This window comes from Bacteroidota bacterium (genome assembly GCA_016714535.1).
In the GTDB taxonomy this organism is placed as follows: Bacteria; Bacteroidota; Bacteroidia; order AKYH767-A; family OLB10; genus JADKFV01.
This window is the reverse complement of sequence record JADKDR010000007.1, coordinates 1-57,671: the sequence shown is the minus strand read 5'-3', so window position 1 is coordinate 57,671 and position 57,671 is coordinate 1. Positions and strand designations below refer to the sequence as shown.

The 57,671-nt window shown below is 36.5% G+C and carries 41 protein-coding genes, 2 tRNA genes, 3 rRNA genes and 2 pseudogenes (1 of these 48 running past the window's edge); 9 read left to right on the top strand and 39 right to left on the bottom strand.

What is annotated here, in order from left to right:
- From IPO27_11615 to mutL, 4 genes and pseudogenes are all read right to left on the bottom strand, one after another.
- Positions 1 to 56, bottom strand: the 5' portion of a protein-coding gene (locus IPO27_11615) for a TetR/AcrR family transcriptional regulator (protein ID MBK8847148.1). It extends 619 nt beyond the left edge of the window; the window shows 56 of its 675 coding nt (coding positions 1-56); it begins with the start codon at positions 54 to 56; the stop codon falls past the left edge of the window.
- A gap of 502 nt (positions 57 to 558) precedes the next feature.
- Positions 559 to 1,452, bottom strand: coding sequence for a rhomboid family intramembrane serine protease (locus IPO27_11610; protein ID MBK8847147.1), 894 nt, complete (start codon positions 1,450 to 1,452; stop codon positions 559 to 561).
- Between the two features lie 306 nt (positions 1,453 to 1,758).
- Entirely contained in the window at positions 1,759 to 2,610 is an 852-nt protein-coding gene (locus IPO27_11605; GenBank protein ID MBK8847146.1) for a rhomboid family intramembrane serine protease, read from the bottom strand.
- Positions 2,610 to 4,444, bottom strand: a pseudogene (mutL, locus tag IPO27_11600) (DNA mismatch repair endonuclease MutL). Before mutL ends, IPO27_11605 begins: the two are co-directional and overlap by 1 nt.
- A 103-nt stretch (positions 4,445 to 4,547) precedes the next feature.
- Between mutL and IPO27_11595 the strand changes: the two are divergent.
- From IPO27_11595 to porQ, 4 genes are all read left to right on the top strand, one after another.
- A complete protein-coding gene (locus tag IPO27_11595) occupies positions 4,548 to 4,769 on the top strand; it encodes a rhomboid family intramembrane serine protease (protein MBK8847145.1) in 222 nt (73 codons plus the stop codon).
- On the top strand, positions 4,726 to 5,151 hold the full coding sequence (locus tag IPO27_11590; GenBank protein ID MBK8847144.1) for a rhomboid family intramembrane serine protease: 426 nt from the start codon (positions 4,726 to 4,728) through the stop codon (positions 5,149 to 5,151). Before IPO27_11595 ends, IPO27_11590 begins: the two co-directional genes overlap by 44 nt.
- A gap of 242 nt (positions 5,152 to 5,393) precedes the next feature.
- A complete protein-coding gene (locus IPO27_11585; GenBank protein ID MBK8847143.1) occupies positions 5,394 to 6,665 on the top strand; it encodes a serine hydroxymethyltransferase in 1,272 nt (423 codons plus the stop codon).
- Positions 6,666 to 6,855: 190 nt separating this feature from the next.
- A complete protein-coding gene (gene porQ, locus IPO27_11580) occupies positions 6,856 to 7,920 on the top strand; it encodes a type IX secretion system protein PorQ (GenBank protein ID MBK8847142.1) in 1,065 nt (354 codons plus the stop codon).
- Here porQ and IPO27_11575 read toward each other — a convergent pair.
- The 7 genes from IPO27_11575 to IPO27_11545 all read right to left on the bottom strand — a co-directional run bounded on the left by IPO27_11575 (position 7,910) and on the right by IPO27_11545 (position 14,576).
- Positions 7,910 to 8,566 carry a hypothetical protein gene (locus IPO27_11575; protein MBK8847141.1) on the bottom strand — a complete coding sequence of 219 codons (657 nt, stop codon included), beginning with the start codon at positions 8,564 to 8,566 and terminating at the stop codon, positions 7,910 to 7,912. The two genes, porQ and IPO27_11575, sit on opposite strands and share 11 nt — an antisense overlap.
- A complete protein-coding gene (locus IPO27_11570; GenBank protein ID MBK8847140.1) occupies positions 8,539 to 9,450 on the bottom strand; it encodes a hypothetical protein in 912 nt (303 codons plus the stop codon). Before IPO27_11570 ends, IPO27_11575 begins: the two co-directional genes overlap by 28 nt.
- 163 nt (positions 9,451 to 9,613) lie before the next feature.
- Positions 9,614 to 9,725 (bottom strand): 5S ribosomal RNA (gene rrf, locus IPO27_11565).
- A gap of 58 nt (positions 9,726 to 9,783) precedes the next feature.
- Positions 9,784 to 12,660: ribosomal RNA gene (locus tag IPO27_11560) — 23S ribosomal RNA — on the bottom strand.
- 87 nt (positions 12,661 to 12,747) lie between these two features.
- A tRNA-Ala gene (locus IPO27_11555) sits at positions 12,748 to 12,821 on the bottom strand.
- Positions 12,822 to 12,841: 20 nt separating this feature from the next.
- A tRNA-Ile gene (locus tag IPO27_11550) sits at positions 12,842 to 12,916 on the bottom strand.
- Between the two features lie 138 nt (positions 12,917 to 13,054).
- Positions 13,055 to 14,576, bottom strand: a 16S ribosomal RNA gene (locus IPO27_11545).
- Together the 16S, 23S and 5S rRNA genes with 2 tRNA genes alongside form the textbook arrangement of a ribosomal RNA operon.
- Positions 14,577 to 15,387: 811 nt before the next feature.
- Here IPO27_11545 and IPO27_11540 point away from each other — a divergent pair.
- Positions 15,388 to 17,523, top strand: a complete 2,136-nt coding sequence (locus tag IPO27_11540) for a ComEC family competence protein (protein ID MBK8847139.1) — start codon at positions 15,388 to 15,390, stop codon at positions 17,521 to 17,523.
- 9 nt (positions 17,524 to 17,532) lie between these two features.
- Here IPO27_11540 and IPO27_11535 read toward each other — a convergent pair whose 3' ends face one another.
- The 3 genes from IPO27_11535 to IPO27_11525 all read right to left on the bottom strand — a co-directional run bounded on the left by IPO27_11535 (position 17,533) and on the right by IPO27_11525 (position 21,726).
- Positions 17,533 to 18,729 (bottom strand): beta-galactosidase, encoded by a 1,197-nt coding sequence (locus IPO27_11535; GenBank protein MBK8847138.1) that lies wholly within the window; start codon positions 18,727 to 18,729, stop codon positions 17,533 to 17,535.
- Between the two features lie 88 nt (positions 18,730 to 18,817).
- On the bottom strand, positions 18,818 to 19,690 hold the full coding sequence (locus IPO27_11530) for a cyanophycinase (protein MBK8847137.1): 873 nt from the start codon (positions 19,688 to 19,690) through the stop codon (positions 18,818 to 18,820).
- A 197-nt stretch (positions 19,691 to 19,887) separates the two neighbouring features.
- Positions 19,888 to 21,726, bottom strand: coding sequence for a T9SS type A sorting domain-containing protein (locus tag IPO27_11525; protein MBK8847136.1), 1,839 nt, complete (start codon positions 21,724 to 21,726; stop codon positions 19,888 to 19,890).
- 185 nt (positions 21,727 to 21,911) lie between these two features.
- Here IPO27_11525 and IPO27_11520 point away from each other — a divergent pair, with 185 nt between their 5' ends.
- From IPO27_11520 to IPO27_11510, 3 genes are all read left to right on the top strand, one after another.
- Positions 21,912 to 22,361: a histidine phosphatase family protein gene (locus IPO27_11520; protein ID MBK8847135.1), complete on the top strand. Its 450-nt coding sequence runs from the start codon at positions 21,912 to 21,914 to the stop codon at positions 22,359 to 22,361.
- 6 nt (positions 22,362 to 22,367) lie between these two features.
- Entirely contained in the window at positions 22,368 to 24,173 is a 1,806-nt protein-coding gene (locus IPO27_11515; protein MBK8847134.1) for an acyl-CoA dehydrogenase family protein, read from the top strand.
- A 239-nt stretch (positions 24,174 to 24,412) separates the two neighbouring features.
- Positions 24,413 to 25,045 (top strand): CoA pyrophosphatase, encoded by a 633-nt coding sequence (locus IPO27_11510; GenBank protein MBK8847133.1) that lies wholly within the window; start codon positions 24,413 to 24,415, stop codon positions 25,043 to 25,045.
- Positions 25,046 to 25,715: 670 nt separating this feature from the next.
- On the opposite strand, the gene IPO27_11505 is transcribed toward IPO27_11510, so the two are convergent.
- From IPO27_11505 to IPO27_11490, 4 genes are all read right to left on the bottom strand, one after another.
- The gene (locus IPO27_11505; protein MBK8847132.1) at positions 25,716 to 26,438 is read right to left on the bottom strand and encodes a DUF2490 domain-containing protein; all 723 of its coding nucleotides are present in this window, start codon (positions 26,436 to 26,438) and stop codon (positions 25,716 to 25,718) included.
- 8 nt (positions 26,439 to 26,446) lie between these two features.
- Positions 26,447 to 26,950 (bottom strand): mechanosensitive ion channel, encoded by a 504-nt coding sequence (locus IPO27_11500; protein ID MBK8847131.1) that lies wholly within the window; start codon positions 26,948 to 26,950, stop codon positions 26,447 to 26,449.
- Positions 26,947 to 27,750 (bottom strand): Fic family protein, encoded by an 804-nt coding sequence (locus tag IPO27_11495; GenBank protein MBK8847130.1) that lies wholly within the window; start codon positions 27,748 to 27,750, stop codon positions 26,947 to 26,949. The genes IPO27_11500 and IPO27_11495 overlap by 4 nt, the downstream gene beginning before the upstream one ends.
- Before the next feature lie 615 nt (positions 27,751 to 28,365).
- Positions 28,366 to 29,268, bottom strand: a complete 903-nt coding sequence (locus IPO27_11490) for a WG repeat-containing protein (protein MBK8847129.1) — start codon at positions 29,266 to 29,268, stop codon at positions 28,366 to 28,368.
- A 256-nt stretch (positions 29,269 to 29,524) separates the two neighbouring features.
- Between IPO27_11490 and IPO27_11485 the strand changes: the two genes are divergently transcribed.
- Positions 29,525 to 29,836, top strand: coding sequence for a hypothetical protein (locus IPO27_11485; GenBank protein MBK8847128.1), 312 nt, complete (start codon positions 29,525 to 29,527; stop codon positions 29,834 to 29,836).
- A 340-nt stretch (positions 29,837 to 30,176) separates the two neighbouring features.
- Here the strand turns inward: IPO27_11485 and IPO27_11480 are convergent, their stop codons facing one another.
- From IPO27_11480 to IPO27_11380, 21 genes and pseudogenes are all read right to left on the bottom strand, one after another.
- A complete protein-coding gene (locus IPO27_11480; GenBank protein MBK8847127.1) occupies positions 30,177 to 31,142 on the bottom strand; it encodes a sodium-dependent bicarbonate transport family permease in 966 nt (321 codons plus the stop codon).
- Positions 31,143 to 31,174: 32 nt separating this feature from the next.
- Positions 31,175 to 31,930 (bottom strand): annotated as a pseudogene (locus IPO27_11475) (carbonic anhydrase).
- 811 nt (positions 31,931 to 32,741) lie between these two features.
- Positions 32,742 to 35,198 (bottom strand): hypothetical protein, encoded by a 2,457-nt coding sequence (locus IPO27_11470; protein MBK8847126.1) that lies wholly within the window; start codon positions 35,196 to 35,198, stop codon positions 32,742 to 32,744.
- 818 nt (positions 35,199 to 36,016) lie between these two features.
- Positions 36,017 to 36,898 (bottom strand): ABC transporter ATP-binding protein, encoded by an 882-nt coding sequence (locus IPO27_11465; protein MBK8847125.1) that lies wholly within the window; start codon positions 36,896 to 36,898, stop codon positions 36,017 to 36,019.
- A 521-nt stretch (positions 36,899 to 37,419) separates the two neighbouring features.
- On the bottom strand, positions 37,420 to 38,916 hold the full coding sequence (locus tag IPO27_11460; protein ID MBK8847124.1) for a hypothetical protein: 1,497 nt from the start codon (positions 38,914 to 38,916) through the stop codon (positions 37,420 to 37,422).
- Positions 38,917 to 39,107: 191 nt separating this feature from the next.
- Positions 39,108 to 40,532, bottom strand: a complete 1,425-nt coding sequence (locus tag IPO27_11455) for an SDR family oxidoreductase (GenBank protein ID MBK8847123.1) — start codon at positions 40,530 to 40,532, stop codon at positions 39,108 to 39,110.
- A gap of 517 nt (positions 40,533 to 41,049) precedes the next feature.
- Positions 41,050 to 41,508 carry a DUF4143 domain-containing protein gene (locus IPO27_11450; protein MBK8847122.1) on the bottom strand — a complete coding sequence of 153 codons (459 nt, stop codon included), beginning with the start codon at positions 41,506 to 41,508 and terminating at the stop codon, positions 41,050 to 41,052.
- A 259-nt stretch (positions 41,509 to 41,767) separates the two neighbouring features.
- Positions 41,768 to 42,145: an AAA family ATPase gene (locus tag IPO27_11445; GenBank protein ID MBK8847121.1), complete on the bottom strand. Its 378-nt coding sequence runs from the start codon at positions 42,143 to 42,145 to the stop codon at positions 41,768 to 41,770.
- Between the two features lie 181 nt (positions 42,146 to 42,326).
- Positions 42,327 to 44,318 carry a tetratricopeptide repeat protein gene (locus IPO27_11440; GenBank protein MBK8847120.1) on the bottom strand — a complete coding sequence of 664 codons (1,992 nt, stop codon included), beginning with the start codon at positions 44,316 to 44,318 and terminating at the stop codon, positions 42,327 to 42,329.
- Positions 44,319 to 44,474: 156 nt separating this feature from the next.
- On the bottom strand, positions 44,475 to 44,867 hold the full coding sequence (locus IPO27_11435) for a hypothetical protein (protein MBK8847119.1): 393 nt from the start codon (positions 44,865 to 44,867) through the stop codon (positions 44,475 to 44,477).
- A gap of 217 nt (positions 44,868 to 45,084) precedes the next feature.
- The gene (locus tag IPO27_11430; GenBank protein MBK8847118.1) at positions 45,085 to 45,645 is read right to left on the bottom strand and encodes a hypothetical protein; all 561 of its coding nucleotides are present in this window, start codon (positions 45,643 to 45,645) and stop codon (positions 45,085 to 45,087) included.
- Positions 45,646 to 46,117: 472 nt separating this feature from the next.
- A complete protein-coding gene (locus tag IPO27_11425) occupies positions 46,118 to 47,353 on the bottom strand; it encodes a hypothetical protein (GenBank protein ID MBK8847117.1) in 1,236 nt (411 codons plus the stop codon).
- Between the two features lie 12 nt (positions 47,354 to 47,365).
- Positions 47,366 to 47,803: a hypothetical protein gene (locus IPO27_11420; protein MBK8847116.1), complete on the bottom strand. Its 438-nt coding sequence runs from the start codon at positions 47,801 to 47,803 to the stop codon at positions 47,366 to 47,368.
- A gap of 1 nt (position 47,804) precedes the next feature.
- On the bottom strand, positions 47,805 to 49,262 hold the full coding sequence (locus IPO27_11415; GenBank protein ID MBK8847115.1) for a hypothetical protein: 1,458 nt from the start codon (positions 49,260 to 49,262) through the stop codon (positions 47,805 to 47,807).
- 150 nt (positions 49,263 to 49,412) lie between these two features.
- On the bottom strand, positions 49,413 to 50,462 hold the full coding sequence (locus IPO27_11410) for an alpha/beta fold hydrolase (GenBank protein ID MBK8847114.1): 1,050 nt from the start codon (positions 50,460 to 50,462) through the stop codon (positions 49,413 to 49,415).
- A 178-nt stretch (positions 50,463 to 50,640) separates the two neighbouring features.
- Positions 50,641 to 51,894, bottom strand: coding sequence for a T9SS type A sorting domain-containing protein (locus IPO27_11405; GenBank protein ID MBK8847113.1), 1,254 nt, complete (start codon positions 51,892 to 51,894; stop codon positions 50,641 to 50,643).
- On the bottom strand, positions 51,876 to 52,340 hold the full coding sequence (locus tag IPO27_11400) for a hypothetical protein (protein MBK8847112.1): 465 nt from the start codon (positions 52,338 to 52,340) through the stop codon (positions 51,876 to 51,878). The genes IPO27_11405 and IPO27_11400 overlap by 19 nt, the downstream gene beginning before the upstream one ends.
- Positions 52,341 to 52,344: 4 nt before the next feature.
- Positions 52,345 to 53,553: a T9SS type A sorting domain-containing protein gene (locus IPO27_11395; GenBank protein MBK8847111.1), complete on the bottom strand. Its 1,209-nt coding sequence runs from the start codon at positions 53,551 to 53,553 to the stop codon at positions 52,345 to 52,347.
- A 37-nt stretch (positions 53,554 to 53,590) separates the two neighbouring features.
- On the bottom strand, positions 53,591 to 55,324 hold the full coding sequence (locus IPO27_11390; protein MBK8847110.1) for a VCBS repeat-containing protein: 1,734 nt from the start codon (positions 55,322 to 55,324) through the stop codon (positions 53,591 to 53,593).
- Positions 55,325 to 55,390: 66 nt separating this feature from the next.
- Positions 55,391 to 56,674: a helix-turn-helix transcriptional regulator gene (locus tag IPO27_11385; GenBank protein ID MBK8847109.1), complete on the bottom strand. Its 1,284-nt coding sequence runs from the start codon at positions 56,672 to 56,674 to the stop codon at positions 55,391 to 55,393.
- A 524-nt stretch (positions 56,675 to 57,198) separates the two neighbouring features.
- On the bottom strand, positions 57,199 to 57,621 hold the full coding sequence (locus IPO27_11380) for a DUF4348 domain-containing protein (GenBank protein ID MBK8847108.1): 423 nt from the start codon (positions 57,619 to 57,621) through the stop codon (positions 57,199 to 57,201).
- Between the last annotated feature and the right edge of the window lie 50 nt (positions 57,622 to 57,671).

The window sequence follows — 57,671 nt, the reverse complement described above, 5'->3', positions numbered from 1 at the left end:
TTTCTAAACAGCGATGTGTTTAAATGGAATTTTATTTTTGATAGGTTAGTCTGCATTGAACTTTAATTTGTACAAATGTAATAGTAATACTATCATTATTGCAAGCGAGTTAACTATTATTTAGTCATCTATCATTCAATTTTCATATTAGGTTTTAGCTGCAATAATAGATAGGGGCCTGTAATAATTCTCAATTAACTATTGTTTCGTATTGTTTAAAAATATTTTTTTTTGGCATTATGAGTAAAAGACCTTGAAGGGCCGTAGTTAGTTAAATCGGTTTATATTAAATTCTCTCCAAACATTGAATCTATGATTCAATGCCAAGTGGGTTATTTTTAAACATATGCATTTGCTTGCAATAGAATGGAAGGGGCTATAAGGTGTATTGCCTTAAATATAGTGCATCATAGAATTAGATCTATGCACTGCTCAACCAACAAAATTAACTTCAACACGCTTAGATTCAACTAAAAGAAGAGAGCCGGCAGGTAAATAAACATGGTAATTGAACTAAGGCAGTATATACTAACTAGACCAATTTTGAAAGTGGAAAATCTATCCGCCACCTTTGCGGTTGCTTTCTTTGAATAGTATTTGGCGCTCCGATTCACTCAAGCTGTTAAAGCCACTCTTATTTATTTTATCAAGAATCTCGTCTACCTCTTCTTGTTTGGTTTTCTTGCGTATATTAAATTGTTCGTCTGATTCTGTTCGCTTGTTGCGAACAACTCGCATATGCGGAGAACCTTTTTTGCCACTTAATTTTGCAATTATTTTTTGAAGCCATAACGTTAAGTCGTTACCTTTTTGAAGTTGTACCATATAAATAAAGCCAAACACTGCACCTCCAATGTGCACCATTTCGCCTCCTGCATTGCTGCCCCATGAGTTTATAACAAACAGGAAGAAGAAGATTATTGCAATCCATTTTAGTTTAACAGGACCTATAAGCCGTAAGTGTAATTCATGACCAGGCAAAAGCACAGCAGTAGAAACCATGATACCCACTATAGAACCACTTGCACCTTTAACCAAAGCATCAGCATTACTAAAATAAGGCAGGGTATTATACGCAAGAAGGTAAAGAATACCACCTGCAAGTCCTGCACATAAATATAAGGCCAAAAGTTTGGCCCTGCCAAGGTACTCTTCAAATAAATTACCAAAGGTGTACAATGCAAGCATATTAAATAATATGTGCAACACATCGGTTTGAAAAAACATGTAAGTAAACATGCTCCACAGTTGCAATACTAATAGTCTTAAATTAGACGGTAAGCAAAGGTACCTATGGGCATAGGAGATTAAAACATCGCCAACACCACTTAGTATGAATATAGCCAGAATAATATTGTAGGCTAAAAATATAATGCAATTAATGAGTAGAAGTTTCATGGTCATATTACCACCATGAAAAGTTGTATTCCACTCATTACGTAATTTGCCCATTCTTTAATGTTAGATTAGAAAACAAAGTTGCAAATTATATAGCTCCATAACAATGATTTCGAATACTTGGTTGAATTATTTTTTTAACATAAGAAAAAAATTGGATAACTCTTACATAGTCTCTATCATTCAACTTTATTTATGCAAAGATTTTAGCCCAGCAGAAGTAAAATGTTTGAAAATTAGGCACCACGAATATTTTCATATAATTAGGTATATATCGAATACAAACGGCACATGTTTTTGAAGAGCAATAATTAAGAGGGAGTTTTAAAAAATGGTCTTTACCATTTTTAAGATGCATATTTATACAAGCCCTTTTTTCTTCCACCATAATAATATAATACAGCCAACCCCCATACCTGCCAGGTGGGCAAGGTGCGCAACATTATCGCCCGGTATAAATTGTTGCATAAACAAAAACTCTATTATACCATACAATAGGACCATGTATTTGGCCTTTATGGGTAAAACAAAAAATAATAGGAGTACTTGCTCTGGAAAAAGTAATCCAAATGCTAGAAGTATTCCATAGACTGCTCCAGAAGCACCAACAATACTGCTATAATTTTTCCCATCAGTAAACATGATGAGAATTTTTCGTGCTTCAGTTATGTGCACAGCTGAGTCGGGGTTTTCTTTCCATTCAGTGTAAAAACGTTCTATCTGTGGAAGCGCATTTTCATTAAGCATGTGCTTATACTTTAGAATGTAGTTGTAAAAATCGAATGGTGTTATATCTCTTATTAATTCACTAATTTCAATTTGATATGCATAAGCCTGATAATTGGTATAGCCCCAATACAACAGCACAGCTCCAAGCGCGCAAATCATGTAATAAATAAAAAACTTCTTCGAACCTAGCCGTTGTTCTACCATACCACCAAACATATATAGTGCAAACATATTTGCCAGTAAGTGCATAAAACTAACATTACCATATTGACCAACATAAGCATGTGCAAAGGCATAGGTAATAAATTGCCATGGCCTGAAGTTTTCAGATTCATAATTATACAAACCGAGAACTGTATTCAAATCAAAGTTGAATTGGAAGTATAACAAACATGACAAAGCAAAAACAGATATATTAACAATGAACAGCCACTTGACTACCGGAGTCATGGCATAAGGGTTGTATGAGCGATATGAGTTCATTAGATTTTTCTATCAAATAGCCCTTGCACCATAGCCTTGTTTAACCTAATTACAATTGGTTTACCGGTATTGGTAGTTTCATAGTTTGGGCATGCAAGCAGGTCTTTGTATATTTTTTTTTGTTCCTCTTTACTTAAAAGGCTTCCTCGTTTAATACTCAAGCCCAGCGCTACAGAAATGGCCAGCCTCGATTGAGCCTGTTGTTTGAATTCGGTACTGTTATTTTTATACTGCTCAATTATTTTTTCAATTACATTTTGTTCTCCATCATAATTGAAATAGGATGGCATTCCATTTACCACAAACGAATTTCCACCAAACTCATTTATTTCAAATCCTATTTTTTGTAATTGAGGCATAAGTTCCTGCAAGACCAAAGTGTCCTGTGCCGTGAGTTCTAACGTTGTAGGAAACAATTTTTGTTGCATCGCGGTATGCTCAGCATTTAGCTGGGCTAGTACTCGGTGGTAAATTATTTTTTCATGAGCTAGTTGTTGGTCTATAAGGAGCAACTCCAGCGGATTGCGTATTACGATGTAACTGTTTTGCAATTGCGCAAAATCAAAGTGCTCATGAGAATTAAAATGTTCTTGTTCAAATGCACTGCGCGAAAGCACAGGTTCATTTCCGCTTTTAGTTAATTCACGTTGCAAGATATCCCAGCTTTTAGTAACATTAGTATGTTGTTCAAAGGTACTTAGCTTAGGGGGAGCAACATAGTTATCAGACTTAAATGGATTGTAGTCCTTATTCACTATTAATTGAGGAGCTTGTGGTATACTTTGCAACTTACTCAAAGGGATTTCAAAACTTTTTCCTGGTCAAAATCGAGAGTAGGGGAAATGCTATATTTTCCTAACGCCTGTTTTATTGCTGCGCGTAATATGCTGTATACAGATTTCTCATCTTCAAAGTTAATTTCTGTTTTAGTCGGGTGAATATTTATATCGATAGTTGCAGGATTTATTGTAATGTTCAACCAATACGAAGGAAAAGTTTCCTTCGGCAAAAGATCTTCAAAGCCTGCATTTATAGCGTGATGCAGAAAGGCGTTGCGAATAAATCGGTCATTAATAAAAAAGTATTGCTCACCTCGCTTGCGCTTTGCAAACTCTGGTTTACCAATAAAACCTGTAACCGCAATAATTGAAGTATCCTCATTTACCGGCACTAACCGTTCGTTATAGGCGGCTCCATACAATGCACAAATGCGTTGACGCAAATTACCAGGTCTTAAATTGTAGACCTCAATGCCATTATGCATAAATGAAAAGCTTAGGTTATAATGTGGCAATGCCAAACGTTCTAGTTCTTCAATTATATGTTTGGTTTCAAGATTGTTTGATTTTAAAAAATTTCGTCTTGCTGGAACATTAAAAAATAAATTTTTTACAGCTATACTCGTTCCAGTTGCACAAGCAATTGGCTCCTGTTTTTTGCAAACACTACCTTCTATTTCAATATAAGTACCCGCATCTGCATCCTGTAATCTCGATTTTAGTTCTACCTGCGCAACAGCTGCTATAGCAGCCAGCGCCTCACCTCTAAAACCTTTCGTAAGTAATTCATAAAGGTCATCAATCTTTTGAAGCTTGCTTGTTGCATGTCTTTCAAAACAAAGACGTGCGTCTGTTTCGCTCATGCCTTTGCCATTATCAATTACTTGTATTAAAGTCTTTCCTGCATCATTAATAATTAACTTAACATCCGTAGCACCTGCGTCAACACTATTTTCCAATAATTCTTTGACTACCGAAGCAGGGCGAACAATAACCTCACCGGCTGCTATCTGGTTAGCAACCGAATCGGGTAATACATTTATTATATCTGCCATATTGAGCCCGCAAAATTATTTTATTATTTCTAAATTTTGAATCTTAATTAAACCATGCCAGTAATTCTTCTTAAGTATATTTGCCCTTCATAAACATAATAATATGACTCAGTTTATCTGTATTGCCATAGCCATCACAAGCATTCTGGGATTTAATAATGCAGAATTAGTCAACAAGCTAATTCTTGACCCCTATATGGCACACAAGAAAAATCAGTTATATCGCTTGATTTCGTGTGCTTTTGTACATGCCGATGTGCCACACCTTGCTTTTAACCTCATTGCTTTTTTATTCCTTCGGACAGTATCTCGAAATGTATTTTAAGTTTACCTATCCTGAAAATTACTACCTTTTTTATGGTGCCTTGTTGCTGGGTGGGCAAGTGGCTTCGGTGCTCCCTACTTATATCAAACAGCGACATTCATTAACATATCGTTCGCTTGGAGCATCGGGAATGGTTACTGCCGTAGTATTCGCTACAATCATTGTTCAACCGTGGGGCATCAAAATTTGGGGAATAATTCCCGGAATAATTTTTGGTGTTATATATCTGGCTTACGAGCACTATGCAAGCAAAAACACCCATGATAACATAAATCATGAAGCACACTATTGGGGAGGATTATTCGGTATTGCCTTTATGTTTCTTAGCAAACCAACTGCTATTTTTGAATTCCTGGAAAAATTAATGAATCCGGTGTTTTAAAAAGAGAGAATTTCATCAGCCCCATAAAAGTCGCTATATTCATTTTCTTTCGTATAATAGTTACATAAGCTCATCTCATTAATGTTGAACGATAAAAGTGTTAGTTATAAAACACTATAAAGTTTATCACTACAATGCTTAGTAGCTAGGTTTTGAACGGGGTTAGATTAGCTTATTTTGTTGCAACTGTAACTTTCAAATTTTGTATTACTTTGCGGCACATTTTTTTTAAATTTAGATTTATGATAAAAAAGGATACTGAGGTTTGGAGCCTGGTTAAAGCGGAGCTTTCAAGACAAAGACATGGAATAGAATTAATTGCATCAGAAAACTTTGTTGGCAAAGATGTGATGGCGGCTATGGGTACTTGTCTTACAAACAAATATGCAGAAGGACTTCCGGGTAAAAGATATTACGGAGGTTGCGAAGTGGTAGATGTTATAGAACAATTGGCTATTGATAGGGCTAAAGAATTATTTAATGCAAAATGGGCAAATGTGCAGCCACATAGTGGCGCACAAGCTAATGCAGCAGTAATGCTTGCTACATTAAATGCAGGCGATAAGCTCCTCGGTTTTGACCTATCACATGGAGGGCATCTTACGCATGGAAGCCCGGTTAATTTTTCTGGAAAATTATACAAACCATCTTTCTATGGTGTAGATCAAAGTACTGGATTGATTAATTATGATCTGGTTGAAGCAAAAGCAAAAAAGGAAAGGCCTAAACTTATTATATGCGGAGCTTCAGCATATTCCCGCGATTGGGATTATATTAAATTTCGAAAAATAGCTGACAATATTGGTGCAATACTTCTAGCAGATATTTCTCATCCGGCAGGTCTTATAGCTCGAGGACTTTTAAATGACCCTGTACCACATTGCCATGTAGTTACTACTACCACGCATAAAACACTAAGAGGTCCTCGTGGCGGAATGATTCTTATGGGTAATGACTTTGCTAATCCATATGGCATTAAAACGCTAAAAGGAGAAATACGAAGCATGACTTCACTTATGGATGGCGCTGTTTTTCCTGGCACACAAGGCGGACCACTTGAGCATGTTATTGCAGCCAAAGCAATAGCCTTTCACGAAGCATTGTCTGATGACTATATGCGTTACTGCCTTCAGGTTGTAAAAAATGCAAGAGCCATGGCTAATGCGTTCATAAGTCTTGGATATAAAGTAATATCGGGAGGAACAGATAATCATATGATGTTGATTGACCTGCGCAGTAAAGGAATTACTGGAAAAGATGCAGAACAAGCTCTGGTTCAGGCTGATATTACCGTAAATAAAAACATGGTTCCATTTGATGATAAATCTCCTTTTGTTACATCCGGCATTCGAATAGGGGCTGCAGCAATGACCACTCGTGGGTTCAAAGAAAAAGATGCTATTAAATCGGTTAAATTAATTGATAAGGTAATTACCAAATCTGGTAACTTGACAGAAATTGCATTAGTCAAAAAGGAAGTTAATAAAATGATGCAAAAGTTCAAACTGTATTAAGCGACAATAAACACGAGTTAAGAGCGTTTACCTTTTTGCCCTTTTAATAGTAAATTATGTAAGCTTAGCATTCCAGTTTTAAAAAAAGCAAGGACAATTTTGAAACATGCTTTATTTGGGATTTAGAATTTAGTAAGTAATATTTGGATTAAAAATGTTTCGGAGATTCGTTAATATTAGATATAGTCACATGGTGCGTTACTTTTGTTTTACTCTTTATGTTTCATTAACGATTGTATTTGAAACACAATCACAGTCTGGTGGCAAAACTGCTTTTCAATCTCTTAACATCTCTGCAGATGCACGAACTGCATCAATGGGTGGAAACTTTATTTCTGTTTATGATAATGATATAAGTTCTGCTTTGCAGAATCCTGCACTAATCAATCATCAACACCATCAACAACTCAATCTTAGCATAGCGGATTATTTTAGTGATATAAAATTTGGCACTGCGGCATACGCCAGATCGTTTAAAAACACTGGTACTTTTATCGCTTCTCTTAAATATATTGATTACGGAACATTCACTTTAAGTGATGAGTTTGCGAACCAAACTGGTACTTTTAATGCAACAGATTTTAATTTCAATATCAGTTTTGGACGTCCGTTTTTCGATAGTTCATTTACTTATGGTATTACTGTTAAAGGTATTGCATCAAATCTTGCTGAATATTCTTCATATGCTGTTGCTGCTGATGCAGGCATCGCTTATCAGAATCAAAAGAGGAATATAACCGCATCTTTATTAATAAAGAATGCTGGAAGACAGGTAAAGACATTTACCCAAACAAAAGAAAAACTACCTTTCGAAATACAGTTCGGATTTTCAAAAAAGCTAGGAAATGCTCCAATTAGATTTAATCTTAACTTGGTGCAATTACAAACCTTTGATTTAACATACGAATCTAAATTCAATCAAAATGATATTGATCAGGTAAGTGCAGAGGATAGTCCTAAAAAAGCAACCTTTTTCAAAAAGGCCGTACTTCATCTTGTACCTGGTATAGAAATCTTGTTATCTAAGAATTTTCACCTGAGGGGTTCTTATCATTTCCTTAGAAGGTACGAGCTTGCGCAGCCTACAAAACGTGGAACAGTTGGATTTAGTTTTGGCGCAGGTATAAAAGTGAGTAAATTTTATTTGGATTATGCCAGAAGCGTTTATCATTTATCCGCAGCAACAAACCAGTTTACACTGGCCATTAATTTCAATGATTGGTATAGGAAGAAAACCACCCCAATTAATTCTTAAAAGTCCAGTTTACTCCCATCCTTATGGTTCTCCTTTGCATTGGAATATCGGCCAGTGCATAATATTGTCCCACCAGTCCATTAAGAATATTATCACTTTCAATAAAAAAAGTAAAACTTTTGATTGCACCTGATGCAATGAAATCCAAATAGTGCACATCAGGCAATGTTGAATTAGATTTAGTATAAAACATATTCAATCCTGGTTGAAACCCAAACGCCAAATGTGTCGGTATATACATATACGAAATGCTATAGCTTAAAGTTAATTTTTGTTTTTTAAGCATATGTTGTAAACCTAAATTTAATCCCGGAACAACTTTAGGTAGTAGCCATAAATCTTGTTTATTAGAAATAGTTCCTCTAACAAAGGGAGCAAGGCGAAGGTGTCTGTAAGTTAATTGTTTGTCTAATAACAAGTTGGTTGAAAAAACTTTACTTGAAGAAGCAGGTTGTAATAGGGAATCAATAAAATAATATTTATCCCAAAAATCCATTCTAGTCCATAGATTAAAGAATTTGTTGGTAAGCATTATTTGTAAATTTTGATGCTTAAATATCTTTGGCGTAAGTATCCAGTAAAAGTGATTCGAAAGTTGGTACGCATAATTTAAGGGTGTTAACCGTTCTTTGCTTTCATAAAATATACAGAGTAATTAATAGCAGAAAAGCAAAGCCCGGCTTCAGTATTTAACCAGTTTTTTCCTTGTGTATATGATAGAGTAGAGGAGGCTTGATTTTTAAGTGTCCCAAAAAAAGTTGAATCATCGGTTCTCGTTGAATCATAGTTAATTTTATCAAAGGACTGCAAATCAGTAGCAGTAAACTCAAATTTATCAATTTGATACAGCAATTTGTAGTTTAATTTAGCCGCTATTCTCTTATTCGAAAAGTATCTATAAGCAAGATTAACTCCCATATCCTTCGACTTTGTAACGCTATTGCCATCATCAATATTTACTTTAACAGTCCTGAAATCTCTAACTACCAATCCATCTAATTGCACACTATCAGCAACACCACCATTTTCTCCTGCCAAATTTCTATCCGTTGAATAAATTGTTGTTGCCTGAAAACGAGCGTTTTTTGATTCATACTTGCAAAATGTATAGAGTTTCCGCCTGTCAATTCTTTGATTTCTAAAGAATCCAGGAGAAATTATGCTTGTCCAAATAATGCCAATCTCAAAGCCTCTTGTAACTGTTTGTGAATGATTCACAAATAAGTAGTTTTCCTTCTTGGTAGCACGGTAATATCTAAGCGTAGTTTTAATAGTATCCAAACCTGATGTCAAGTCTGGCTCAAAAAAGTCCAATATAGAAATTGAATTTCGTATGCCTGAATATAATAAGTCTGAACTATGCGCATATAAAAGGTGTTGCCTTCCTAAAAAACGGCTATCGCCTGATATGTAATCTATTCCTTTGAAATGGCTAATTAGATTAAACGAGAAATTTGGTCTTATTAAAAGGGAATCTGTGAAAATTGTTTTAAAGGTAGAGCTATTTTGCCCTTTTGAAAAATGAAACAAGCAAAGCAAATTTAGTATTAAATAAACTATAGACCTTGATTTCAAAATTGATTTAAAATTGCTGTAATTATAGAAAAAAGATGAATCTTTTGTAGTATAAAAATAGTATGTTTTTTTTGCAAAAATTAAATAAAAAAAGGCTGCACTAAGGCAGCCTTTTATGTTATGGCAACGACATACTCTCCCACAATTGAATGCAGTACCATCTGCGCGAAGGGGCTTAACTTCTCTGTTCGGAATGGGAAGAGGTGAACACCCTTGCAATAGTCACCATAGATATCTTTATTAACGACATATAAATGAAAGAAAACAAAAAATTAAAATCAACATATATAATAAAAGTCTTTGAGCTATTAGTATTACTCGGCTTTGCCATTACTGACTTTACACCTATAACCTATCAACGTCATAATCTTTGACGGCTCTATAAGAAGATCTTATCTTGAAGCAAGTTTCGTGCTTAGATGCTTTCAGCGCTTATCTTAACCGAACATAGCTACCCTGCGGTGCATCTGGCGATACAACAGGTACACTAGAGGTTCGTCCGACTCGGTCCTCTCGTACTAGAGTCAGGCCCTCTCAAACCTTCAACGCCCACAACAGATAGGGACCGAACTGTCTCACGACGTTCTGAACCCAGCTCGCGTGCCACTTTAATGAGCGAACAGCTCAACCCTTGGGACCTTCTCCAGCCCCAGGATGTGACGAGCCGACATCGAGGTGCCAAACCTCCCCGTCGATGTGAGCTCTTGGGGGAGATCAGCCTGTTATCCCCAGCGTACCTTTTATCCTATGAGCGATGGCCCTTCCATACGGAACCACCGGATCACTTTGTCCGACTTTCGTCCCTGCTCGACTTGTAGGTCTTGCAGTCAAGCACCCTTATGCTAATACACTCTACGTACGGTTACCAAGCGTGCTGAGGGTACCTTTGAAAGCCTCCGTTACTCTTTTGGAGGCGACCACCCCAGTCAAACTACCCACCATGCAATGTCATCCTTTGTAAGGAATTAGACTTCGAATAATCAAAGGGTGGTATTTCAAGGTTGACTCCACGATTGCTAGCGCAACCGCTTCAAAGTCTCCCACCTATCCTACACATCAATTACCCAAAGTCAATGCAAAGTTATAGTGAAGGTGCACGGGGTCTTTCCGTCCCGTTGCGGGTAAACGGCATCTTCACCGTTACTACAATTTCACCGAGCTCATGGCTGAGACAGTGCTCAGATCGTTACACCATTCGTGCAGGTCGGAACTTACCCGACAAGGAATTTCGCTACCTTAGGACCGTTATAGTTACGGCCGCCGTTTACTGGGGCTTCGATTCAATGCTTTGAATTGCTTCTGACATCTCCTCTTAACCTTCCAGCACCGGGCAGGTGTCAGGCCTTATACGTAATCTTTCGATTTAGCAAAGCCATGTGTTTTTGTTAAACAGTCGCCTGAGCCATTTCACTGCGGCCCCGATTGCTCGGGGCACCCTTTTTCCCGAAGTTACAGGGTTAATTTGCCGAGTTCCTTAGCCATGATTCACTCGAGCACCTTAGGATTCTCTCCTCGACTACCTGTGTCGGTTTACGGTACGGGTTGTATATTTATAAGTTTAGAGGTTTTTCTTGGAAGTTTGATTAGTGTCGCTATCCGCTTGCCCGAGGGCTTGCGGTACTGTCACCTTCGACAAGCTGCATGGATTTTCCGCTGCTGCCTATATCTACGGGCTTTAACGTTCTATTCCGTAAGAACGCGGACATTTCACTACTCCGTCACCCCATCACTAAATTTACAAGTATTGGAATATTAACCAATTGGTCATCGACATTTCCGTTCGGATTAGTCTTAGTTCCCGACTGACCCTGATTCGATTAGCGTTGATCAGGAAACCTTAGTCTTTCGGTGTGAGGGTTTCTCGCCCTCATTATCGTTACTTATACCTACATTTGCTTTTCTAAACGCTCCAGCAAGCCTTACGACTCACCTTCGATGCTGATTAGAATGCTCCCCTACCACTCATATTTCTATGAATCCATAGCTTCGGTAATATGCTTAATGCCCGATTATTATCCACGCCCGATCGCTCGACTAGTGAGCTGTTACGCACTCTTTAAATGAATGGCTGCTTCCAAGCCAACATCCTAGCTGTCAAAGCAATTGGACCACGTTTAATCAACTTAGCATATATTTGGGGACCTTAGCTGATGGTCTGGGTTATTTCCCTCTCGGCCCGTGACCTTAGCACCCCGGGCCTCACTCCTGAGTATATGTCAGTAGCATTCGGAGTTTATCTGGGTTTGGTAGGCGGTGAAGCCCCCTAGCCCAATTAGTAGCTCTACCTCTATGACACTAAACTCGAGGCTGTTCCTAAAAACATTTCGGGGAGTACGAGCTATTTCCCAGTTTGATTAGCCTTTCACCCCTACCCTCAGGTCATCCGAAAACTTTTCAACGTTTACCAGTTCGGACCTCCATGCCGTGTTACCGGCACTTCATCCTGCCCAAGGGTAGATCACAAGGTTTCGCGTCTACCCCCTCTGACTATGCGCCCTATTCAGACTTGCTTTCGCTTCGGCTTCGCTTCTTAAAAGCTTAACCTTGCCAGAGAGGAGTAACTCGTAGGTTCATTATGCAAAAGGCACGCTGTCACCCCTAAAGGCTCCCACCGCTTGTAAGCGCACGGTTTCAGGTTCTATTTCACTCCGCTGTTTGCGGTTCTTTTCACCTTTCCTTCACGGTACTGGTTCACTATCGGTCTCTCAAATGTATTTAGCCTTAGCGGATGGTGCCGCTAGCTTCCCACAAGGCGTCTCCGACCTCGCGGTACTCAGGATACTACTACAGTGCAAATTGGTTTGTATACGGGACTTTCACCCCCTATGGTTCATAATTCCATCTGATTCTACTGGCAATTTGCAATGATATTGTAGTCCTACAACCCCAACTTTGCCTTAACAATTTTGGTTTGGGCTATTCCCCGTTCGCTCGCCACTACTTGGGGAATCACTTTTGTTTTCTTTTCCTTCAGGTACTTAGATGTTTCAGTTCCCTGAGTTAGCGCCTAAAAAGGCTTCCATTCTACAAATGGAAAGGTTTCCCTATTCGGAGATCTGCGGATTAATTCGTATTTGCCAATACCCGCAGCTTATCGCAGCTTATCACGTCCTTCATCGCCATTGAGAGCCAAGGCATTCACCATGCGCCCTTAGTAACTTTTATTTTTAGTTAATTTTAATTCTTGTTTTCTTTCAATATGTCAAAGAACTTTTTCGGTTAAAAATACCGAAGATCATGAAACTGAAGAAGTGGAGAATAACGGATTCGAACCGATGACCCCCTGCGTGCAAGGCAGGTGCTCTAGCCAGCTGAGCTAATTCCCCGTGCGAGCTTTAGATTATAGTAGTCCCGAGCAGATTTGAACTGCTGACCCCTACATTATCAGTGTAGTGCTCTAACCAAACTGAGCTACGGGACTTTGTAGTGTAGCAGTGTGGCAGAGCTTAGGCTGATGCCGGGTACTGCTAACCCTGCTCGAAGGTGAGAGCCGTATTTGGCTCGTACGGTATGAAATTTGAAGAAAGAGGGAAATAGCAAGAGAATTAAATATCTCCAGAAAGGAGGTATTCCAGCCGCACCTTCCGGTACGGCTACCTTGTTACGACTTAGCCCCAGTCATCGGTTTTACCCTAGGGCGCTCCTTGCGGTTACGCACTTTAGGTACCCCCAACTCCCATGGCTTGACGGGCGGTGTGTACAAGGCCCGGGAACGTATTCACCGTACCATTGCTGATGTACGATTACTAGCGAATCCAGCTTCATGAGGTCGAGTTGCAGACCTCAATCCGAACTGAGATTGATTTTAGAGATTTGCATCATGTTGCCATGTAGCAGCCCATTGTATCAACCATTGTAGCACGTGTGTAGCCCCGGACGTAAGGGCCGTGATGACTTGACGTCATCCCCACCTTCCTCACTGCTTGCGCAGGCAGTCTCGTTAGAGTCCCCGGCATAATCCGCTGGCAACTAACGATAGGGGTTGCGCTCGTTACAGGACTTAACCTAACACCTCACGGCACGAGCTGACGACAGCCATGCAGCACCTAGTTTCAGGTCATTGCTGACTGACATATTTCTACATCATTCCTTAACTTTCAAGCCCGGGTAAGGTTCCTCGCGTATCATCGAATTAAACCACATGCTCCTCCGCTTGTGCGGGCCCCCGTCAATTCCTTTGAGTTTCAACCTTGCGGTCGTACTCCCCAGGTGGATAACTTAATGCTTTCGCTTAGTCGCTGACTGTGTATCGCCAACAACGAGTTATCATCGTTTAGGGCGTGGACTACCAGGGTATCTAATCCTGTTTGCTCCCCACGCTTTCGTGCCTCAGCGTCAGTAACAGTTTAGCGAGCTGCCTTCGCAATCGGTGTTCTATGTCATATCTAAGTATTTCACCACTACATGACATATTCCGCCCACCTCAACTGTACTCAAGACAAGCAGTATCAATGGCAGTTTCCCAGTTAAGCTGCGAGCTTTCACCACTGACTTACAAAGCCGCCTACGCACCCTTTAAACCCAGTAAATCCGGATAACGCTCGCATCCTCCGTATTACCGCGGCTGCTGGCACGGAGTTAGCCGATGCTTATTCGCAGAGTACTTTCAGCCAGATACACGTATCTGGGTTTACCCCCCTGCAAAAGAAGTTTACAACCCATAGGGCCTTAATCCTTCACGCGGCATGGCTGGATCAGGCTTGCGCCCATTGTCCAATATTCCTTACTGCTGCTCCCGTAGGAGTCTGGTCCGTGTCTCAGTACCAGTGTGGGGGATCATCCTCTCAGACCCCCTAATCATCGTAGCCTTGGTGAGCCGTTACCTCACCAACAAGCTAATGATACGCATGTTCATCTAAAACCCCCGTAGGTTTTATTACAAGGCGATGCCGTCTCGTAATATTATGCGGTATTAGCCCCGATTTCTCGGGGTTATTCCCCAGTTATAGGTAGATTGCATACGCGTTACGCACCCGTGCGCCACTCGCCACCAGATATTGCTACCCGTGCTGCCGTTCGACTTGCATGTATTAGGCCTGCCGCTAGCGTTAATCCTGAGCCAGGATCAAACTCTCCATAGTAAATTTTTGTATTTTTTCCCGATCGGGGATCGGGTAATTTCTAGGATTTAATTCTTAATTAATGATTAATTGAAATTAATCATTGGCTTGCTATTTCCTTTCTTCATTTCTTCAAAGAACGTAGTTAAGTATATTGAGATAAATAACTTCTTTTTTTCGGGCTGCAAAGGTAAGAACTCTTTTTTATTCTGCAACACCTTTTTAAAAAATTTTTTGATTTTTTTTCAGTATTTAATTCTTAATGTGAATTTTAGTCCTGTTTGTCAAAAAATTGGGAGTGCAAATGTACAACCGTTTTTATTTCATGCAAATTTTTTTTGAATTTATTTTTAACAATACATGATTTGGCTTGAAACGCTCTATTTAGAAGCTTTGTTTGATTCTAAAGTTTTGAAAATTGTTAGTTGTAATGTGTTGGTTTCGTGAAAATCAAATTGCGGATTTGGCTTTTTAATGAATACTGATGCTATTAATGATGAAATTATTGATCTAATGCATGATTATTTATGAAGTAAATCTATTTGCGTTGTCATAAAAATAATTTGACGAGCAGATGTCTTAAAACCAGGTTAGTTAATTAATGTTAGTAGGTTGAGGGTGTTGAATTGAATAAAAAACTAATTTTCCCACTGAGATTTTGTCTTTCAGTCGATTCTAGATTAAATAATTCAAGATTGATTAATAGTTTTGTTTGAGCCGATTTCAAGAATTGTTGAATTAGATTACGTTTGATTTTATAAAAAAAGTATTCCTGCGTTTCAGTTAAATAGATTCTTATTATATTTGGAATTGCATTATAAACTATAGCTGCATGCCCCAGAAAAACGTAGTAAAAAAGAAAAAACTTATTGATAGGCATATTTATGTGCAAATGCCTTTTTTACGATTGTTGTTAGGTTTTATAGGTGGCGTTTTATTTGAGATTTTTGTGCGCCTTGAGATAGGTTGGTTTGTGGCGGGTTTTAGTGTTTGTATGATAACACTTATTTTGTTTGAGGCAATATTACTACTTCGAATTTCTTTTTCTTACGCATGGATTAATGGAGTAGGAGTAGTTTTATTGATGTTTAATTTGGGAGGGGCGTTCACCTATTTGAAGACACAGGAGAATAGACCAAATCATTTTGCCAAAATTGACGACCCGAAATCCGTTTATATTGTAAGAGTTGATGATCCGTTGTTTGAAAAGGCAACTTCGTATAAAACTACATTAGCAATGCAATGGCGAAGCCAAGACGGGAAATTGATTCCTGTTTCGGGAAAGTGTTTATGCTACCTTAAGAAGGACTCTTTATCTGCAAAGTTGAATTATGGTGACCAGTTGGTTATTAAGGCAACAATAAATGAAATAGAAGGCCCGCAAAACCCAGAAGAGTTTAATTATAAGCGCTATTTATACTTTCATCAGATTTATCATCAGGTTTATCTAAAGTCTGACAGTTATCAAGTTATTAATCATGATACAGGTTCTCCAATATTGTCTTTTGCCTTAAGCATGAGAATGAAGTTGGTTGAGCTTTTAAAACGATATATTCCAGAAAAACGCAACAATGCGGTTGCGTCAGCACTAGTTGTTGGATATGATGATGAAATAGACAATAGTCTGATTCAAGCATTTGCAAGTGCCGGGGCCTTGCATGTATTAAGTGTTAGTGGAATGCATGTGGCGCTAATGTATCAGTTGCTTATGATGCTTCTTGGGCTAATATTAGTGAATAGGAAATATGATTGGATTAAATTTACTATTGCAATTATTTTTCTTTGGTGTTATGCATTGATTACGGGATATACACCTTCTGTGTTGCGGGCAGTAGTGATGTTTAACTTTATCATTGTGGCCCAATGGACTACTCGAAACACAAGCACTTTCAATACAATTTGCGTTTCGATATTCTTTTTAATGTTGTTTGATCCTTTTATTATTACTGAAGTAGGATTTCAACTAAGTTACCTTGCGGTAATTGGAATAGTATATCTTCATCCTAAAATTAGTAATTGGTGGACACCATCTAATTGGTTGTTGAAACAAATATGGACTATAACTGCAGTTTCGCTTGCTGCCCAATTGGCAACTTTTCCCTTGGGATTATTATACTTTCATCAGTTTCCTTTGCTGTTTGTGGTAAGTAACCTTTTAGTTATTCCGTTAACCACAATAATAATCTATGCATGCTTGGTTTTGTTGGTTATAAGTCCAATTGCAGTAATTGCCAACTATGCAGGATTGGTAATTAGCGCCTTGCTTTCGGTAACGAATGAAATCGTATTTTTTATTGATCGAATACCTGGAGCGGTGCTTAATAAAATCACTATTAATATTGGTGAGACCTGGCTGATTTATTTGATTATGATTCTTCTGATAGCAGTGTGGGTAAGTAAGCAAATGAAATACCTGGTTTATGGACTTGCTTTTTCACTTCTTTTTTTGGTATTGCAGGTTTACGAATCCTTTGAGCAGATGAATCAACGCAAGTTTATGGTGTATGCTGTGAATAAGCACAGTGCCTATCAAATAGTAAATAGCCGCAAACATATTTTTATTGCTGATAGCAATCTATTGGCTGATAAGGGCAGGTTGCTTTTTCACATCTACCATCATTGGTGGGCTATTGGAACACAGGAACAACTATTGCCAATGCATGAAAACTTTAAAAGCGATTTATTGCTAAAAAACGACAACTTGTGTGCAACTGCTAACAAATTGATTTATCAAATTAGAAGTAATAAGGATAAAATAAGTTTAACAAAAAGAATTGATTATTGCATAGTGAGCAATAACGCTTTTTATGGTTTAAAAAACACTCTTGATAATACTTCTCCAGAATTGGTTATAATTGACAAATCGAATAGCAGGTATCAATCTGATAGAATGGAGAAATTGTTGTCTGAGAAGAAAGTAAAATTTTACAACGTATACAAGCAGGGTTATTTTGAAACCAATCTGTAGACAGCAGTATTACAAATTGAATAATTTATTATGACCATACTTTATTGCCTTAGGATAGGCCAGTACATTTTTGGTGAATATTTCAATGAACATTCCACCATTATTAATGCCATTATCCAACACTGCTTTAAACATTTCTTCATCACAGGGAGAATTGTTTTGTAAGCAAGGGGGATTGTTTAATTTAACTTGTTCTAGCTGATAACCGCATACAATGCCTGCTTTAGCAGCATCTTTTACATAGGGTACAGTACCTCGTTTTTCATTTAATGCATTAAACTGTACACAAAAATGATTGCCTATTTTTTTTCTTGCTGCGTCAATCAGTGTTGGCGTGAAATCTTCGTTTTCTCCTTTTGTAAAGGCCTGACCATTTTCATCGATAAGAGGGAAGCCACGATCCGGAATCATCGCGTAACTCAAATATTTATCCGGAAAATTTTTGTTGTAATTATCAACTATTGAGTTCCAGGCAGAAAGCACTTTTGATGGTTTATAGCCCACGGATTGCCACAGTTTCACGGCATCCGTGCTTTTAGCCTTGCCATTACTTATTTCTCTTTGTGCTGGCAATCGTATTTCGGCAGTGTGGAAATTGATGCCGGTCATTTTTACAATTGTTAGCGCGTTGTAATATTTAGGATTGGATTTGAGGTTAGCAGCAAGTGCATCAATAAAATCATTCCAAGACTGTAAAAATACCGGATCCCAAACAACGGGTATGTCAGCCTCCACTGCTTTCTCTGCTTTGCCTTGAAGCGGGATTTCGATAAACCGCAATTTCTTACATCCTTGCGTGTAGACCCATTCCGGGGTTTCTGAACCTGCAGTTATTCCTATTGAAAATTTTTTGCCAGCCGCAATAGTTTTGTCTAATTCCCCATTGAGAAAGCTAAAGTCGTATTTGCCTTTAGCTGGATTAAAAGGCGCCCATTTTAAACGAAAGAAAACTCCATCAACGTCTTTATTTTGAAATACATGTTCAGGTACGGGACGTTGCCACTCTGTTGCAACATAGATTCCTCGTGGATCTGCAGTGCTTATAAGTGGCGTCTTATTGATAATTATTTCACCATTATTTTTTTGTGGTTGCGAATTGCCCTTGTTATTTTTTTTGTGGTTGTTGGCAGGTTGTGTTTGTTCCGAACAATTTTGCGTAAGCAAAATTGAAATTATTGAACATATGCAGAGAAGTGTTTTTACCATTTTATTTTTATTTATTTAAAGCAATATGATTTAATCTTTTTTATGCAGAAAGGGGCAAGCAAGCGGACGAAAAAAGTAATCTTATATTCTATTTTACTTCTTCTACATCAGCAAAGAATTTGCGTGTATGGAGGTCGAAGCAGTTGCCTTTTGCTAAGACATGTACTGCCAGGTTTTCGATAGAAATTGGAGAGCCATATTGCACATCTGCAATATTGGTAAACATGATATTATGCCCATCAATAATAATTACAAGGCCTGAGCCAACGGCCTCCATAACAGTGCCTTCGCTTATTAGCAAACCGGTATCTTCTCCAAGACCAATACCTATGCAAGAAGGATTGCTGGCAACCGCTTCGGCTAAGCGGCCAAATCGTCCGCGTTTTACAAAGTGTGTGTCTATAATAACATCGCGCAATAATCCGAGGCCAGTTGTAAGTTTAACTTCGCCTTTGAGGAGTGCTTCACTACTACTACCCTGATAGATCATGGTGTTACTCATGGCCATTGCTCCAGCGCTTGTACCGGCTATTACCAGGTTTTCTTCCATGTAGCGATTACTCATTATTTTATGAATATTGGTACCGCCAATGATAGTAGACAGACGAAGTTGGTTGCCCCCGGTCATCATTATTCCATCAGCCTTTTGTATGCGTTCAATAAATTCCGGGTTGGCTGTATGCTCACGATTTTTAATGTGCATCAATTGTACATTGTTGCACCCTAATTTGCCAAATGCGCGGAGGTAACCATCGCCAACTTCTTCAGGTATAGAAGACGCAGTAGTAATAACTTCAATATGCTTTTCGGTGCCACCGGTTTCTTGTACGATGCGTTGTAAAATCTGAAGTTCAAAAAAGTTGAGATTATTTTTTTGTGTAAAATTAGGTTCTGCATCGGTTCCTTTATCTTCTGCCCCGCCTATGGATATTAATTTCCCTTTTGGTTTATGAGTATGTATCACAACTGTACTTTTTTCTAATTAACAATGAAGGTGCAAAGCTATAACATTCATTAGGTATGGGGTATAACTTGCGCTTTTTTTTCAACAAAAAACCTTGCCAGATTTTTAGTTTACCATAAAAAAACCAGGAGTTTAAAAAATGAGTTTTCATTTTTTAACTCCTGGAATAAAGGGGCAGATATATTTCTTCGAGCTTAGTGCGCTATCATTAATTTATAAGCTGATTTTTTGCCATCGGCAATTAGTTCGCAAGTATATGCACCATTACTCAGGTTTTGAGTAATAATCTTGATGCTTCCGGTTCCAGATAAGCCAGCACTATATTGTTGATTGCTAACTAGTTTGCCATCTATTGAGTAAATATTAACCTGCAAATCTGCAATTCGGTTTATTGCATTATATTCGATAGAAGCAAAATTAGAAGATGGATTAGGATACAAATTTCCGAAAATGGAAGAGTTGCTTAGCTCATTAACAGATTGAGTAGGTGTTGAAATGGAGATATTCAACATAAAATCTTCGTTGCCACGGTCGCGGTAAATAGACCATGCACCACCTAATACTTCATAAGCACGTTCAGAAATAGGGCGAACCACATTTTGTCCGATGCCAATGCCACCGCCTCCCATTTCCCACATCATAAATACACTTCCTGAATCAATTACCAGTGGTACGGTAAGCGGCACGGTAGTCCAGGTGCCAACCTGCACACTGAAAGGGTCAATCCAAACAGAGTCAAGCAACGTATAAGGGGCACCCATAAAGCCATCATCATCATAAAGTTTAAGAGCCATACCTTCGGGTGTTGCATTGGCAACAACAAAAGCTCTCATTTCATTAATGCGGCATGGATAATATGGTAACGGAAACTCCATACCAACTCCTTCTCCTGGGCCACCGCCATTCCAACTCAAACCTGCAGCATTTGCAGGAACTCCATTGTCAAATGATAGCCATTGAATTTGATTGACAACCGTATCTATAACTACCAATTCGCTTGTATCTTTATTGTTTGAGGCAACAACATCATTAGATAACTGTGTGGTGTTGATAAACGAGAATGTTCCTGCAGTGGCCGGTGTCCACAAATTATTTGGATAAGTAATTAATTGAGATGCACCAACTTGCAAGGTGTCTGTTGTTCCTGTAGCACTGTTAACTTGGGTAAATCCAGATTTGATCTCTGAAAATAAATTAAATGGATTTAAAACTTGATTGCCGGTATTATTAACTGATACCTTCATTTCGTAAGGTGCGCCTTTAAGAAGAAACTCGCCACCGCTTCCGGGAGTACCTACCCATTCGGTACTTGCATCATAAGCCTGATAGGTAACAGTTTGAGGGTAAACAAACTTAACGGCATAACCAACCGGAGGGTAAATGTCGTAAGAATGTTGCAGCCCTATATTGCCCGAATTGTTTTCGATTCCAATAGAGAGGAAATTAGCAAATGTACCGTTGTAAGTGCCAATTTGTTCTTCATATTGAAATGTAATAGAACTATCAACTGCTGATAAAATTATTTGAAAAGAGTTTTCACCCTGGAAGTTAATTCCAGGCTCCCAAAAAGGAACGTCAACATAGGATACGATTAAGGTATCAAGAGTAGGGGATATCCAGCTGTAGCATTCCCCCAAGTTGCCGCTTCCATCAAAATTCAAATCACATGCGAAAGCAGCGATATAAGTGTTGAGGTTGGTGGCTTGCGGGATGGGGGGGAAAGGAACAGCAAGGTTTCCATTGGAGAAAGTGATGTATCCGTTACTACCAATACGGTAAGAACTTACATCATACCAGTAATAGTGAAAGTCGAAACCCATCGGAAATGGACCAACTACATTATCATCGGCAAGATCTTTAACCTGATTTACACCTGGAAGCGTAGTAACGTCTATCCAATTGTAGGCAGGGCCGTTGGGGTCGTTACTGTCATACCACATATAGCCATAGGTGTCGGGACCACCGCTGGTTTGTGCATTTAAACTAAACGCAGCAGTAAAAAGCATTAATACAAAGAGTAAGTTTTTTTTCATAAGTGTTACGATTATTAAGAATTAGAATTTTTTATTTGAAAATTTGAATTAATTTTTTAATATTTTTAAAAGAATCATGTTTAATTGATGCAGAAAAGCATTGCAAATATATTTTTTACTTTTTGATATACAAATAAAAAATAAAGCACCTTTGTAAAATTACTTTTGATAGCCAGACTAATCGAATGAGTGACATCCGCAGAAAAGTAAAGGTATTATATCTTGTTCGTCATGCCGAAAAAGAAAGCAGTTTTTTTGATTCTGACTTAAGTACTGCCGGCCATGGCAGAGCTAAGAAACTTGCACACCTGTTTCAACACGAAACCATTGACCATGTTTTTTCTACCGATTTACCGCGCACTCTGAATACTATAAGGCCAACTGCCGAAGACCAGTTTGCTTTGGTAGAGTTTTATAACTATCGCGATGTGGTGGGATTGGCACATAAAATAATTAGTGATGATGATTATTACAAAGTACTTATAGGTGGGCATAGCGATAACGTACCTATGCTAATACGCGCTTTAGGAATTAACTTTAATGTTGGTGAAATTCCGCTCGATGAGTATGATAATCTCTATATTGTAACCCTATTTGATGATGGAACTTCAGTGCTGGAACAAAAAAAATACTAATAATATATGGATACCGTTACAAAAGCTACTTTGAAGGGTGGCGAATTTCTGATAAAACCTTCAACACCAGAAAATACGTTTATACCAGAACATTTGAACGAAGAGCATCGTATGATGTGGGAAATGGCCAATGACTTTCTTGATAAGGAAGTAACACCGGTGCTTGACCGTATAGATGCCATGGAGGAGGGGTTGATGGAATCGCTGGTAGACAAGGCTGGCGAACTTGGTTTGCTTGGAGTTTCGGTACCCGAAGCATATGGTGGCCTTGGCAAAGATTTTATTACCGGTATGCTAATGACGGAGGCTCTTGGGGCTGGACATTCATTTAGTGTGGCCATGGCAGCGCATACAGGTATTGGTACGTTGCCTATATTATACTTTGGCAATGAAACGCAAAAGCAACAGTACTTGCCCAAACTTGCAACCGGTGAATGGAAAGCATCGTATTGTCTTACCGAACCGGGAAGTGGCAGCGATGCATTGGCAGCTAAAACAAAAGCTGAAATTAGTAAGGATGGCAAGTCTTACATATTAAACGGGCAAAAAATGTGGATAACCAATGCCGGATTTGCAGACTTGTTTATTGTATTTGCACAATTGCATTCAGAAAAATTTCCGGCTGAAAAGCCCGGATTTACAGGCTTCATTGTAGAGCGCGAAACCCCCGGGTTGTCGCTGGGCAATGAGGAACATAAAATGGGTATAAAAGGTAGCAGCACCCGTCAAGTCTTTTTTCAGGATTGCATTATTCCAAAAGAAAATCTTTTGGGCGAAGAAGGCAAGGGGCATTTAATAGCTTTTAATATTTTAAATATTGGGCGGGCAAAACTTGCAGCGGCTGCGCTTGGTGCATCAAAAAAGGTATGCACAAAATCGATTGATTATGCATTAACACGCGAACAATTTAAGATGCCCATTGCTAAGTTTGGTGCCATCAGATACAAGCTCGCTGAGCAGGCCATGCGCATTTTCGCTTGTGAAAGTGCCTTGTTCAGAATCAGTTATTTAATAGAGCAAAAGCAACTTGACCTGCAGCAGGCCGGCAAGGACTATGCAACATCATTGCTGGGTGCCGCTGAGGAATATGCGGTGGAATGCGCCATGCTCAAAGTATATGGAAGCGAAGTGCTCGACTATGTGGTGGACGAAGGAGTGCAGATATATGGAGGCTATGGTTTTAGTGCCGATTATCCTATGGATCGAGCATACCGCGACTCGCGCATCAATCGCATATTTGAAGGCACCAACGAAATTAATCGCTTGCTAACGGTTGATATGTTGCTTAAACGTGCTATGAAAGGAGAACTCGACCTTATGACTCCCGCTACAAATGTGCAAAAAGAATTGATGGAAATTCCTGATTTTGGTAGTAACGGTGACGATATACCTTTTGCCTCAGAATATAAAACCATAGAGCAATTAAAGAAATGTGTGCTGATGGTAGCTGGCAGTGCGGTACAAAAATACATGATGAAACTTGCCACCGAGCAAGAGATATTGATGAACATAGCCGATATGGCAATGTATGTGTTTGTGGCAGAGTCCATCCTGCTGCGTGTACATAAATTGTCGATGGAAGGCAAAGCAACTGCTTTGCATAGTCAATTGCTGCAACTTTATATTTACGATAGTGCCGAAAAAATAAATAGCGCAGGTAAAAACGCAATCGTATCGATGAGCGATGGTGATCAAATGCAATTGTTGTTGTTAGGTTTAAAACGATTTACCAAAGCCAACCCGATTAACACACGTGATGCGCGCAGAGCAATAGCTAAGGCGCTGACCGAAGCAGGTGAGTACTGCTTTTAATTATAGGCTCAAGGTAAGTACCTGCGTTAAGGAATACATATAACATCATAATTTATGAGACTGTTTAAGATTTATCTTATCGTTTTAGTTAGGTGCTAGTTTATGTTTTAACTATTCGAGTATGATTAGGTTAGCATTATCTTGCTTTAATAAACGGACTCATTTATATTAAACCATGTTATTGTAGACTTACGTAAGGAAGAAATTTGTGTAAAAAAAACTGATAGAAGATTTGACAAGTGAAAATCGAACAAATAAAGGAGATTGTTACGGAGAAAATAAAATTACCGCTGCCAGGTATTGAGTTGCAAAAACTAATGGCTCCGGTAGGCCGTGCAGCCTACGAAAATATTCAACACGAAGTTCAAACCTACAGGCAAGGTGCTGTGCTCATCCATATTTTTGAAAGCAATGCTAGTCCACATATCGTGTTTATTAAACGTAGTGATTACGATGGGGTGCACAGTGGTCAGATTTCTTTTCCAGGAGGGAAGTTTGAAAATGCAGATGCAAATTTTGAATATACCGCTATACGAGAAGCCAATGAGGAGGTAGGCATTGCACAAAGCGAGATAGAAATTGCCGGCATGTTGTCGAGGGTTCATATTCCCGTAAGTAAATTTACAGTACATCCATTTATCTCGTTTGGAAATAAAATACCTAAACTAAAAAAAGATGATAACGAGGTAAAGGAAATTTTGCTCCTGCCTTTTCTTGAATTTTTAAATCCTGCTAATAAAATAGAAACTAAGGTAACTGTAAAAAGCGGCATGATAAGGCAAGTGCCTTGTTACCAAATAGGCGACCATATTGTATGGGGAGCAACAGCCATGATGATGGCCGAAATTATATGGATGTTTGATCATGCATAATTTACAATCCTCAATTCTTGCATTTATAAACTTCAGTTTATAAAAAATTTGTTCATGCGTCCTTGGTTATAAGGCAGATTCGCCTTCTATTAATTTCATTTTAAAACGAACTAAACGCATCTAGTTGCTTTTACTGGAATTAGTTTGCAGTTGGTACCGTACGTAAATTTATTATTTCTATTTCTAATCTGCATTATTCTTAAAGTCTAGGCTTTAGTATCCATACGCTCACGAAGCACGAGCAGAATGCTCGTGCCGGTTATAGCCAAATTGGTTCTTTGAGAAACTTACAAATATTTTAATAGCGATTAGTATATGCAGAAGAATTGCGCAACCGCAGCTCTCCAACAATAGCAAAATCTCTTCACCTTGAAAACAAAAAGGAAAACAAATACACTCAAAAAAAATACATGAATAGCGGGTAGGGGCTACTTTATGCTTTTCTTAAAGGTAATAAACCAACAACGTATATACCTACTGTTGCAATCGTTAAATTTCCCGCAAAACTCCGAAATAAATGCACCTATACACCCGACAGGCTGCAGCTCATACTAAGCGCATCGAGGCTCATGTTGCTGAATACTATATATACGAAAACCTCCTCGTTTGTTTTACTCGATTGTGGGTTATGAATAGATGACTAAATGTTAGCAGCTGGCGGTCTGCGTAATTAATTGTCTTTAATTTCATTATCGTTCTCCTTTTTCGAAATTGATTTCCTGAAAATGTCAAAGTAAAAGCCTATTACCAGAAAGTCACGACCAGTTTCATCATTTATTTTGTAGTCGAACTGATGTAAATAGCCAATCTGCAAAGCGGCTGCTTTTGTAGGTTTGTAATTGAACGCAAATAATAATCGGTTTCTCTCAAAGTATGCTTCCTTGTCCGTGAAAAAAATTTCGTTACTTGCACTAACTTGAAAAGGTTTATAATTATTTCGCTCCTTTCCAAATGCATAAGAAACGCCAAGTCTGTAACGAAAACGGTTACGATAGCCATTACTTGTAAATCTAGACTCTGCACGATAGCGTTGTTCAATTTTCAACTTCCCTATTGATTGAAAAAATATTAGTTGTGGCCAAAGCCTAAATTCGTCATTGTTTTTTGGTAAAACAAAATCGCCACCTTCTTTGTAGGTTTGATAACTACCTGCACCCAAGGTCAGGTTAATGTTTTTGTGAGCTTTGTAGTTAATACCGCCCTTATATTCGTAATAGTGAAAGTTGCTGTAAAATTTTAATGAACGTAGTTGTGCTTCTCCAAAAAAGCTGAGTTTGTCACTATGGTTGTATTTTAAATTTAGGATGTTCCAACTGCCTAAATCAAAGTTTTGAGCATACATTCTGTTTGCTGATAGTATAAGAATAATAATTATTGAAAATGCTTGTCTCATAGTATTATTTAAACTTTTTTATTTTCAAAAATCGATACAGATTTTTGCAATAATAGTGAATTTGGTATTGTTATTATCTCTCCACTTTCAGTTTTAAGATGTACAAAAAAAGAGGTCAAATCCGAGACTTCTCCTTCAAATGGGTAATCTTTATCTAATACCTTTATTCTATCTCCAATCTTTATGGGATGGTTAAAAAACAATAACAAGCTTGAAGTAACATTTGAAAGTAATGACCATTGAGCAAAAAAAGCAATACCTAATGCGGTTAAAATTGTTCCAACGAAAACAGCGATTTCACTTTGTTCAAGGCCCCATACTGCTGATAATAGAATTATTAAGATCATGAAAGAAAAAAGGTGTACTGCTTTTACAATTATTTTTCTTCTGCCTCGCTGCAAGTGAGTGTTTTTAAGCGTGTTGTTAATAAGTGTCTTTGTTACGAAGTAGCTGGTTAGGTAACCAACTAATACCAAAACTGTTTCTATAATTTGAATTTTTGAAGGGTTCATTTGCTATTACTTTTACTTGATTTTTCTCTCTCTAATCCAATTCTATTTACCGTATCATAAAGTAAATTCGCATTCACTAATAAGCGGTCAAGCTCTTGTTCAAAAAATGCTTCAGTGTGTTCGTTCCACTTTTTTGGTGAATTATTCAGATCTTTAAAACTTTTTGAAAGTGTGGTAATGTATTCTTTTTTCTGCGGAGCGTCATTGATAAAAATTGGTGGATATAAATCAAACATCAACATCCAGTTTTTCGCAATTCTTGTTACTCGACCATTTCCGTCTGCAAATGGATGTATTCTAATTAACTCGTGATGAAAATAAATTGCTCTTATAATGGGGTTGGCTATGTTTTGCATTTGGTAAAATAACTCGGATACTAACACAGGAACATCCTCCTTATCTGGACAAAGATGTCCTCCAACCTGAACTAATGTTTGTCTGTAACGATTAGGATGAATTGCATTTGTTTCAGGAGAAACTAATCTAAGAAGTTGAAAAAGTTGTAATTCTTTTTCAAAATTATTGTGTGTTATTATCTCCTCAATTACAAAGTCTAACGATATTTTTAAGTTTTTTAAATATTCTTTTGCTTCCTCTTCGTTTTGGGCTTCCATTTGTGCATTTTTCAAACTAAGAAGTTCTTGGAGTTCTTGTACACTTGTCAAATATGTGTCTAAAAGGTCGTCATCCAAATGATGTCGACTATAAATAATTAGTCTATAAATTGACTTTACAAGATGGTCGATTTTATCAATTTTGGCTTGATTAATTTTTATTTCTTTAATTGGCAATAATTCCATTCGTGTCTCTGAATTTGTGATGATGTTTGTCTTCTGTTAATCTCGCGCCTAACGTCAGCCTGTGAAAAAACCCAACAGCCCGCAGTTGCATGTTAACAGCATGAGGTAAAATTAATAATTACAACAACACTTATGGCAAACCTTAGCAAAAAAGAAAAAATTTATTCATCACAAACACGCAGTTTGCAGTAATCAAATATAAATATCAAGTTTAGATTGCAACATCAATACAGAAAATGTTGTACGCTTTATTGATGCATTTGCTTGCAAGCTCGATTTAATGGAATTAAAATTTGTAACAGTTTTAATAGTTGTGATATTTCTAATTGCTAAAAGTTCTGCTAATCGTATATGGTCACCCGTACATACCCTCGTCAACTACCGCCAAGCCCATAGCGAAAATTTCTACACAGCATTGCGAACAGCGCTGAATACATATTGCGGGACTGCACCGAAGGTTCTGTGCAACGTGGTTGTCATGGTGGGCACTTCGTGCCCCACGAAGTCCTGTATGTTATCTGCTGCCGTTCTATTCATTCGGAGTACAACTATTGGAGGCTCGCACCAAAGGTTGTGCAATGCATTGTCGTCTTTTCTTGTTTCTGACATTTCCTTTTAACGCTTATATATTTTACCTGACATGTCAATGTAGCACCAAACACCATTATAGTTTAACCAAGCTAAGCCGTCCCAAAATTTATTTGGGCCGTATCCTTCTTCTTCAAACTGGAATGGAATAATTACCTGATTAGAATAATTAATAAAACCACAACATCCGTTCTTACATGCAAACCCTAACCCTTCATTGAAGCCGGCTACATATTCATACTCAAAAGGGATAATAATTTCATTTTGAGAATTGATAAATCCATATTTGTTATTTCTTCTTGCTGGATAGATTGAATCACTCATGATGTCAATGAATTCATAAGTAAATGGAACAAGAGTATCACCTTTTAAATTGAGCATTCCATATAGAGTGTCCACTTCTGCAACCGCATTATCGTTTCTAAACTGTGATACAAATTTATATTGAAATGGAATAGTTTCCTTACCTTCTGTATTGATGAACCCCCACTTTCCATTTTTTTTCGCTGGCATAATGTTTTTGTAAATTGTCAATGATGAATAATGTTCTTCACCTAATTCATCATAGAGAAATGGGGTAACTAATTTCCCTAAAGTATCTATCAAAGCATATTTACAATCAGCCGCCTCTTGCTTTTTTCCAACACGATTCAATCCATTTTTAAAGTAGAAACCTATGTCGTCATAGGTGCAGGGAATAATTACTTCGCCTTTCAAATTCACAACTCCCCAACTCCAAAAGTCACAAGCAACAGTTGCAAGTTGCTCTTGAAAAGAATTTACTCTAACAAATTTAAATGGCAAAACCAAATTACCTAAAGTGTCAATTATTCCACTTTGTCCATTACCATTTTGAATGGTTGCATAACCTTCGTGAAAATCACTTGGCAAACCATACATATAATCTTTAAATAGTTCTTTACCATTCAAGTCAAGAAAGTTGAAAATGATATTATCTTTTTCTTACATTCCAACTTTTATAACTCCGAATTCATAAGTTCCAGTTGCCAAAAACTTGGAATGGACTATTATATTGAAATTAGAATCACAAATTCCATACATACCACTTTCATAAAATGGAATTCTGTTAGGTCTGTTTTGTCCATAAAGAAACGATGTGGCCATTTCTGCTACAAAGAATAAAAGCCAAATCAAATAATTTTGTTTCATCTGCGTTGTTTGTCATTTGTTTCTTGCACAACTTTTCGGGTTAGTACAGCCACCTATTGGTAGCCCACAACGTCAGACTCTGAAAAACAAACTTGCCCAAGGCTGCACGTTAATAACAAGTGGTAAAAATAAAAATTGCAGCGACACTGTTGACACACCTTCAAAAAAAATAAATACACATCACATAGCAAAGCACTGCCGGCAACAGATGGAAATATCAAGTTTAGATTGCAACATCGATACTGAAAATGTTGTACGCTTTATCGATGCTTTTGGTTGTAAACTCGATTTCGTGAAATTGAAATTTGAAAGAGGAATGTTGGCCTGATATATTAAAGAACTAAAAACGCCACAAATCGTATACAGCCATAGTTAAACAAAAGCAAAAAACAAAAATTGCTTACTATTACACCTAAGCAATTTAGCACGCTCCCCCCCCAACAAAACCACTCAATTATGACGACAACCCATGCCGGTGTCGCTTAACACCCCGTTAGAGAATACAGGGCAGGCCTAATAGACAAAAGCCCCTCGTATTCGACTCGCCCGGGGGCTTTCGTCTATACGGCTAAATGTTAGCGGCTGGCGTTTTGTTTGTCGCCCAGTTTATACTTAAGTAACATTTTATTCTGTCTTGAAGAACATATTGTTTGCTATTTTCAGCTTTACTAGAAATGTTGCACTATTAGGAAATATATGGGCATACCAACCGTTATATTTATAGGAAAAGTTACCGCAAGAGCCATCGGAAGATATAGTCCAGGGTCCGCTTTAGGAACTGTTATCTTCATTGCGGCTGGCACTGCTATGTAAGATGCACTTGCAGCTAGGACAGCAAAGATAAATCTGTTGGTGATATCTGTTGTTACAAATCCACTTAATATGGCAAAAAGACATCCATTTACTAACGGAATAATGATGGCAAAAGCCATCGGAAATATTCCATAAGAGAAGAATGATTTTAACTTTCTACCACTTGTAATCCCCATATCTAATAGAAAAATAGCAAGGAAACCTTTAAATAAGTCATTGGTAAATGGTTTAATACCTTCAGCTTGTTTTGCATTTGCCATAAAGCCTATTACCAAACTTCCCAGAATTAATAAAACACTGCCATTTGTCAAGGAATGTTTTATCACCGCTGGAATTTTAATTTTTGCTGTTGATTCATCTTTATTGAATAAAGAAATTAATACTAAACCTATTATAATAGCTGGAGATTCCATCAATGCCATTATTGCTACCATGTGTCCATGAAGACTCATCTGTTGACTTTCTAAATAGGAGACAGCCGTCACAAAAGTAACTGCACTTACAGAGCCATAAGCTGCGGCAATAGCTCCTGCATCGAACACATTCAGTTTTCTTTTAAGTATAAAAAAAGTATATAATGGTATGATTGCTGAAATACAGATACCAAATAACATAGAAAATCCGATTTCAATTGTAAATGTTTCATGCGACAGTTCTTGTCCCCCTTTAAAACCTATGGAGAATAATAGGTAGAGAGAAATAAATTTTGATGAATTAGGTGGTATCTCCAAATCGCTTTTTACATAAACTGCTATAACGCCCAGCACAAAGAACAATAGTGCCGGATTGGTTAGATTCTCTATGAGTAAATTGAAATTCATTCTTGTTTGATTATTTGATTAGTGATAAGATATTAGTCAATGAACTCTAATTTTCCAGTTCTCAAAGTATAGAACGCTCCAACTATTTTTATTTCCCCTTTAGCTTCCATTTCTTTTAAAATTTCACTTTTAGCTCAAATTTGTGCTATCGTATTTCTGATATTATTTTGCGCCACTAACTTTACAAAAGCTACATTCTTAGAAGATTTTTCGCCTTCAAAAGTTTTGCTCATTTCTACTGCAGGCTTTATATTGGCAAGCATTGATGTTATGTTGTCTAAATGCACGTCATCAATAGCTCCTTTAACAGCCCCACAATGCTGATGCCCCATCACTAGAATTAGTGCAGCTCCTGCCACTTTAAAAGCAAATTCCATACTCCCCAATAGGTCAGTATTAACAAAGTTGCCTGCAACCCTGCCTACAAAAACGTCTCCAATACCTTGGTCAAATACATCTTCAACTGGCACTCGGCTGTCCAAACAACTTAAAACCATTGCTTTTGGAAATTGACCACCAGTTGCAGCCTTTCTGATTTCTTCAGAATGCTCTCTTTGGGTTACGTTACCAGAGTTAAAGCGTTCGTTACCATCTTTGAATTCTTGCAAAACTTGGCCAGGGGTTAGAGAGTCTTGCTCGGCTTTAGTCATTACATGACGATTCTTGTAAGTTGTCTTTTGAGTTTCCGAAGTTGTTTGAGGGTTCTCATTTTTTGTGCTTGGATTACATCCAATAAAAGCTTGAACTGTTATTGCTAAAGCGGCAACCTTGAATAATTCTTTTATCATTTTTTTATTTTTTTGTTTGACGTTGCAAAATTGAGAAATTTTATTCATAAACATTTATTTATATTAATTATATAATCCATAAAACATATTTATTATTTAGTAATAAATAAATTGCAAATAGTTTTAAAAAATAAGGTCAGCGAAAAACTGAAATTTTAAATAGTTTTACTTGTCGGCTAGTGGTTGGGGCAAAGCCAAATGTGGCAATTGTTGGTCGGCTAAAATTAGATTTTTTTTTCTGCGGTCGTGGAAAAATTAAAACATGAAGCGCTCGGCTGTCGTGTCGGCAAAAAGTCAGCCCGTTGGTCTGTATTTATTTCTAAAGATTTAATGTCTAACAATCAAGTTTATGGTTTTTGTGTCGATTTTTACGCTTGCTGGTAACGTCAGCCTGTGAAAAAACCCAACAGCCCAAAGCTACACGTTAATAACCTGTGTTAAAAATAAAAATTACAACGACACTTATGGCATAATTCAAAAAAAAGGAATTAATATTGAATCATTTACTTGCATGCTGCCGAAGTCTGATGGAGATATAAAGCTTAGATTGCAGCACTAGTGCAAAAATTGTTGTACGCTTTATTGATGCCTCGCACGTAATATAGGCTAGGTAGGTGCTTTAAGTGAAACATATACAGCCACTGTTACAAATATTATATACCCAAAAGCAATCCGATACAAATACACCTATATAATTAAAAAGCTGAAGTGCATGCTAGCCGCATAGAGGCTCATGTCGCTGAATGCGATCTGTGCAAAAGTCCTTTGTGTTGCTTAAGTAGAGTGGGGGTTTCGTAAAGATGTCTTAGTACTAGTAGCTAGAAGACTTACGCTTAACTATTTCATCAAAGTGCGACAGCGTCTTTTCTTTATCATTTTTTTCAAACATATCTACAATTAAATATTGTAAACTGTCTGGTGTTGCTTTTTTTAAATAATCAAGCATTTCTATAGATGTTGTATAGGGCGGTGGTTGGAATTTTACTTTATCCAAGTATTCTTTTAAAGCTTTATTTAGTTTTTCTTCACCAATAAATTCACTTAGTGTATAGAGTGCAATAGCCCCTTTTCCATAAGAAATATAGGATTGTTCAGGATTTACTAAGTACAAGGGCGGTTCTTGTTCTGTTTCATTTGCCCTGCCCGATAAATATCGGATACGCTGGATTTTCAAAAACTTTAAGGCTCCTTGTTTACCGTATTTCTTTTCGTAAATTTTTGCAGTAATATATTCTGCCATACTTTCTGTTATCATTGTGGCACCTAATGCATCAGCAGGACTTACTTGATTGCCCCACCATTGATGCGAAAGTTCGTGTGCAGCTACGTAAAAGGAAAGGTCAATTCCACCTTCTTTTAAATTACGTGTATCATTGATAAAACGGATTTCTGAAGTTTGGATACAGTTACCTGCCGTGGTTGCATAAGAACCTTCAGACCTTGAAAATTCAATAATATGAACTTGCTTGTGTTGGTAAGGACCAAAATGAAACACATTGTAATCTAATGAAGCTTTTAAACCATCCATCATTTGTTCGATGTTATATATATGTTTTGGGTGGTAATAAACCCGCAAATCAACTCCTTTATAGATTTCTTTCAATACCGCAAATTCGCCCGAGTTAAAGCCGAAAACAAACTTGAAGGGTATGTCCATTTTGTAATGAAAGTATCTTCTACCATCTTCTGACCATTCCTTTATTAAATTGCCCGATGTTATTGCAATTTGCTTAGGGCTTGTACTAACAATAGCCTCAAAATTTACTAAATCAGCATCATTGCCTTGGTAATGATTTGCAAATGCAGTACTGTCGTTGGGCATCTTTTTTTCTGTTTCAGCAAAATATCCTAATCGGGGAAAAATGTCAGATTTTAGAAAAGTTCCATTTTTTAAAATGTTTGAATTTTGAGTTAACAGCGTATTCTTTTGATTTTTAATTGTAAAGTTTAAGTTGATGCTGTCATTGGGTGCAATGCCATTATCAAGTTTATAGATACAAAATTTAAAGATGGTGTCTTCTTCAATTAAAGTAGCATTGGTATCAAAGTAAAGCGTAGTTATTTCATCAAACCCCTTTTTTATTAAAAGCGTATCAATTGTATGTTCACTTTTATTTATGAGTGTATAATTTCCTTTTGCAATGAATGAATTAGTTTCGGGGAAAATGTCTAATTTAATAAAGACAGACGTAATTCTTGGTTGTGAAGTATGCTCGTATTTTTTGTATTTGTTTTGGAATTGAGTTAATAAGTTAGTCTCGTTTTTTTCAGATAGAATTTTGTTTTCAGGGTTGTTTTCTTTTTGAAAAAGATAAAAACCAAAGCATAGAAAACTCGTCATTAATACAATTGATATAAATGCCAACTTGCCAACAAAACGTTTTTTAGCAATTTTAAATCTTTCAAGAATAGAATTTGTGCGTTCTCTTTGCCATACCAGTAACGTGATGCTAAACAAAAACATTCCGAAAACAAACCAATACAATTTATACAAGAAGTAAGGAATTAGCGAATTTCCGTATCCGCTCATATCTGAATATTTCAAATAAAAATTAGCATTTGGACTGTCATTAAATCTAAGCACAAAATTTTCTATGCCCAAAGAAGGCAGTTGTGAAATCCCTAGTGCAATCAAAATAAGAAGGAATAAGTTCAAATAAATATTGCTAAACATGGATTGAACAAACAAAGAAAGGAAAGCCCAAATCATAAAACCTATAAGATGGATAGCAAACAAATCGAATAAATAATGTCCAATTTCGAAATGGTAATAATTGCTGTTTATTTGAATTGCAATACCTACAATCATGATTAATGAAAGTAATGTTAGTTGCATTTTCACTAATGCTAAAAATTTTGAAAATAGCAGCACCCAATTTGGAACAGCAGTAACTGAAATCAGATCTGAAATGTGTGAATTTTTTGCACGATGAACTAAAATACCTGCGTAAAGAAATGTGAGGATTTGAATAAGAAAAGAAAAAAAGAAAACTGGAAAGCCTAAAATCTGCCAGGTCACTGGTAGTATTTTCGTATCTGTTTGTGGGTTCATTTGCAGCAATAGTGCAGCAATAAATAAAATACCGGCAATAACAATACTTATAAACGCACCATTTCGGGTAATAAAAATAAAATCAGTTTGTGATAATTTCCACGAAGTTTTGATTTGCTGGAAAAACGAAAAATCAAATTTCAATTTAATTAAATCGATTTTGAGAATGCTTCTAAAATTGTCTTTAGTGACACTTTCAATTTTTTTAGATTTCAAACCAAACGAAAATGGATTTTGGCTAAATGAAAACCAGCGATATGTTGCAATAAAAATAGTTAACCCTATAAATAGCCACACAAGCCTATTGATTAAAATAATTGGTTGCGAGGGAAGGGAAAGAATATTTTGTTCAGCTAAATTCCAGTATCGGGTAAAGTATTGCACTGCACTTTCGCCAAAAGGATCTATCACCATACTTGCTATGCCATCAGCGCCCAACAGTCGAACACCTATTTCTTTTAGAAGCCAAATCAAAACAATGGAAATAAAACCATTGTAAATATTTCTACTAAGCAACACAATTGAAAAAACAACAATACTGAACAACAATAAATTGGGAATTAAATAAATACAAAACGATTGCACATAAGTCATCGTATTAAAAGGAAGTAATTGTTTTGGATTCACGGTTGGTAGTTTTGTGCCGAGTATTAAACCTAGCTCCACCGAAAATGCAATTAAACAAACTATCAAAAAAGCACTTGTAAACTTTGCTAATAAGTAATCCTTTTTTGAAAATGGATATGTATGCAATATGCTGTTAAAGTTGCTTTTGTAGTCTTTATAAATTGTATTGCCAACAATGGCAGGAATAAGGAATAAAAGAAATTTATTGAAGAAGATGGTAAACCCATAAATGCTCATTGGCGAATTAGCCATATTTTCTGTAGCAGCACTTCCTTCGCCAAATGCTCCGGCAGCACCTGCCATACTTAGCAATGCAAGTAAAAAGAAAATGGATAAGTAAATGTAAAACGACCAGTTTCTTAGCCAATACTTTATTTCAAATTTAAAAATTGCAAAAAACATTTGCTTTAGTTTTCGAGGTTGTTTTTTAAAGCAACAAAATAAACATCTTCCAAAGTTGGCGTTGCTGATGCAAAATTTGATGATGGTTGTTCATTAGCATAAACCCGAATATTTATTGAATTATCCTGGTTGTATTTGGAAGAAAGAACTAAATAACTTTGTTCCATTTCTTCAAGTATAGCTCTGTCAATATTATTTGTCCATATTTTATTTTCTAATTCTTTTGTTGCTACTGATGGTTTTATTATTTTTAAAATTTTACCTCCGTTCATTATTGCCATATCATTACACAAATCTTTAATGTCATCTACAATGTGGGTTGAAAAAATGATGATATTAGTACTGGCAATTTCTCGTAAAACATTCAAAAAGCGGTTTCGTTCAGCAGGGTCTAAGCCAGCGGTAGGTTCATCTACAATTATCAATTTGGGATTGTTGAGTAGCAATTGAGCAATGCCAAATCGTTGTTTCATTCCGCCCGAATAACCGTCAACATTTTTTTTCCGAGCTTCATATAGGTTTGTAATTTCCAATACTTGCTGTATCAATTTATTTCGGTCTTGTCTCGAAGCTATACCTTTAAGCGTTGCTAAATAATCCAGCAAGTCTATTGCGGACATTTTGGGATACACCCCGAACTCTTGCGGTAAGTATCCTAATATCTTTCGCAAATCCATTGGGTTTTTCAAAACATCTAGGTCTTCAAAAAATACTGAACCTTCATCAGGGTTTTGTAAAGTCGCAAGTGTCCGCATAAGTGAAGATTTGCCTGCACCGTTTGGCCCAAGCAAACCAAACATACCTTGGTTTATTTCCAATGTAAGATTGTCCAAGGCTTTTACACCATTGGGATAAGTTTTTGAGAGATTATTTATTTTTAATGTCATTGGCAAATGTTGTAGGTGTTATTGAAAGGATGATTTCATATTGATATTGTTACAGTTGATTGCTTTTTTCGGATGCCAATAAAGGGCAACTGTAAAAAACCAAATGCCCAAAGCTACCCGTTACCAGCATGCAGCAAGAATAGAAATTACAACAACATGATAGACCTGACTAAGCAAAAATAATTATGAAGCACATACTAGCTAGCTGGATAACCAGAATAGCAATATCAATTTTAGATTGCAGCATAGAAGCAAATAATGTTGTACGCTTTATTGATTCCTTGCATACAAGCATTAGTTGCTGATTGCTTTCTAAGTAACCTATACACCCCCTGTTACAAACAGTATAATCCAAACCGCACTCCGATACAAGTATACTTATATACTTAAGTGGCTATAGTGAATACTAACCGCACCGCGGCTCGTGTTGCTGAAAGCTGTCTATACGTAAACATCTTAGTTTGCTGCATTCGAATGGGGTTTTGTATAGCCGACAAAATGTTAACTTAGCTGATGTGCTTTTATTTTGCCTTAATTAATTCTATTGCTTTATCTAAGACCTTATCCTTTCCGGAAAAAATATCTGAAATTGTCAACACAACTTCAATATCTGGATTTATGCCCTTATCTGGTTGTTCTGTTAATGGGTAGTATCCTATCAGCGGAACATCAATTTCTATTTTGGAATTGGGTAGCCAAAGAAAAAACAGTTGACCTCCATTGGTTCCTTTTAGATTACCTCCTGTTTCAGAACCAACTATAGTAGCAATCTTGTTTTGCTTTAAGCCAGCCGTGAGGAAAAAGGTTGCCGAACTATTGGCTGCGTCCACAAGTAAATAGGTGTTTCCTTGAAAAGCATTGTTATTTTTCTTTATAACTGAGTTGCCTCTATTTTTTTTCCAGGTATAAAAGCCATTTTCTTGTTTTATTACTTGTCCGCTTCTGTTATAAAAACTCTTGTCCCAGGTATTTAGGTAAGGGCGAAATTCATCAGAAACTTTTTCATACCGAAGCAGTTCTTTAAATGCAGGAAATTCAATCTGCTTTTTAGCTAACTTATTTCCAAGCACAAGATTTACTTCATCATTACCACCTTCGTTTCCGCGTATATCAATAATTAAATTTTGAATTTTTTTTTCAGCCAATTCATCAAATGCATTATTTAAAAATTTTTTCCAGTCAATGGTTAATTTATTGGTTACAAAAGTGCCAATTTTTAAATAGCCGGTTTCATTATTTAATATTTTGAAACTCCATAAATCATCTAAAGTTGAAGGCTGTTTTCCATATTTATTTTCAATTAGTCCAAAACGTTCAGCACGACTAATAGGATTAACATTAATTGTCAAGGTACTCGCGTTGTCAGGTCCTTTAACTTTAAGGGAATAAGAATTATTAATAGGTGGGAATACTAATGGATAAAAAATATCAAAGGCTTCAAACTTTCCAAGCCCCGAAAGATTCAGGTCATTTAGTCTTTTGAGATTATTATTTCCATCGCCCTTCACATATTGTATTAACGTATCAATAATAGTAGCAACAGGCACATTATTAATTTCTAAAATTTCAGATCCTTCCTTTAGTTCTTCATTGTTTGAAACATTTTTTTCAACAAACATTCTTTTATCAAACAGGAAAAAATTAAACGGAACTTTATCTTTTTTATTGAAAAGACTATCTCTAGTGGAACCACTCTGATTGTAAAAGCTACAGAAAGTATGTCCGCATTTTAAGCTTGCCGAAAACCTGGAAAACACTAAGTAAGCCTCAGCAAGTGTTAAGTCTTGTTTCAACTGCTGCTCTAGATTATCAAAATGCTTTGCCACCGTTGTGCTGTCTTGAAACCTGTAAAGCCCTGGATGATAATTTTGTAAAACGCCTTTCAATACTTCAAAGTCTTTAAGCAGTTCTATAGACGTAAAGGTTTTTGAACTTGGTATGGATTGCGACTTTGATTTATTTGAAAATACTAGTGATAGTATTAGTGTAAAAAGAATGGCTTTATATTTCATATTCATAATTTTATTTTGTTATATTTTAGTCAACAAATCTTCTAACAATATGCAGCTTTGTAATAGGCTATTTTTTCGTCATCCCGCAATAATGCGGGGTCTTCGGAGCACTGCCTTTCCCGATTTTTCATCAGGAAAACTTCGCCTATTGCAAACGTGCTGTAATATATAGATTTTATTTTTTTTCACTTCTCTGTTTATCTTACAGCAAGTTTATTTATCATTCCTTTAAAAATCAATCCATGAAATGGCAAAACAGAATACCAATAAAATCTTCCCAGCAACCCAATCGGTCGGAACGTTGCTGTTTGTGTAAGGATATTATTTTTATTGATTTTAAATTCTAACCAACCTTCACCGGGTAGTTTCATTTCGGCATACAACAGTAACCGTTTCTCTTCTTTATTGGCAATCATTACACGCCAAAAATCAAGTGTATCGCCCGTGTTTAATTCGGTATCACTTTTTCTGCCTCTTCGCATACCAACACCACCAAAAATCTGATCTATAAACCCTCTTATTTCCCAAAGCCAGGTTCCGTAATACCAACCTGTTTTCCCTCCAATGCGCCATATTTTCTCTAATGAACTAGTGGTGTTTTCTAGTTCATGTGTCCGAATGTCTTTAAAGCAGCCGTTAATAGGAACTTCAATAAATTTGGAAAAACCTTCTTTAAATATTTCACTTGTTTGTGCATCTTTCCAACTGGAAAGCACTTGATTTTGCTCTATTTTATCAAAAGCTAATTGTATTGCTTTTTCATAATCAATAAGCGTAATGCCAAGTGTGGTAGATAAATTATTGGGTTTGCAAATCACTTCAACTTTCATGCTGTTTACTAAATTTTTAGCCAATGCATAGGAAGTGGACGTAACAAAATATAGCCAGTATGATGAAATTCTTGGAGTCATTACAGGAACAATAATAATTCGTCTTTTTAATCTTCTAACTTTAGCAAAGCGCAACAGCATTTCCTTATAAGTTAAAATGTCAGGCCCACCAATATCGTAGTTTTGGTTATAGGTTTCAGTTTGGGCAATTACGCCAACTAAAAACTCAATTACATTGCGAATAGCTATAGGCTGACATTTAGTATTTAGCCAACGTGGTGTAATCATAAAAGGTAATTTTTCAACCAGATCTCGAATAATTTCAAAAGAGGCACTTCCAGAACCTACTATAATTCCTGCCTTGAGTGTAGTGAGTGCATAGTTGGTGCTTGATAAGGTAGACTCCACATTTTTTCTTGATGATAAATGTTTTGATAATTCTTCAGCATTACTAATACCACTCAAATAAATAACTTGTTTAGCATTTGTATGTTCAATGCAATTTCGAAAATTTGTTGCACATACTTCTTCCAGACTTCTAAAATCGCCACTTTGGGTTGACATTGAATGTATAAGGTAATAGGCCAAATCAATAGCATTGGGAATAAGTTTCAAACTTTCTTTATTTAGAAAATCGGCTTCTATTACCGAGATGTTTGAAGTAGCATATTTATTAATATTAAATCTATTAATGTCTCTCACGCAACAGACAACCTCATGCCCGCTTTTTAATAAAACAGGCAATAGCCTTTGTGCTATATATCCAGTTACTCCCGTGAGTAGAATTTTCATAAATTTAAATGCTCAATTGTTAAATAGCTATTAGGCCCCTTTTAACTTGTCCATAACCTCAGCCTGTGAAAATACTTTAATTCATCTTCCGACAATCTCCTAAACAAAAAACTTTTCGTAAAGTTGGTTGGATATAAAGAACATGAATAGATATTTTTTCACAATCTGACTGATATAAATTAAAAGAAGTTAGAGGAAAGAAGCGCACTCGCTTTTTTCCTCAAAGAAATGATGATTGAAAAGTTGTGAAAACTTGTAATAAAGCCTTTCTTTCTCTTTAGGGCAGGATATCAGATGTGCAATTCATCCTATGAAATTGCTTCAATCCTAATGAAAAATCGAGATCTCGCCCAAAATGTTATTACATTTTGTTCTCAACTAAATACATATTAATCTCCCCTTTATTTTTCGCTTGAATTTTTCAGCGATAATTGCAATTGAATGTATCTCCAGCCAATATAAACACGTTTCTTTAAGAGAAAAAATAACAGAAGCATTACTAAATTTATTTTTACCGCTAAATGCCCGCAATATTCTTCCAATTAATTACCTGATTTCCGTTACTGTATTTAAATTCATCGAAGCCGGTATAAAATAACAAACTCTTTTTTTGACCTGATAGTTTTTTCCAGTAGTCAAGTCCTTTAAAAAAATCGTTTGCCAGTGTTCTTGCCGATATAATTTCTACGCCAATGAGTTCTTTTCCGTTATCAATAATCACATCTACTTCATTGGCATTGCTGTCTCTGAAATAATAGAGGTTATTTTTTAGTCCTCTATTGAAACGATATTTTATCATTTCGTTAATCACAAAATTTTCAAACAATGCGCCTTTGTATAAACTCACTGTGTCAATTTGGTCAGGCTTATGAATGGATAAAAGCCAGCATGCCAAGCCAGTGTCATTAAAATATAATTTGGGCGCTTTAATAACTCGTTTATTAAACCAATTGAAATATGATTTGAGAAAATAGATTACATAATTTTTTGAAAAGCATCAAGCCAGCTATGCACTGTGGTAGCATTTACACCACTTCATTTGCAAAATCTAACTGCTGCCCAACTCTTCCCGCACATAAATAAATGAGACGTTAATAAGCAGGAATGTTGTCAATCATTTTCAATTGCCTGATGTCGCGCTCTACATAAGTTCGCAAGTAAGCGTCAAACTAGTTATTCAGGTTGCTTTTTAGTTGCGCTGGTTCAGGGTATCCACCTCTCCAAACAAATTGCTCCTACTTGTTTTTGTACATATCGTTTTTTGAAGAATTTATTTTCCCCATACTCAAAGGCAATAAATCTAAAAACACCATCCTGCCTGCAAATGTTTGTGTTACCGATTGCACGAGTGTGAAATTGCTAGAACCTGTTAGAATAAATCTACCTTTTTTATTTGACTTATCAATTTCTGTTTGCAAATAGGAAAATATTTCAGGCGCTCTTTGAACCTCATCTATGATGCAGCCCTCATGGTAACGGTGAATAAAAAGCTCAGGGTCATTTTTAAATTGATTAATCGTGGTGATGTTTTCAAATGAAAGATTGGGTTCGTCCTGAAAACATGCCTTCACCAATGTTGACTTGCCACTCTGCCGTTTACCAACAACTGCCACTGCCCTGAAAGTTTTTGATAGTTATATCAGATGAGATTGTACTTCTCTTTTAATTTTCATCGTGAAAGTATAACTTTTATATTTATGCAAATCATGTTTTATAAACATGATTTACATAAATTATATTACAAGAAAGTTTCCGTGCCGGTACGTTTCATAGTCATCATTTTGGGCATCCCGATTAAATTGGAATGCGCTCTACAAAATACATATCAATCTCCCCCTTATTCTTTGCTTCAATTTTTCCACGATGAATACAATTGAATTTATCTTTCACCAATTCATAAGTGCTGCCGCTGATGTTTACTTTTCCTGCTTCACCACTTGATTCCATGCGAGAAGCAATGTTTACTGTATCGCCCCAAATGTCATAAGCGAATTTTTTTACTCCAACTATTCCCGCTACAACCGGACCGGTGTGAATACCAATTCTCAATACAAAAGAAATTTCTCCTCTTGCTTCTTTTTCCTTTTTGCGTTGCAGCATATAGTCTCTTATTTCAAAGGCTGCTTGTAGCATATCTGTAGCATGGGTGTAATTGGATACGGGTAATCCGCCTGCACACATATAGGCATCTCCAATGGTTTTTATTTTTTCTATTTTATTTTTATTTATGATGTTATCAAATGCACTGAAACAAGCATGTATTTCTTCCACCAATAATTCGGCACTTACTTTTTCGCTTACGGTGGTGAAGTCCTTGAAGTCAGTAAACATAACCGTTACCATTGTAAACGCTTTTGCTTTGGCTGTACCTGTTGCTTTTATTTCTTCGGCTACTTCGGCAGGGAGAATGTTGAGCAATAAATCTTCGCTTCGCTTTCTTTCTTCTTCTGCTTTTAGTTTTTCTTTTTTGGTTTTATTGCGTTGTCTGAAAAACACACCTGCAAAAAGCAACACTATGGCAAAGCCACCAATAAATCCGTTGCGAACGAGTTTTTGTTTCTGCAATTCTTTTTGTGCAAGCATGTCTTTACCTGCCTGCACCACATTAAGTGAATCTTGCTTTTTGCCGAAATCGTAGTTCATTTGCAGTGCCACTGTTTTCTTAGCGTTTTCTGTATTCGCAATACTGTCTCGATAGATGATATAAAGTTTATAATGCTCCAATGCTTTATTAAAATTACCTTGTGCACTATCCAATGACGCCAATCCTTCATAACTTTCTTGAATGGATTGCAAATTCCCAATCCCTTTTGAAAGAGACAAACCTTTATTCAAAAAGTCAGAAGCCTCGCTATATTTATTCTGTTTCGTATAAACATTTCCAATATTGACAAATGAATATGCAATGCTGTTTTTATCCTCCATTTCTTCACTTATTTTTAAATATGCAAAATAATTTTTTAGAGCTTCGGGATAATTGCCCTGAAGGGCATAAACCTCACCTATGTTGCTATAAGAATATGCAATCCCTTGTTGGTCCCCCATTTCTTCCCTCGTTTTTAAAGAGGCAAAATGATTTTTCAGCGCTTCGGGGTAATTGCCCTGGTTCCTATAAATAATACCGATGCCGTCATAAGCACCTGCAATGCCTCTTTTATACCCTATTTCTTTAACTATTTTTAAAGCGGCAAAATAATTTTTGAGCGCTTCCGGTTTATTGCCCTGTTTAGTATATATGTTTCCGATGTTTATATAAGAAGATGAAATGTTTTTTTTATCCCCTATTTCTTCACTTATTTTCAAACAGGTAAAAAGATTTTTCAGCGCTACGGGGAAATCGCCCCGGGCAGTATAAACAAGGCCGATGTTGTTATAAGAAGCTGCTATGCTTCTTTTATCCCCGGTTTGTTCCCTAACCTTCAATGCTTTTTTATAAAATTCAAGAGCAGGTAGATAATCTCCTTTCATATTATTGATAGTACCCAAACTATTATAAGCATTGCCTATTCCTTTTTCATAACCTATTTGTTCTGATAATGCCAAACATTGATTGGCATAGTCCATTGCCTTGTCGGGGTTACTGTTCCAAAAGGCAATGGAGAGTTTAATTAAAATATTAGCTGCTGTGGTATCGTATTGCGAAGGTGATTTAATCTTCAACTCCGGCTTGCGGGCGTTGTGGTTTTTGAGCGCAGTTTCTAAAGAGTCAACGAGCTGGGGGTCTTGAGAGTGAACACTCAATAGTGTAAATTGAAAAGTGAGGATGGTGAGAAATAGTTTTTTCATATTCTGTTTGCTTATTCACATATAATTTTAGTTTTGTCCAAGTCGTCAAAGTTATGTTTTTATCTGTTCGCTTGTTGCAATCAGTTCAAAGTTAGCATTATTACAAATGGTGACGTATACGGTTGTAAGCTCAAAGAAGTTTTCGATTTCGAGTAATCAAATGGAAATATCAAGTTTAGATTGCAATATCGATGTTGAAAATGTTGTACGCTTTATTGATGCTTTTGTATGTAAGCTCGATTTAGTAAAATTGAAATTTGAAGAAGTAATACTTGGTATGTTATTTTGAATTACTGAAAGCGCCAACACATAAACAGCAATAGTTGCTTGCCTAACTATAGCAACCAACAAACCACATAGCAAAAATTTCTGCACATCACTTGCGAACAGTGCGGGAATATTCATCACAAGCACCTTCGAAGATTCCACCGACACAATGGTCGGGGCAGGCAGTGTAATCCCTATACAACGGGATCTTGTGCCTCGCATGGCACGAAGTCTTGTCTGATATCTGCCTTTATACTTTCGCCACAAATCAATAAGTTTCAAGTTCCTTACATCTGTAATTTTTAAATGGTTCTACATTTCGGACAAGATAAAGTCGATTTTAGAATTGCACCTTTATTCGGAGCTCTTCCTAAATATTCTGAGTTGTCAACCATCCATACTTCTCGCATTTTTTCTCATACTTCATTTGAGAACCATTTTGCTCAACGATAACTCTGTCTGATAATTCCACTATCATATTGAAATAGTTTTAGAGTTGTTAAATTGTTTTGATGTTTTCTTTAAGAAAGTCACGGTCAAAGAAACTTACTTGTTGTGTGAAGAAAGTCAACGATTCGCTCCATAACAGAAGTGCATTTGTTGGACTTGGCCCTGGATAATTCCAAGTGCCGACCAGTTCTCCATTTTTAAAAGAGCCATATAAATATAACATTGTATAAATTGCTTCTGTCTTGTCAAGATAAACAAAAGAAATTTTATCAATTCCATTAGATTGAATGCCGTTAAATAAAATATTTAAACGATACATTATCGGTGTCCACGCGTCATAAGTAAAACCAATTACCTTGTCCAGTTCACATAAAAAAACTTCAGCTGTTTTATTTTTAGGTGTGATATCAATGATAATTGATTCGTTATTTTTATTGTAATACTCCGATACATCAAGTGTCCAACCGATTGGAGGATTGTCTGTAGGTTTTAGTTTGTCAGCAAGAAGGTTAGGAATTATACCCCAATTACATCCTGCAAGTTTTATATGCTCTTTAAACTTTAGTCGCAATTGTGTCGCGTCAGGAGTTCGTTCGTAAAGTGAATACATAGCTTGTCAATTTTAAACGGTAATGCTGTTTGTTCAGAGCGCAATTATGGCTGATAATTAATAAAAAGGGGCCTTTCCAATTACGCATGTACTTTTCATTGCGCAACAAAAGTATTGAAAATAAACGCGAAAACTATTTTCTGTAAAATATAGATAAACATTTTGTGGATTCATAAACCTGAGTCGCTTTAGGGTCTTCATTTGTTTTTGTTATTAATAGAGTATGAGAGACAAAAACATTACTTATGTAAACAACACAACTAAGTATACACTCATAGTTACGCGATCTCCTATAGCAACCCGCAAACCTCAAAACAAAAATTCGATACCACCTTTGCGAACAGTTAGGGCATACTCACTGCAGGATCCAGCAAAGGTTCCACCGACACTACGGTCGATGCATGTTGTCCAACATGGGCTTCATTGTTGGCATTGGATTCAGTACATTTTTAATCGCAACCAATTTTTCAATTTATTGCTTCTTCCTTATTTTATCAATCTGCTTTTTCGAATTTTCCGCTATAAATCCATTCTTATCTTTTGCAATTGCCATTTCATAATATTTTATTGCTTCTTCTTTTTTACCTATGTTCATTAAACTTTCTGCATAGCTGTCGTAGGTATTTGCCGACTCCGGAAACAGTTTCATGTTTAGCTCTAACATGAAACTTGCTGTTTTCAAATTTGTTAGCATGATGCGGTAAGCTTCAGCATTAATAGTAACTTCTAACTGGTCGTGTACATAACGATGTAATGGATTGTTTTTATAATCGTTGGCATATTGAAATGCTTCTTCATTTTTTCCACTTTCTAAAAGTTCATTTAAAAAAACCAATAATGGTTTTTCTTTTTGGTAATTATAAATGGCATTCATTGCAGGGTCAATGTTGTTATAGAAATCATCAAAACTCATATCGGTGGCCAGTTCGGGTGATGTGAATTTACGTTTATCGCGTGCATCAAAATCCTGCCACCATAACCAGCTAAGGTTTACCTGCAACTTGCTGTTAGGCAAAGTTTCTGTTTTTGTATCGCCATAAAAATTAATATTTTCGGATGTGGGTTCGCCCACGAAAATTACTTCGGTATATTTTTCTAATGCGTTTACCAGGTTTTGACAAGCAGAAAAAGTTCTTCTGCCAATGATGCAAAAGAATTTTCCCTTCTCATTTATTTTTCTTGATTTTATAATGCTGGTAACAGTTTCTTTATTGTGATAATTATTTCCGCCACCGTTCATCCTCACATCTAGAATTAGCTGATGCACATTATTGCTGTCAATAAAATTTACCATGCGTTTAAAAAAGTCTGCTATCGTTTTCTTTCCGTCATTTGATATAACACTGTGCCGTACATAAAGCGTTTTGCTTTCAGGCAAGTATTCCATATATCGATAAGCATCAGGTTCTTTCATCCATAAGGGCGTGGAATTATTTTTTCGCGCTTCCATCCACTCATCAGTAGCTTCAAGCCCTGTCATGCCCGAATATTCAAAATCTATTTTTTTAAAAACAACACTTGCTTCCTTACCGTCTTTTAAATATTTTATAGTAACCTCATCAGCATTAGTAGTTATGTTTTGAGTTTCTAAATATTCAGGAATTTGTAAAAAGAAAGGGCAATTGGATTTAAATCCCTGCTCGTTTTCATAAGAAACCAATGGCCGGACAGCTTCTATTGCATCATTTGTTTTCATGTTTCCAATCATGGTTACTTTTCCTCAGATGCAACCTGCATAGCCTTTATCAGCACTTTTAATATAAAGGCCATCACTAAACCAATACAACTCGAATGGATAACGGTGCAAAAGTGAAATCGTACCGGGCGCCTTTTCATTGCTCAAGCTTCCATGTTGATGCAGGTTGAAAGTATTAACCTGCGTATGTCCAATGTGAAACAAGGCAATAAGTTTTACAAAACCTGCTAATGCCTGTTCATTGCTCATAGAGGGCAACTGTTTATTCAACTCATCGGCCTGTTTATCCCAATCATCAGCTGTGATGTTGTAAAACAGATTTGAATATTTTGTGTGAATGGTGGTTTTTAAATATTTTAAATCTTCTTGTAAATGATTTGCGTTTGTTTGTTGGGCTTGTGCATAATTCACTAACAAACAAATTACTACGAATAGAATTGTTTTAAGTTTTATTTTTTTCATTTTATTTTTTAATTAATTTATTTGTAAACTCCAATTCCAAATCAACATTGTTTATTTTATCCATTGCAGTTGGCAGCACGGTATAATTTGGAATGATTCCCCTGTCTGTGTATTGATAATCTTTTACTGCTATGCGATAATTCATTAAAGGAATTTCAATTCTTATTTTGGAATTGGGTAATGTAAAATCCGGTGTAGGTCCTGAACAATTGCCATAATAATTGCCTCCGCTTTCTTCGCCTATAAAAATTGCTTTGGTGTGAAATTGAAGAAGCGATAAAAATTCGCTTGTGGTAGAAAAACACCACCCGTTTATCAATGCATAAATATTACCTGTGAATGTTGGCATGGAAGGATGTTGAATACCTACATTGGGATGTTGTATGTTATCAAATGTTCCTTCACTATTTGCTTTCAACATTCCTTTTGGCGCTTTCATGTCGGGCCTGTTGGTGTATTGAAAAAAATTAAAACTTTCTTTATTCATTCGTAAAGATTTATAGTAATCAAACTCATGATTGATAAAATAGGAAAACAAAATTTTGCCGTACTCGTCTGTTCCGCCTCCGTTATCACGAACATCAATAATTAAATTTGAAATATGGTTTGCGTCCAACTCTTCAAAAGACTTTTTTAGAAATTTCTCATAATCCATTTTGTGTTTTTTAAACTCTCCTTTATCAAAAGTTGTAATTCTTAAATAGGCAGAAGATTTATCTTCACTCATGCTAAATTCCGCAGGCTTCTGTGCATCAATTTCCGGATAGCGCTCTTTTCTTAATTCATTTAGTTTGTCAAAAAATAATCCTTGCAGCTTACTTGTTTTAACAGTGGTTTCATTTTGCGAAATGTATTGCACCTCATAAGTTTCAGAATAGCCATAAAGCATAAAAAAATATCTTGTAAAATAACGGGAGCTCGAAAGCAAGCGATATTTATGAGTTACATTATTTCCATCTGACGGAAATATCAAAAGAAATTCTTTGATAAAATCCGTTATGGAGTGTCCGTTGATAGCAATGATTTGTGCCCCCAAAAATTCTTTATCACTTAGTGTTGAATAATTCCGTTGGACATATAATTTATCGTCAGCATAATAAACCCTGAACGGAATGGCAGTGGCACCTTCGTCTAATGAATCCAATTTAACTTTTGGAGGAACTACTTTTAAATGCCCGTCACCAATTTGTGCTACAACTTTGCAAAGCACAATCATCAATTCACTATTTGTCATTTGGTGTGTAATAGAAGAGGAAGTCGCCTCAAATATGGAATCCATTTGAGTTTTTGATTTAAACAAATAAAGCCCGGGATGCCCTTCTTCCAAAGAAGTTCTGAATACATCAAAGTCCTGTTTTAATTCTTCGACAGAATAAATTTCTTTTATGATATCTTTCTTTTGTCCACGGGAGGATAAGGAAAGCGAAAAGAATATTAGAAATATTAAGTTGAGTTTCATACTTGTAAGTTTTTAATTGTTCAATAATTTTTTTCCCTTTTTAGTATTTAATTAATCAGGTTATGCAAGCAACGCTTTTTCATAAAATATTTTAGCTTCAACTTTAAGTAATATTTATTTTCGAAACTCAGCATAGTTGTCAATTGAAATTTATTTTTTTGGCTCCAGAATCCAGGTTTTTACATAATCCAAATACTCCGGAATTGGCTTCGGTTTACCCTTGATAAAACTGAGTAAGTTGAAGTTCAACAATTCAACAGAATCATCAACGGTTTGGATTAGATGACCTGTATTTTTGAACTGATGGATTCTAAAAAAAGCTGTGGTTTTAAGCGAATCATTCAATTGTAAAATAGATTGTTCAACAGGAATGTGAGAGTCCTTTTCACCATAAATAAACAATAGCGGAACACTTAGATTTCTCCAATAAGGGATGGGCTCAAAAACACTTTTACGATAATGATTGAACATCGGTTTCTTGAGTGAATCTTCCGGTAAAAGTTCGGGGTTATAATCAAAATCTTTAAACCATTTACGGTCTTTATATTTTTGTTTTAACAGGATAACCTTTTCTCTTCCTTCAAATGTGGCAACATATTCAGTTATGGAGCGATTATAATTGAGAATCTCTTCAATATCATTTACTGCATATCCCGATTCAGCAAGTTCTCTTCCTTTTTGAAATAAATCTGATTGATAAGGCGGCACTAAAGGACAAGAAGTGCAAACCGTAAATGACACATTATCCAGATGCTGTAAGGCAATCGGTACAACCCACCCTGCCTGACTTATTCCTAATATTCCTGCCTTGCTTTTGTCAATGTCGGGGCGATTAATTATAAACTTATACGTTGCTTGTAAATCTGAGGCAAGTAAATTAAAATCAGGGTTTTCATCATAGATTCCTTCCGAATCGCCTACACCTCGTTTATCAAAAATAAAAACAGCTATCCCGTTTTTTGAAAAATACTCCCCATAGGGCGTATAATAAAATGAGCTTCTCACACCTTTTCCGGAGCCATGGGCAAGCACGATAAGAGGGTATGGCGGTGGTGTTAACGGCTTGTAAAATGTGCCGGTGAAACGAGTTTGTCCAATATTATATTGAAGGGTTTCTGTATTATACTCATGCTTGCACGAAACTAAAGCCATACATACCAATATCATTATTAAGTTGAATGTTTTTAAGCTAGTTATCATAACTCTGTATTTAATTATTATTAGAACTCCTAAGCACCTTTGTTGTTAGTTTAACAAGTAATTCCATCAAAGTTGCTTTATGGTTTGTTTAGCTTAAACATAAATAATCTGCTAACAGAAGATACGAAATAAGCATATTGTTTTTTTCATTATTTTATGATTTTGTTTCAAAATCTCCTCAATTACCTTTAATCAATTTTGCAGTTTTAAAATTTTCATTAGAATTTATTTTGCAGAAATAAATTCCTCTATTTAATTTATCTAAGTCAATGCTGATTTTATTTTTACCAGGTTGAAGATTTGTTGTTGAAATTGTTTTTACTTCTCTGTCCGTCACATCATTAATTGAAATAGAAATATTTTTTGTTGCTGATAAATTAAATTCTAAAGTTACTGTAGCAGAAAATGGATTTGGGAATACGGAAAATTCCGTTGTTGGACTATCGTAAATACCTGTGTTAATGTTGTTGAATGTATCGCTGAATTTTGCCACTATCAAATTAGGATTAAGGCAGCATGGCACATATAGTAAGGTGTCCCATGGTGCAGAGCTTTGTGCTGTGCCTGTAAGATAAAAGGTGCTGTCGTTTGCTAAAGCAAGTCCTAAACCGGCATCATCAGAACCGCCTCCCATAACACGAGCGTAAGCTATAAGCCCATTGGAGTCATAGCGTGCAATAAAACAATGCGCGCTTTGAGTGAAGATTGGCACTTGAATGTTATCGAAATTTGCAAACAAAACATTGCCTCCAAGAAAACCTGTTATCACTGTATTGCCGTTTGCATCTGCGATGATGTCCCAGGCTTCATCATTCACAAGGCTTCCACCATGACGAAGCCACAGAGGAGTGCCGACAGCATTTACTTTCAACGTAATTACTTCATGGTCGAACATGGTGTATCCATTAAAATATTGCAAACCGAATTGCACAGTATCTCCACTGGCATGACCCGTAATATAACTATTCTCGCTGGCATCAATTGCCAAGCCATTAATCCAGGTTCCGTTAGTGCCTCCACCATTGCTTAGCCACTGGCAAGTGAGGTTAGTATCAAGCTTCAATTCAAAAACATTAAATACCGATGCGTTGGCAGTAAAACCATTGAGTGAAATGTTGTCGAAGAATGCTCCGCCTACATAAATATTTCCGGAGCCGGATGCTACTTCAACTTCTCTCGCCTCCTGATGGATGGCACTAACATCATTTAGCTGAATGAGGTCTGTGAGTGTTCCATCAGGAAGGTAACGAAGCAAAATTCCGCCATCATAAGTTAAGGATAGCGTATCGAAAATGTTAGTTCCATCTACAGTTCCCACAACAACAATGCGTCCTTGGTCATCTATGTCAATATCATTGAAGCCAGCACCCAAACCTGTGCCGCCACCGTGTTTCATCCACTGAATGTTTCCATTCAAATCATACTTTGCCAAAAACCATGACGGCTGTTACCGGGATACGTATATGAAATTGTATCGAAGGTGACCGTGGGGTTAGCGATTTGTGTTCGGAATGCACCACACACATATACTGCATTGTCGGCAACAGACACCTTCACCGATGCTTCCTGAATATCCACAAAGCCGGGACCGCCAAATGTTCGCACCCATTGCACAATACCGGCAGCATCATATTTTGCAAGGCATCCATCTTGCTGAGCAGGAACAAAAAGCCCGGAGAAGTAACTGTCTATTGCAAGATGTCCGATTACATAGGCGTTACTATTTGAGTCGGCATCCACAGCGGTGCCATTTTCGTTTGAACTGAATGGTGTTGAACCGGCATCACGAATCCATTGAATTGATTGTGCATTGAGATTATGAGGAGTAGTTATTGACAGAATAATTCCTGAAAATAAAATGGTAAATAATTTATTCATGATTTTAATTTTTAATCAATTTAATAGTTTGTAAATTTTTATTCGATTTAATTTTACAGAAATAAACTCCATTTGTTAAATCTGAAATATCAATAGAAATGTTGTCTGTACTTGTATAAGAATTATTTATAGAATTTAGTTGTGCTTCATTTCCAAGATTATCATATATCAGAATGGAGATGTGATTTTTCACTTCCTGGTTGCATGATAAGTTTATTATCGAACGTGCTGGATTGGGATTTAAAGTAAATATATTTTTGACAAAATGAGGGTCAATAATTCCTGTTAGCCCGCCTCCATTATTGGTAAAAAAAATTTTACCCGTTTGCCCAACTGACCAGCCGCATACATTATCTGCAAAACAAACATCATACAAATCGCCTGTGAAAGTAACGGGTTGATTTATCCAGTTATTTCCTCCATCAATTGTTCTGATAATTTTTCCTGTGCCAACAGCATTGCCAATTTCTGAAGTTGTAAAATGTACAGCAAATAAATCGTTTGTTGTACCGCTTGTTTGTATCAGCCAGTTGTTGCCGCCATCCATTGTTTTTAAAATCAAGCCACCGTAACCAACAACATATCCTGTGTCGGCATTTACAAATGATACACTCCGCAATTCATTTGTTGTGCCGCTTATTTGTGGTGCCCAGTTACTTCCACTATCAATAGTTTTTAAAATAGTTCCGTTAAAACCTACAGCAAAAGCAATAGAATTATCTATCATTATAATGCCCGCTAACTCAACAGTAACATTACTGTTTTGTAAAACCCAGTTAGCACCACCATCAGTTGTGGTGATGATTAATCCATTTTGTCCTGATGCCATTCCATTAAGCGAATCATTAAAATGAACATGAACCAAATGTTCGGTTGTAATGCTTGTTTGATTTGTCCAGTTAAGTCCACCATTTACAGTGTGCAATATCAATCCGGTTTCACCAACAATAGTACCATGCAATGAATCAACAAAAAACACATCGCGTAAAAATTGAGTGGTGCCGCTAGTTTGTGATGTCCAGTTTAATCCTGCGTTTGCGGTATGCTTAATAACTCCGTTTGTTCCAACCGCAAAACCATTTTGATTGCTTGTAAAAGAAACACCAAGCAAAGTTTCTGCTGTGTTGCTGATTTGAGGAGTCCATTGGCAAAAGGTATTCAATGAAAATAAATTCATTAAACAAGCAATCCACAATTTATTATTTCTTTTCATGTATGAGTTTTAACAAGAGCGTAATTTTGTATTTAATTTATGGCTTTAAAAAAGCTACACTCGAAATTTTATGTTCACTCATTAAGTTTATCCAATATTTTCCGGCACCAATTCTTTGAACATCTATTTTTATTGCTCCAATAGATTTTTGTTCTGATGAAAGAATTATTCTTCCTGTTTCATCAATTATGCTCCAACCGTCAATTATTTGAGATTCATTTTTAGATTGAATGCTAATCGAATTTTCTGTTGGGTTTGGAAATATGGCAAAAATATTGTCTTGACGAATTTCGTTCACACCTGTTACCAGGCACAAGTTGTTGCTGCCCTCATCATGACAATAAAATTGGTTAGGCGAAACATTTGTAATCACATCAGTTTGTCCGCTTGAGAATATAAAAATAACAGAATCAATTAGCGTTGCATTTCCAAGACCGAAATGCACACGCAAATCATTCTGACTTTGAAAACTATTTTGAGCATTTATTTCTCTTAATTGCCAAACCGGATTTCCATTGATGACCGCTTTTAATTTTACAATGGTTCCTATTGCAGATTTATTGGAAGCAAAACCGTTGCATTTAATATTTGCCCAATTGTTTGAATTGCCGGAAGTATTTTCAAACAAAGCGCGTCCTGCATTTTGTCCATGAAAAAATAAATCGAGATCGCCATCATTATCATAATCACCGTTGGTTACTCCGCAACTACTAATGCTCCCTATACTTATTGCCGGAGAAAAAGCCAGACTACCATTGTTTAAATACAATTTTGATGTGGATGCATCGGCAGTAATTACAACATCAAGGTCGCCATCGTTATCATAATCGCCCCAGCAGTTGGTCAGATTTTGTGTAGTGGTTGTAAAAGGAGCTATATGCGAAAGATATGCACCCCCGGTGTTTTCATACAATCTGGTTTGCGCACCTGCATAATTTGTAAGACATAAATCCAAATCGCCATCGTTATCAGCATCAATAAAATTATAACACTGCCCGTCCTGCTGCTGAGTTGCAAATAATTCTGTAGTCATTAATTGAAGTGTATCCAAACCGGTTTCCACTTTCATGTTTTTATAACAGTAATCGAAGCCAGGTGTGCCTCCGGGTCCGCTTGCAATAAACAAATCCATGTCGCCATCTAAATCATAATCGCTCCAATAAGGAACGGTATATGTATCGGTAATGTCAGTAATTGCATAACCAATAATGTTTTGTGGAGTTACAGAATTATTTGTGTTTAAATAAAGTTTGCAAGGAAACGGACCTGCCGTGTGAAAAGCCGCAGCGTGAGCGTAAATAAAATCGAGGAAGGCATCGTTGTTCCAATTTCCAATAGCGCAACCCCACGAAGGAAAAGCATTAAGGTTTGCAATCTGTGCAGAGATGTTTGTAAATGTTCCTGCTCCATCATTCAAAAAAGCACCAGAGGGTTTTTCTGATATGATACAATCTATATCACCGTCATTATCCAGATCGGCCCAGCTGCTGCCACCTTGTGGCTCTAACGGTGTGTAAGGCAAATCAGCAAGTGCCGTGAAACTACCGTTGCCATCGTTACGGAAAAGTTTATTAGGATAAGCAAACAAATCGATATCACCATCGTTATCAAAATCAATCCAGGCCGCACCTTTGTAAATTCCGTTTGACGTAAAAGTTGTAACAGGGTTTGTTCCATTTATAACTTTTGTAAACCCGCCTTGTGCATTTGCAAGCATACAATTTAAAAATTGGATTATTGCAAACAAGAAGAAGACATATTTAATTTTCATACCCTTATTTTTCAGCAAAATAATGTGTGATAAATTTAACTTAAGTCATCACCGATAAAGTATTACTCAATTCAATCTGATTTTGTTTTGATTGCGGTAAGCTGTTGGAGTTACTCCCACAATTCTGCGAAAGGCGGTATTAAATGTATTCTTTGTATTGTAGCCAACGGTGTAGGCCACTTCAATAATGTTCATTGATTTTTTATCTGAATCGAGCAGCAATTGTTTAGCATCTTCAATGCGTAACATATTGATGTATTCAAAAAAGTTTACTTTGTAATACTGATTGATTACTTGTGAAACATAATGTTTGGCAACTCCTAGTTTTATAGCAAGCGTTTCTAATTTCAATTCACTCTCCCGGTAAAGTTTCTCATTCAACATCAATTGCTTAAGGGCTTCCGCTAATTCATTACCTATATCAGCAGTGAGTCCTGAATTTTTGTATTTTACAGAACCCAAATCATTAAAAGATTCCGGTTCAGTTAATTCTTCCGTTTTGGGAACAATGAAAACATTTTCTTCAGGCTGGCCTATTTTAATATTTGCCGTATAATCATAAACTAAAGTATGATCTTTTTTTTTGTCAGGATTGCTTTCTGCAATATTTTCTTTGTAAGAGAAATAAATGTTTTCAAGATTTAATGATTCTGTAACAGGAAAGCCATCAAGAATTTTTTTCTTGCCGTAGGCCATATAAATTATTGAAACAATGCTTACACACATTCCGGTGGAAACGAAATAATCTGTTGTCAATGTAAACCACGATTGGCGCACCATGATGAAGTATGAAATGTAACAAGCAGTGTAAAAACCAAATAGCCCCACAATTATTAAAAGCCAGTTGTTAATATGACCTATGCGTTTTTCTTTTTTGATTTTTAAAAGTATCACTATAAAATAAGCCGTCATGTGAGCCATGATAAGATAGGTTACATACTGCAAATCGAGCACAAAATATTTTATCATCTTATAGTGATATATTTTAAGATTGGCAGTGCTTAAATAATAAGGCAGCATGAAAATAAAAATAGCGATAGCCGGAATGAAGTGGAAAATATATTTCGATTTCTTTTTGTTTTCCGAAAAAACATAATCAACATAAATCAATAATAAAGGGCCAAATAAAAGCTGAATGGTTAAACTTATGTTGCATAACTGATGATATTGTTCTTGCAATCCCGTCCAGAAGAAAACGTATTCGAGAATGATAATTGATTGAGCTAGTAGAAAAAAGGTGATGATTAAGTCGGCAGTATTTTTATTTTTTATTGCTAAAAACGAAAAGATAACAGAGTGTACAATCCCGAGGAATGCAAAACCATAAAAAAGTAAGATGGGTAAACTCATTTGTTTTCTTTTTGGTGCAAATAAGCTAAAAAACCTAACGACATTGGTAATTCCCGATAAAACATGACCTCTTGTGTTATAAAATTGAAAACCTAACATGCCAAGAAGGGCTTTGAGCGAGGGAGAGTGCAATGCAATGTGCAGTGGAAAAAACATAAAATTTCTTGGCTGGTTGGTTGAGTTTAGCAGAAAAGTTTGTATGGGATGCGGTGTCCTTTTTCTGTTCATTCAATGCTCGAAAGTTTGAGTTCGCACGGACGGTTTAGCATTGCAGGTAACGTTTGTGTTTGCGCAGTGGTGCGGTTTCAAAGCCGCGTCCTGTCCCCGACATCAAAGCGTGGACCGAAGATATAAACTTTGGGCTACACCTCAACGCACCATTGCGCAAACATTTTGTTGGGTGCTAGGCGTTTTGTCCACCGTTATAACTTAAACAGTCAAAGTCAACTTTGTCCAACGAGTCAAGTTCAACCAATAAGTCAAGGTGAGACGAAAACGTCCAGCAACGAAAAGTTTAAAATCTGTCAATTAGATAAGTCTTTCTCGGAGTACAAGAACCACTTTTTGTCAATTTTGGCAAACACAAAATCGATATTAATTCCATTGTCAACCCCACGTAACTCGATTTTGACCGTGTCACCATAGGTTGTAATTTTTTGAGTATAAGCGTCAATTTCTCTTGTTGCAAAATTGTCGCTGTAAGCGAAGTCAGCATGTTGCCATTCAGTCTTGTTGATAACTATACTTTCACCGTCTTCGGAAGGAATTGTCCAAGGAAATTTTACTCGCTCAATTTGAAAAAGAGAGTCACTTTTAAACTTATCAAAGAATTCATTAAAACTCTCTCCAGATAAAGAGTCTGACGTCTTTGTTTCAGCTGACTTAGTACCGCAAGCTGTCAAAAGTATTATCCAAATATAAAAGGTTGTCTTAATAAGTCTTTTCATTGTCGTTACGAAAATTTTGTCGGCTTGGTCGTCACTGTCCACGAGCCGAA

Excerpts from the sequence above, each read along its gene's own strand:
- IPO27_11610 (MBK8847147.1), bottom strand. The coding sequence starts at position 1,452 with ATGGGCAAATTACGTAATGAGTGGAATACAACTTTTCATGGTGGTAAT.
- IPO27_11605 (MBK8847146.1), bottom strand. The coding sequence starts at position 2,610 with ATGAACTCATATCGCTCATACAACCCTTATGCCATGACTCCGGTAGTC.
- IPO27_11595 (MBK8847145.1), top strand. The coding sequence starts at position 4,548 with ATGACTCAGTTTATCTGTATTGCCATAGCCATCACAAGCATTCTGGGA.
- IPO27_11585 (MBK8847143.1), top strand. The coding sequence starts at position 5,394 with ATGATAAAAAAGGATACTGAGGTTTGGAGCCTGGTTAAAGCGGAGCTT.
- porQ (MBK8847142.1), top strand. The coding sequence starts at position 6,856 with ATGGTGCGTTACTTTTGTTTTACTCTTTATGTTTCATTAACGATTGTA.
- IPO27_11540 (MBK8847139.1), top strand. The coding sequence starts at position 15,388 with ATGCCCCAGAAAAACGTAGTAAAAAAGAAAAAACTTATTGATAGGCAT.
- IPO27_11535 (MBK8847138.1), bottom strand. The coding sequence starts at position 18,729 with ATGGTAAAAACACTTCTCTGCATATGTTCAATAATTTCAATTTTGCTT.
- IPO27_11525 (MBK8847136.1), bottom strand. The coding sequence starts at position 21,726 with ATGAAAAAAAACTTACTCTTTGTATTAATGCTTTTTACTGCTGCGTTT.
- IPO27_11520 (MBK8847135.1), top strand. The coding sequence starts at position 21,912 with ATGAGTGACATCCGCAGAAAAGTAAAGGTATTATATCTTGTTCGTCAT.
- IPO27_11515 (MBK8847134.1), top strand. The coding sequence starts at position 22,368 with ATGGATACCGTTACAAAAGCTACTTTGAAGGGTGGCGAATTTCTGATA.
- IPO27_11505 (MBK8847132.1), bottom strand. The coding sequence starts at position 26,438 with ATGAGACAAGCATTTTCAATAATTATTATTCTTATACTATCAGCAAAC.
- IPO27_11500 (MBK8847131.1), bottom strand. The coding sequence starts at position 26,950 with ATGAACCCTTCAAAAATTCAAATTATAGAAACAGTTTTGGTATTAGTT.
- IPO27_11495 (MBK8847130.1), bottom strand. The coding sequence starts at position 27,750 with ATGGAATTATTGCCAATTAAAGAAATAAAAATTAATCAAGCCAAAATT.
- IPO27_11480 (MBK8847127.1), bottom strand. The coding sequence starts at position 31,142 with ATGAATTTCAATTTACTCATAGAGAATCTAACCAATCCGGCACTATTG.
- IPO27_11465 (MBK8847125.1), bottom strand. The coding sequence starts at position 36,898 with ATGACATTAAAAATAAATAATCTCTCAAAAACTTATCCCAATGGTGTA.
- IPO27_11460 (MBK8847124.1), bottom strand. The coding sequence starts at position 38,916 with ATGAATATGAAATATAAAGCCATTCTTTTTACACTAATACTATCACTA.
- IPO27_11455 (MBK8847123.1), bottom strand. The coding sequence starts at position 40,532 with ATGAAAATTCTACTCACGGGAGTAACTGGATATATAGCACAAAGGCTA.
- IPO27_11440 (MBK8847120.1), bottom strand. The coding sequence starts at position 44,318 with ATGAAAAAACTATTTCTCACCATCCTCACTTTTCAATTTACACTATTG.
- IPO27_11430 (MBK8847118.1), bottom strand. The coding sequence starts at position 45,645 with ATGTATTCACTTTACGAACGAACTCCTGACGCGACACAATTGCGACTA.
- IPO27_11425 (MBK8847117.1), bottom strand. The coding sequence starts at position 47,353 with ATGATTGGAAACATGAAAACAAATGATGCAATAGAAGCTGTCCGGCCA.
- IPO27_11420 (MBK8847116.1), bottom strand. The coding sequence starts at position 47,803 with ATGAAAAAAATAAAACTTAAAACAATTCTATTCGTAGTAATTTGTTTG.
- IPO27_11415 (MBK8847115.1), bottom strand. The coding sequence starts at position 49,262 with ATGAAACTCAACTTAATATTTCTAATATTCTTTTCGCTTTCCTTATCC.
- IPO27_11410 (MBK8847114.1), bottom strand. The coding sequence starts at position 50,462 with ATGATAACTAGCTTAAAAACATTCAACTTAATAATGATATTGGTATGT.
- IPO27_11400 (MBK8847112.1), bottom strand. The coding sequence starts at position 52,340 with ATGAATAAATTATTTACCATTTTATTTTCAGGAATTATTCTGTCAATA.
- IPO27_11395 (MBK8847111.1), bottom strand. The coding sequence starts at position 53,553 with ATGAAAAGAAATAATAAATTGTGGATTGCTTGTTTAATGAATTTATTT.
- IPO27_11390 (MBK8847110.1), bottom strand. The coding sequence starts at position 55,324 with ATGAAAATTAAATATGTCTTCTTCTTGTTTGCAATAATCCAATTTTTA.
- IPO27_11385 (MBK8847109.1), bottom strand. The coding sequence starts at position 56,674 with ATGAGTTTACCCATCTTACTTTTTTATGGTTTTGCATTCCTCGGGATT.
- IPO27_11380 (MBK8847108.1), bottom strand. The coding sequence starts at position 57,621 with ATGAAAAGACTTATTAAGACAACCTTTTATATTTGGATAATACTTTTG.